We start from the raw sequence: 54697 nt of genomic DNA on the forward strand, positions 1-54697 counted from the left end.
GGCCACGGGGCGGGCGGGTGGGCAGGTGGAGCGCCGAGCTGCGCGGTGCCCCAGTGAAGCGATGTCGACACCAGAGGTTCGCCGGTCCCGGAAGTATCCCCCGCGGCAGAGAATGACTCAGCGGCCATTTTCGCTTCTCCATTCCAGCGGGACGTCCTCGCCCCGCACGTGATCGTGTCTCCCGTTCTATGCACGCTTCCTCCACCCCGCCACCGGAAAGAGCCGCCCGGCGGAGCCGGATCGACCCCCGCGGGAACCTTCCGCCGGCCCAGGGTCTCTGCAAAGAGTGGGAACCCACGCGTCGCACCACGAGAAGCGAAGGGGCGAGGATGCACTCCGGCAGGAGCAGCGGAACCGGCAGGGACGCGGCGTTCAGCGCCTTCATGGCCGCCCGGTACGGCTCCCTCGTCCGCACCGCACGCCTGCTCACCGGCTCCACGCCCCGGGCGGAGGACCTGACCCAGGAGGCGCTTTTGCGCACCTACCGTGCCTGGCACCGCATCGGCGCGGCCCAGGCAGCGGAGGCCTACACCCGTACGACGATGGTCCGGCTGCTCATCAAGGACAGACGGCGGCGCTGGAGCGGGGAGATCCCGGCGCCGTGGCTGCCGGATGTGCCCGAGCCCGGCCACGAGGAGCAGGTCGCCACCCGCGTCGCCGTGCGCGAGGTGCTGCGGACCCTGCCCCCGCCGCAGCGTGCCGTGCTGGTCCTGCGCTACTACGACCAGCTCTCCGAGCGGGAGACCGCCGAGGCACTCGGCTGTTCACCGGGCACCGTGAAGAGCCGGGCGGCGCGCGCTCTGGCCGCGCTGCGCACCCGGGGATTCCTTGTCACCGTGTCCGAGGAGAGGGGCCGCAGCGATGACTGAGGACGAACAGGTTCGGCAGTTGCTCGTCGCGGCCGCCGAACCGGAGGGGCCGCCGCCCGCGCCCCCGGGATCCGCGTTCACCGCACGGGCCAGGCGCGCCCTGAACCGGCGCCGAACCGCCCTCGGCGCGGGGGCGGCCGCCTTGATCACGGCGGTCGCGGTGGCCGTGCCCGTGGCCCTGGACGGTCTCCGCGACAAGGGGACACCACCGGCGGCGTCCGCCGACTGCGTACGCCAGACGGGGCAGACCATCCGCGCCCAGCGGGCCGAGGGGTACCTGCCGTTGCGGGTCGCCGTGCTCAGCGACCGGCGCGTCCCCGTGGACGACGGACTGACCCAGGGCTTCGGCTTCCGCGTCAAGGCCCGCGAGAGCCTGTCGCAGAACCCCCCGCCCTCCGGCACCCTCACCGTCTCCAACCCGCTGCACCCCGAGGTGATCCCCGACGCCGAGGATCTCGTCCTGATGCTGCGCCCCGCCAAGCGCCAGGGCACCGAAGGGGAGCGCATCTTCGAGGTGGCGTCACAGAACGCCTACGCCGTCACCGGCGAGGGCCGCGTGGACCTCGCGTGCGGCGGCAGCGCGACGGTGGAACAGCTGCGTGCCGCGGTGACCGCCGCCTACGAGTAGCGGCCACCGCGGCACAACAGGTGTACGTCCGATCAGGCCGGCGTCAGGTGCCGTAGGCCCAGAAGGCCTGGCCCTGGGCGGAGTCGGAGTTGAGGATGTCGATCAGCGGCTTGTTCTTCTGCTCACCGCCGGGCGAGCTGTGATAGCTCAGCAGCGGCATGCCGTCGGCGTTCCAGTCGAAGGCAGTCACCATCATGGTGTGGTCGGGGACGCCCTCTCCCCCATAGCCCTTGACGTCGTACTGCACGACGTCCGCGATGCGCACGTCCCACACGTTCTTCAGCAGGTCCACGCGCTTGGACTCATTGACCGCGTAACGCTGCCAGTTGGTCGCGCCGCCCCAGGTGTAGCTGTGCTGCGGGCGGCAGTACCACTCGCCGTCGCACCAGTCCTTCCACCACCAGGCCGAGTCGCTCTGGTAGAAGCCCGACTGCTCTGCCCAGCCACCGGTGCGCAACGCCCAGGAGACGAAGGTGGTGCAGTCGTCCTCGTCAGGGGTGTACGGCAGCTTGTCGCGGTCCTCCAGGGCATAGCGCAGCGCCCAGTCGACCATCTTCTGGTAGTCGAGCCCGTCCGGGATCTCCTTGGTCTCGTTGCCCTTCGAGTCGCCCACCCTCTTGGCGTTGGCGGCCTTGCGCTGCTCCGCCGTCTTGGCCAGCCCCGTCTTGAGCGCCTCGGTGGTCTTCACCGCGGTGCGCATCTGGGCCTGCGACAGCTTCTTGGGCGTGTTCATCCCGGTCGGGTCCTTGGTGACCAGGGCGGACAGCTGCCAGGTGCCGTCGACGTGCGTGAACGTCAGCTCGTGGCGCGCACGGTAACTGTACGGCTCCACGTCCGCCTCGGCGTAGGTGTAGCGGGTCCGCTCCTCGACGCTCAGCCGCGCGGAGTCCGTGCCCTTGGCGCCCTTGCGTACGTTGCCGAGCGGCGTGACCTGCGTCGACACGGCCGAGAAGCGCACGCCGGTCTGTTCGGCGAGCTGCTTCTGCTGCTCGCGTGCGGTCATCCGGTCGTCGCGTGCTTTCGCGAACGCGCCGGCCACATCGAGCTCGCCCGCCGCCTTCGCGGCCTTGGCCGCCTCCGGCGCCGAGCCCTGGACGCGCAGGGAGTTCTCCCCGGTGAGATAGGTCTGCGCCGTTTCGACGAGTGCGTCGCGGGCGCGGTCGGTGTCGGACGGTGCGGCTTGTGCCGGCGCGGTGGCGAGAACGCCCCCCGCGAGACCGGCGATCGCGGCGGCGGTCAACGCCCGCCGCCATGCTGTGGTTTGTGTCGCCATCAGTTCCCCCTGTGGCATGGCCCCCTTGAGCGCACAACCCGCACCCAAGGGGAGCGAAACAACAGTCGTTGTGCGATGCGCCACGAACGTAGCAAGGGACAGATAAACTTTGACATGCGCATTGCTAAACGGGGATTGCTGGACGTAACTGGTGCTCATTTCCGGGCATACGCGAACAGGCCCTGCCCCGCGGGGAGTTGTCTGCGGCTGCGGGTAGGGTGATCACATGAGCAATCGGGGGAACACACTCAAGGTCACAGCCGTACTGGTGCTGTCGGCACTCGCACTGACCGGCTTCAGCACGGGGCGAGGCCACGGCGGCGGCAGTCGCCACAGCGGCGGAGGCGGCGGAGGCGGCTGCAGCAGTTCGAGCCAGGACCACGACAGTTCGTCGTCGAGCAGCTCCGGGTCATCCGGATCCTCGGGCTCGACGTCGGGTTCCGGTTACGACGACGATGACGACAGTTACGGCAGCAGCGGCTCCGGGAGCAGCACAGGCGGCGGCTCCTACAACCGGCCGCCGACCCACGACTCCACGTCCTCCGGCGCGTCGAGCTCCTCCGGCGGAAGCCAACTGGACGACGCGAAGGCCAAGTTGGTGTCCTGCGCGACCGCGAAGGAGCCGTACGCGACGGTCAAGGTCACGAACGGCAACGCGAAGACGGGCCGCTTCTGGGTGTCGGTCACCTTCGTGGACGCGGACGGCATCACGGTCATCGAGGAGAGCGAGGAGGTCAAGGTGGCCGGAAAGGGCAAGAAGACCACCCGCATCGAGATCGGCGGCGAGGGCCTGGCCGCCTCGGTCGCCCGCTGCGACGTCGACCCGCGGGCCCTCCCCGTCGCCGGCTGATCCGGCGTACTGCGACATGGGCTCGGGCAAGCACAGCCTGGACCGGTCGACGAACCCGGAGCTCTGGGCGTACCTGGAGTCGCTGCGCCCGGGCGAGATCCTCACGGGCAGGGTCGCGGCCATCGAACGGTTCGGGGTGTTCGTCGCACTGGACGAGGGCCCCGCGCATCCCCTCTTCCCCGGGGTCGGCTTCATCACCTTCCCCGAGCTGTCCTGGCACCGCATCGAGGCGGCGGAGGAGGTCGTCGAGGTCGGGCAGAGCGTGGCCGGTGAGTTCCTCCAGTTCGACGAGTGGAACCTGGAGGCCAGACTGTCCCTGCGGGCGCTGCGGCCGGACCCCTTCCAAGAGTTCGCCGACCGCACCCCGGTGGGCGCGCGGCTGGCCGGGCGGGTCACCAAGCTGATCCCGTTCGGCGCCTTCGTCCGGGTCGCCGAGGGGATCGAGGGGCTCGTCCACGTCACCGAACTCGCGTGGCCGCCCGTGGAGAACCCGGAGGACGTCGTCCAGGTCGGCGACGAGATCGTTGTCGTGGTCACCGAGATCGACCGGGAACGACGCCGGCTGACCCTGTCCCTGCGCCAGGCCGCCCCTCCCGGGTGAGACGGGCCGGCCCGTCGTCCGCGACCCGGAGCTGCGAGGGTGTCGTCATGAATGCCGCCTCGGGAAGTGAGCCCGTTCGCCACCTGGACACCGGGCACTGGCTGGCCCATTTCGCCGGCCGGATACTGGTGGTCTGCCCGTCGTGCGGGGGCCGCGCGGTCGTGGTTCCCCGGCCCGGTCTCCCGGCGCACCGGTACTCCAGCGAGCTCCTGTTCCAGCCGAGGCGTCTGGCCTGCGGCGGGTGCGGGGCCGTCGCCGACTGGGAAGCGGAGGTGCGGGGTGCCGGCCTGATCGGTGCGGTACTCCGCGGCAGCGAGGACCCGTTCTTCGGGCGGCCGCTCTGGCTGCAGACCCGCTGCGTGGGCCGGATCTTGTGGGCGTACGACGAAGAGCACGTCGAAGCGCTGACCGCCTACGTCGGCGCCCGCCTGCGCGAGCGCGGGCACCCAGGGGTGCGGGAGTCCCCCTGTTCGGGACGGCGCCCGGAAGGCCCTTGGACCCTCTCGTGCGGCGTTCCCAGCTTTGGCCGTCCAAATCACGCTCAGCGACGCCAGTTGTGGCGTTCCCCCTCTCCGGGCGGGGCCAGGACACAGACACCGTGGTAACTTCCGTATACAAGGTGTATGCGATCTCTGGGGGTAGTGGTGGCGTCGGGTCGGGAGAAGGCGTACGCGTACCTCAAGGAGACCGTGCTGACGGACCCGGCGATGCAGGGCGAGTTCCTCTCCGAGCAGGACATCGCCGATCGCATCGGCGTCTCGCGCACCCCGATCCGCGAGGCGCTGCTCCTTCTGGCCGCCGAGGATCTCGTCGAGTTGGTGCCCAAGCGCGGGGCGCGGGTGGCGCCGCTGTCCGGGCGCGAGATCACCGAGCTGATGCAGTTGCGTGGGATCGTCGAGCGGTACGCGGCGCAGCACGTCATCGGCTCGGGGCAGGCGCCGGTGCGGGAGTTGGGCGCGTTTTTGGAGCGTCAGCGTGCGCTGAGCGGGCCGGACCAGGCCAAGGAGTTCATCGACGTGGATCACCTCTTCCACTCGTCTCTCGTGGCGGCCGTGGGCAACACCCTGCTCGACCGGCACTACGAAGGGCTGCGCAGCCGCCAGGTCCGGGCCGGCGTGGTGGCTCTCTACAACCAGCAGGGCCGCCAGGAAGCAGTGCTCGACGAGCATCGTGCGATCGTCGACGCGCTGGCGGCCGGTGACGCGCGGGCCGCCTGCGCCGCCATCGACAGCCACCTGGAGTCGACACTGAAGGTGCTGCTCGCCGGGTAGACAGGCCCGATCATGGGGGTTGGGGTCAGCGGGTTTCCCCCAGCCTGCGGTTGGCCAGCACGGGGATGTTCTTGCGGACCGCCGCGACCTCGTCGGCGTCCACCTCGACCACCGTGAGTTCGGGCTGCGCCCCCAGACGACGGCGTACGGTCCCGTCGGGTCCGACGAGCATGCTGTGCCCCACTCCGGTGGGCGCCTTGCCTCCGGCCGCCGCTGCCCCCGACGCCGCCGGGTCGGCCTGGTCGACGGCCGCGACCCACAGCGTGGCGTCCAGGGCACGGGCCCGCACCAGCAGCTCCCACTGATCGACCTTGCCGGGGCCCGCACCCCAGGATGCGGCCAGCAGGGTCGCGGTGGCCCCCGCGTCGGCGTGGGCCCGGAAGAGCTCCGGGAACCGCACGTCGTAGCACGTGGCCAGGCCCAGGCGTACGCCGTCCACGTCGATGGTCACCACCCGCGAGCCGGCGGCCACGGTGTCGGACTCGGCGAAGCCGAACGCGTCGTAGAGATGGATCTTGTCATACGTCGCCTCGACACCGCGTCCGGTGGCCAGCAGGGTGTTGGTCACCCGGCCGCCGGGGGCCGGCGTGAACAGGCCCGCGACCACGGTGATGCCCGCTGCCTCGGCGATGGCGCGGACCTCTTCGGCCCAGGGGCCGTCCAGGGGTTCGGCGAGCGGCGCCAGGCGCGTGCCGAAGCAGGCCATCGACGCCTCGGGAAAGACGACGACATCCGCGCCGCTGTCCGCCGCGCGTGCGGTCCATTCCTTGATGAGGGCGAGGTTCTTGCCGGGCTCGGGGCCGGTGGTCAGCTGGCTCAGTGCGATGCGCACGGTGGGCTGCCTTTCGGATTCGAGGGTGGGGACGTCGGACGGCGACTTGCTTTCGGTGTCACGGGACACGAGCCGTGTCACGGGACACGAGCCGCGGGGGCGGCCTTCGGTGTGACCGTACCCGCGAGCAGCTCATCCTCCTTCTCGGCGTGGGCGGAGTCCCTGCCCAGCCAGAGGCCGATGAGCGTCACGGCGGCCGCGACGGCGAGGTAGAGCGCCAGCGGGACCCAACTGCCGTACGAGCTGAGCAAGGCGGTGAACAGCAGCGGGGCCACAGCGCCGCCGATGAGGCCCGCGAGGGTGTAGGCGAGCGAGGAGCCCGTGTAGCGCAGGCGGGGTGAGAACTGCTCGGCGACGAAGGCCGCTTGCGGGCCGTACATGAAGGAGTGGATGGCCAGGGCCACCACGACACCGCACATCAGCAGGAGCCAGCTGCCGCCGTCGACCACGAGGAAGAAGACGAACGGCCACACCCCCGCGGCGAGCGCGGAACAGCCGTACAGCAGACGCCGGTTGACCCGGTCGGACAGCGCCCCGGCCAGCGGGATGAGGAAGGTCTGCAGGAACGAGCCGACCAGGACGGCCGTCAGGGCGGAGCCGCGCGTCATGCCCAGTTCGTCGGTGGCGTAGGTCAGGACGAACACGGTGAACATCGCGTACAGCACATCGGGCGCGACCCGGCTGAGGATCGCGGCGCACAGGGCGCGGGGCTGGGTGGTGAAGACCTCGCGGATCGGGGCCTGCGGCCGGGATTCCTCGGCCTCCATCGCCTTGAAGACGGGGGTCTCCTCCAGCTTCGCCCGGATCCACAGGCCGAAGGCGACCAGCGCGCCCGAGAGCAGGAAGGCCACGCGCCAGCCCCAGGACAGGAACTGCTCCTCGGTGAGCAGCACGCCCAGGGCGGCCAGCACCCCGTTGGCCAGGAGGTTTCCGGCGGGCGGCCCGATCTGGGCGGCCGAGGCGTAGAAGCCGCGGCGCCGCGGATCGCCGAACTCACTGGACAGCAGGACGGCCCCGCCCCATTCGCCGCCGACCCCGACGCCTTGGGCGAAGCGCAGCAGGACCAGGGCGATGGGGGCGATGACGCCCGCGGTGCCGTAGGTGGGCAGGACGCCGATCAGGAACGTGGCCGCGCCGATGAGGACCAGTGTGGCGATGAGGACCTTCTTGCGGCCGATGACGTCGCCGAGGCGGCCGAAGACGAAGCCGCCGAGGGGGCGCGAGACGTACCCGACCGCGTACGTGGAAAACGCCAGGAGCGTGCCGGTGAGGGGGTCCTCCGAGGGGAAGAAGAGGTCGCCGAATACGAGGGCCGCGGCGGCGGAGTAGACGGCGAAGTCGTACCACTCAAGCGCGGTCCCGGTGAGGCTGGCGAAGAAGGCCCGTCGGATGCCGGAGCGGTCCGGTGCGGCCGCCGGTGGGCCCTGTGGGGTGTGCTGCATGCTTCCCGGTCCTTGCGTCGAGGGCGTGGAGGGCGTCGAGGGGACATCGACCTTCCGGCATACTTCTTGTATACAGGTCGTATGCGCAACCCCCGCGCCGGAAGTTGACCGTGTCGAGACCCCTGTCCGGACCCGCCTCACCCCTGCCCGGACCCGCGTCGAGACCCACCCCCTTTGGAGTGCCCCATGGCCGTGCTGACCTTCGAACTGCCCGACGGCTCCGCCCGTGACGTCGACGTCGTGCAGGTACTCAACGCCGGATACGCCGGGCGCAGGCAAGCCGATGTCGCCGCGCACGTCGCCGAACTCGCCCGGCTCGGCGTGCCCGCACCGTCGGTGACCCCGGCGCTCTACCCCGTCTCGCCCTACCTCGCCCAGCAGACCGACCGGGTCGCCGCCCCGCACGCGCACACCTCGGGCGAGGCCGAATGGGCGCTGGTCGTCGCGGACGGCGGCGAGCTGCTGCTGACCGCCGCCTGCGACCACACCGACCGCGACCTGGAGGTCCACGGTGTGGCCTGGAGCAAGAACGCGGCACCCGATGTGCTGGCCCGCCAGGCCTGGCTCCTGACCGACGTCGAGTCGCGCATCGACGAACTGACCTTGCGCGCCTGGGTCACTTACGCCGACGGCCGCGAGACGGAGATCCAGCACGGCACGCTCGCCGAACTCCTCACGCCCGGCTACTGGGCCGGCGTCCTGCGCGAGCGCGGCAGCCTGACGCCGGGCACCGTCCTGATCTCGGGCACCATCCCCATGGCCGAGGGCGTGGACCAGTTCGCCGAGGGGTGGCGCGTCGAGCTGGGCGACCCCGCCACCGGCAACACGATCCGGCTCTCCTACCAGGTGGTTCCACTGCCGGAGCCCATCGGCTGAGCGGGTACGCCCACGAAGGGGTCTACGGCCGCGCCCTCCCCTAGCGCACCAGGCGCGAGCCCAGGCGGGCGTCCTTCTCCGGGGCGCCGAGCGCGGCCGGGCCGAAGGAGCTGGTCCCGGCCGTCGTCAGGCCGGTGGCCGCGCCCTTGAACACCCAGGCGGCACCGGAGTCCCGGTACGTGCCGTCCTCCCCGGGGGCGGTGACGGTCAGGTCGGCCTTCTTGTCGCCGTTGACGTCGGCGAGCGAGACCTCGGCGCCGAACTTGTCGCCCTTCTCGGAGGCGCCGGGGACGCCGGGCGTGGTCTGGGTGAAGGACTGGGCGCCCTTGCCGCTGAGGCCGCTCCTGGCGCCCTTGAGCAGGACGACGTTGCCGCTGTCCCGGACGTTCTTGCCGCTCGCGGTGACGTCCTCGCCGGGGACGCCGACGGCGATGTCGGCGTAGCCGTCGCCGTTGACGTCGCCCGCACTGATCGAGGCGCCGAACTGGTCGCCGTCCTCACCCACGCCCGGGACGCCCGGGCTGTCCTGGGTGATCTTCACGGTGCGGGTGGCGGCGGGCCCGTTCTTGCTGCCGTAGTCGACGCGGACGGTGCCCTTGTCACCTTCGTTGTCGTCGTCGAAGGGGCCGTTGTCGCGGGTGACGAAGTCGCCGTAGCCGTCGCCGTCCACGTCCGCGACGGCGCCGCCCACGGAGGCCTTGAGATCCTTGGACGTGTGGCCGAGGCCGGACGCGCCGCCCTTCCAGAAGCGGCTGCCGAACGCCCGGTCCTCAAAGCTGTGGCTGGTGACGAGGTCGTCGACGCCGTCGCCGTCCATGTCGCCCGCGACGAACCCGTCCAGCTCGGGAAACGATTCGAACCCGATATCGTCCTTCCTGGCCGCCTCGCCGCCGCGCGTGAACGGCCCGTACGAGACGGTCATGCCGGGAGGGCCGCTCTCGGGCGTGGCCTTGTAATCGTGCGTCACCAGGTCGCGGTGCCCGTCGCCGTCGAAGTCGCCGACGGCCAGGGAGCCGACCGCGCCCGGCAGTCGGGCGGCCGCGTCCGTGAGCCCGGCGGCGGAGCTCCACAGCACCACGGTGCCGCCTGTACCGGCGCCGACGACCAGGTCGGTGTAGCCGTCCCCGTCGAGGTCGGCGGCGGTCAGCTCGCGGCCGAAGGCCCCGTACTTGCTGACGTCCCCGGGCACCCCCGCGCTGGACCGGTCGACGACCTTCCGGCGTGCCTGGTCGGCGCCGCGCTTCGACCCGTACACCACGGCCACGTACCCGGCTTCCTGCTTCCCGCCGACCGTCGCGTGCGCCGCTCCGAGCGCCAGGTCGGCGTACCCGTCCTTGTTGAAGTCGACGACCGGGGCCTTGTCCGCCTTCGCCCGGGGCGCTGCGGACGCGGTGGCGGTGCCTACCGCCAGCGGCGCGGCGATGGCGGCGGCCGCGATGGCGACGACGAGGGAGCGACGCACTGTTCCTCCTGAGACTGGTGGCCCTTCGGATCAGGTTGATCAGGGCCCGCAGAGAGGAGACAGCCGAGGTGACGCGAGGGTTGCACACCTGTGAACCACCAGAAACGGAATCCTTGCCTCAACCTGGTGGGGCCGGTCTGCCGCCTTCGCCGCCGGTCTCATGAGCGGCCTCCTGACCGCCGTCGCCCCGGAGGGCAGGCCAGGTTCGGGGCGGCTCCGTTCGGGGTGCGGCACACCGAAACGCGGCGCGCGCCGGGACAGTTGACCGGAGAGCCAGCGGGCGTCGGGCGGCTCTGCGGTCATCCAGCCGCTTACGCCCCCGCAACGACTCGGGCAGCAGCGGCCGGACGAACTCTTACTCAGCATCGGACAGTTCATGACGACGTATCACAACACCATGATCCACCAGCGGTGATCATTTGAAGACACTGCCTAGGGCACCGGCGCGGGCCCCTCGCGGGATTCCAGGGCGGCCGGGGTGACGTTCCTGAGGAACAGCACCGGCGTCGTCGCCACGGCGACCGCGAACACCGCGAACGCCAGGCGCATGCCGCCCAGTTCGGCCAGGAGGCCCACCAGGGCCGCACCGAGCGGCATGGCGCCGAAGTTGAAGAGCCGGGCTGCCGCGCCGTAGCGGCCGAGCATTCCGTCGGGGACCATGCGCTGGGTGATGGTGCGGGAGTTGACCGACCAAAGCGTGCCGCCCATGCCGCCGAGGAAGGCTCCGGCCGCCACCGCCCAGATGCTGGTGGTCAGGGCGGGCAGCGCCACCATCGCGATCGTGCCGATCAGGTCAGCGAACATCGCCCGCCGCGCGCCGAGCAGCCGGTTCACCCAGGACACGGCCACCGTGCCGGCCAGCCCTCCGACACCGAGGGCGCTGAACAGGATGCCGTACTCCTGCGGGCCGAGCTCCATGGCCTGCTTGGCGTAGAGCGGCATGAGCGCGAGCCATGCGCCCCAGACGGCGGAGAGCACGGCGACGACCACCGCGAGGGTGCGCAGCAGCCGGTCGTGCCAGAGGAAGCGCAGACCTTCGGCGATCCGGCTGTTGACCGAGACAGGAACCGCGTCTGGGGCGGGCCCGTCCGCCCGGAAGCGGCCCACCAGCAGAAGCAGGGCCAAGGCGGCGACGGTGTACGAGGCGCTGATCAGGCCCAGCGCGAGTCCCGTACCGGCGGCCAGCAGCAGCCCGCCGACGAAAGGCCCGGCGAACTCCTGGCCCACCGTCTCGGCCCCCACCATCCAGGTGTTCGCCCGCTCCCGCCCCGCCTCGGGCACCGCGGCCGGGACCAGCGCGGCGCCGGAGGTCGACGCCAGTACGTCGGCGACGCCGAGGGCCGCTCCGGCGGTGAAGAGCTGGCCGAGGGTGATCCCCGCGGTCACGGCGGAGACCGTGAGCCAGCCCATGGCGGCCAGCCGCATGGCGCTGGCGCCCCAGAGCAGCCACCGGCGGTCGAAACGGTCGACGAGCACGCCCATGTGCAGGGCGACGAGCAGCCAGGGCAGCGTGAGGGTCAGCGAGACGGCGGTTAACTGCGCGGGAGAGCCGGTGAGCGCGGCGGCGAGGAGCGGGAGCGCCATCTTCATCACGCCGTCGGCGAGGTTGGTCGCGGCGGTGAACCCGACCAGGACAGCGGTGTTACGAGGGCCGGGGTCCCGCGGGGGTCTGCGGCGGCCCGGGCCGCGCGGGGGCTTGCGATGACCGGGGTCTCGTGGGATGCGGCAGTGGCCTTTCCGCCTTGACGTGCCGAGATTCTTGCCGACGTCCGTCCGCTCGGGCACCGCCGTGGCCATGACCATCCCCTAACCATCTAACGCTTTAGCCGGTGAGAACACTCTGGCGCACGCGGCCCGCCGTCCACAACCGGTAAAACGCTTAGGCGGTAGAATGGCGAGGACCCGCGGGAGGTGACACACGCGATGCTGGAACCACCGGCCTCAGCCGTCTTGGTGGAGGCGTTCGCCAACACGGTCGACGTGGAAGAAGCGAGCGACGAGATCGCCACCCCGGCCGGCCTGTCCGGATGGCTGCGTGGCCGCGGCCTGCTCGACACGGCCGGAGAGATCCACACCGACGACCACGCGCGCTACATGGCCCTGCGCGCGGGCATCCGCGAGGAGTTGGGAGCCCACGTGGGCGACACCCCCGACCCGCGGTTGCTCGCCGCGGCCGACCGCGTGCTGGCCGAGCATCCGGTGCTCGTCACCGCGCGCGGCCACCTCACGCCCGCGCCGGGGCTGCCTCGGGAGCGCGGCCCGCTGGCCACTCTGGCGATCGCCTGGAGCGAGTTGGTCGTCACCGGGAACGCTCCCCGGCTCAAGCGCTGCGCGGAGCACACCTGCGGCTGGGTGTTCTGGGACGTGTCCAAGAACCGCAGCCGCCGCTGGTGCTCGATGAAGGTGTGCGGTAACCGCAACAAGTCCCGCTCCTACGCGTCCCGTCAGCGACAGACGCGCTGAGCCCGCCGGCACCTCAGGACGGGTCGAGGACACCCTCGCCGCGCGCCGCGGTCATGCGGTGGGTCATGAAGGGCCGGCTGGTGATGAACTCCCTGAACTTCAGCGCGGCTTCGGACAGGTAGCTGTCCCGGCCCCACACCAGGGTGAGCACCCGCTCGCAGCCGGGCGCGTCCAGGCGGACCCAGGCGACCCGTACCACTGCCGCCGTACCGGCCCGGCGGGACATGGCCGGGATGAGGCCGATGCCGAGACCCGCACTGATCATGTCCTGGCTGGCGCCTGGTTCGTCACCCTCACAGGACAGCACCGGGGTAAGCCCCTCGGCGGCGAACAGCCGGTCGAGCAGGGCGCGCTGCCAGTGACCCGGACGTGTGCTGACGAAGGGCTCGTCGGCGATCTCGGGGATCGTCACGCTTTCCCTGCCTTCGAGCCAGTGCCCGGGCGGCACCGCAAGGAGGACCTCCTCGCGTGCGAGCTCGACCGACTCGAGGTTCGCTCCGGTCAGCGGCTGTGAGGCGACGCAGAAGTCGACCTCCCTGGTGCGCAGCCGACGGTCCATCTCCTGCGCGGTCGACTGGAAGAGCCGTACGTCGGCACGGGGATGAGCGGCCCGGAAGCTGCCCACGAGGTGAGTGACCGTCAGCAGCGTCTCGGAAGCGACGTTCACTCGCCCGAGGCCGGTGTCACGAGCCTCGCTCACGGCTCTGCGACCGTCGTCCAGTTCGCTCAGGGCGCGCTCCACATGCCGCAGGAACATCGCTCCGTACGGATTGAGCCGGATGCGGCGCCCCTGCCTCTCGAAGAGGGGCGAGCCGAGCTCGGCCTCCAGGCGCGCGATGGTGCGGCTCAACGAGGGCTGGGCGACGTGCAGTTCCTGGGCGGCACGGCTGATGTGCTCGAAACGGGCGACGACCTGGAAGTAGCGCAACTGCAGAAGATCCATGGTCCACCTTCGCTCCGGCCGTCCGAGCCAACTCTCCTTTATGCCCTCAGGGTTATCTTCACATGGCAGAACAAGTCTTGGATCGCATAAGCGATCCTCTCTACGGTCTTCCTCAGAGCCACCGATCGGCACTTCTCCGGCAACTTTCGTCGCCCGGTCACCCCGTTCCCAGGAAGGTCCCGCCATGAGCGCTGCGGATCTGGCCCGACTCCAGTTCGCGGCCACAACAGGCATTCACTGGCTGTTCGTGATCCTCACCATGGGGCTCGTCCCCCTGGTCGCGATCATGCACACCCGGGCCGCGTACACCCGCGACCCCGCCAAAAAAGCCCTACGGGAGCGCATGACCCGCTTCTGGGGCCAGCTCTACGTCATCAACTACGCGGTCGGCATCGTCACCGGCCTGGTCATGGAGTTTCAGTTCGGGCTCAGCTGGAGCGGCCTGAGCAAGTTCGCGGGCAACGTCTTCGGCGCCCCGCTGGCCCTCGAAACGCTGATCGCCTTCTTCGCCGAGTCCACCTTCCTCGGCATGTGGATCTTCGGCTGGGGCCGCCTGCGCAGGGGCGTACACGTCACGCTCATCTGGCTGGTCGCCCTGACCGCGTACGCCTCCGGGTACTGGATCATGATCGCCAATGGCTTCATGCAGAACCCGGTCGGCTATGAAGTGCGGAACGGCGCGGCCTACTTGACCGACTTCGGCGCGCTGCTGACCAACTCCAGCGCCCTGGTCGCGCTCTTCCACATCGCGCTGGCCGCGTTGACGACGGGCGGCGTCTTCATCGCCGGTGTCAGCGCCTACCACTTCCTCCGGCGCACCAAGGAGAGCGAGCTGTTCCGCGGTTCCCTGCGTCTGAGCCTGTGGGTGGCCACGGTCGCCTCGTTCTTCGTCGTGGTCGTCGGCGAGATGCAGCGGCCCGTGATCGAGCGGACCCAGCCCATGAAGGACGCCGTCCTGGAGAACAGCGGCGTCGCCGAGGTGCAGGCACAACTTGTCAAGGAGCACGGGCCCGGTGACTACGTGCCCTGGCAGGACACGATGCGGATCTCGATGGACGCGATGACGATCATCGGCAACACCGTGTCCACCATTACGCTCATCGCCCTCATCCTGCTGTGGAGGAACCGGCTGGAGCGCTGGCGGCCCGCCCTGTGGGTGCTGGTCGCGATGGTCCCGTTCCCCTTCATCGCCTCCGTGGGCGGCTGGGTCGTCCGCGAGGTCGGACGTCAACCCTGGCTCGTCTACGGAGAGTTGACGGTCGAGGAGGCTCTCTCCCACGTGAGCACGACCGCACTGGCCGTGTCCTGCACCGTCTTCATCGCCGTTTTCCTCGCCCTGGCGGTGACGAACTGGACCCTCATCACCCGCTTTGCCCTCCGTGGCCCCGAGGCCACGCAGCTCGGCTCCACCGAGCCGCTCCCCGAGCACCTGCCCGAGGGCCCAGAGGGCTCCACCGACGAGAAGCAGCCGGTCCCGGCCTTCTGAAGCTGCCGACCGCAACGGAAAGTTGAGCGAAATGACTCTGGAGACCGCCTGGCTGGCCCTCCTCGGCCTGCTGCTCGCCGGGTACTTCGTACTCGGCGGCTATGACTACGGCGTACAGATGCTGCACCCCTTCCTCGGCGACCGGGACGGCCGGGGCGACCAAGGCGGCCGAGACGGCCGAGACGGCCGAGAGCGTCAGGATGATCAGGACAAGCACACCGGCCGCAGCTCCGCACTCGACGCCATCGCCCCGTTCTTCCTGGGCAACGAGGTCTGGCTGGTCGCCTTCGCCGGCGTTCTGTTCGGTGCCTTCCCGCACCTCGAAGGCACCCTCCTGCCCGGCCTGTATCCCCTGATCGTCACGATCCTCGTCGGCCTGGTCCTCGGCAACGCGGCCGTCCAACTGCGTCGTCGCGCACGCGGCGTTCGCGGACGCCGCTGGTGGGGAGCGCTGATCGTGTTCGGCGGGGCGGTGCCCGCGGTGTGCTGGGGGCTCGTCGTGGGCCTGCTCCTACGGGGCGTTCCGCGCCGCGCCGACGGAAGCTTCCACATCGGGTTCAGTGATGTGTTCTCGCCGTTCACGCTGGCCTGCGGCGCCACCACCGCACTGCTCTTCGCAGCGCACGGCGCCGCCTTCGTCTCGGTGCGATCCGCCCCCGATCTCGACTCACGGACACGGAAGTTGGGTGCCGTCCTGCTCCGTGGGGCCGCAGCCGTAGGCTCCCTCGCGCTCCTCCTCACGTTCTTCGGGGCGGGCGCCTCGATGACGAACCGCGCCACATCGGGTGTCATCGCCGCCCTGTTCGCGGCGGCGCTCGCCGGCGCCTGGTGGTCCTTCGCCCGCGGACACGACATCGCGGCCTTCGCCGCCACGTGCTGCGCGACGGCGCTGCCCGTACTGCTCGTGGGCGCGGGCCACTACCCGTACCTCCTGATCACCACGGCGGGCGAGGGACTGACCATCGGGCACGCCGTCACGGACACCGCCACGCTCAAGATCCTGAGCGCGTTCGGGGTCCTCGTGGTCCCGACGATCCTCGCGTACCAGACGTGGAGCTGGTGGGCCTTCCGGGGCCGGACGGGCCGCCGTCACCCCAGCTACTTCTGACCCCGGCAAAGCAGCGGACCGGGGAAGCACCGCACAAGTGAAGCACCGCCCAGGGGAAGCCTTGAGAAGGAAGAGAGGGTCGCGGGATGAAGCCCGTCGAACGACGTCTAATGCGTGAACTGCCTTTGCTGCGCCGCCACATGACGTACTCCTCGGCGCTCGCGTTCCTCGCCGCCGGACTCACCGTCACCCAGGCCGTCCTGCTGGCGGCGATCCTCGCGGACGGCTTCGACGGGCGTCCGTTCCGCCTCACGCCACTGGCCGCGCTGGCCGCTGTCATGGCGTTGCGCGCGCTGCTGACCTGGGTTCGCGGTGTGCTCGCGCAGCGCGCCGCGGCCGACGCCAAGTGCGCCATGCGCGTACGGATCACCGGTCGGCTGCGGCACACCAACCCTCTGGGGCTCACTGCCGGGCGTCATGGCGAGACGGCCACGGTGCTGACCCGAGGCCTCGATGCCCTGGACGCGTACGTCGTCGGCTACCTGCCCACCATGGCGGCCACCGCGGTGGTACCCCTCACGGTGGTCGCGTGGCTGGCGTGGACGGACTGGGCCTCCGCGCTGATCACCGTCGTGACGCTGCCGCTGATCCCCGTGTTCGGGGCGCTGGTCGGCGCCCACACCGCGCGGCGCACCGCCCGGCAATGGCAGTTGCTGTCCAGGCTGGGCGGCCACTTCCTGGACGTGGTGGCCGGGCTGCCGACACTGCGCGCGTTCGGGCGCGATCGGCATCAGGCGCGTGTGGTGCACGAGATGGCCGACGCCCATCGGAGGGCCACCATGCGCACGCTGCGCGTGGCGTTCCTGTCCTCCCTCGTCCTGGAAACGGTCGCGACTCTCTCCGTGGCGTTGGTGGCCGTTCCGGTCGGGCTGCGGTTGCTCGACGGAGAGATGGACCTGCGTACGGCCCTCGTCGTGCTGTTCCTGGCTCCCGAGGCCTATCTGCCGCTGCGCGCGGCTGGGGCGGCGTTTCACGACAGCGCCGAGGGCATGGCTGTCGCCGAGCGGGTCTTCGCCGTCCTCGACGAGGCCGACTGTGATGCCGAGGCCGGGACCGTGCCCGACACGCACACCCACACCGAGGCCGAGGCCTTTGCCGGTGCCGGTGCCGGTGCCGATGGCGGTGCTGGTGCCGATGGCATTGCTGCTGCCGCGGATCCGCGCGGCCGTGCCGCAGCCGACGCCACCGGTGGCCGCGACGTGTCCCCGGCGCGCGCCGCCCGTCAGGCCCCGGTGCCCGACACCCGCGCGGCAAACCTGCGCCTGGAGAACGTCACGGTCCACTACCCGGGCCGCGCCACCCCCGCCCTCAGTCACGTCTCGCTCTCCCTGCGGCCCGGCGAACGCGTCGCCCTGGTCGGGCCGAGCGGCGCGGGCAAGTCCACGCTCCTCGCGCTGCTCCTCGGCTTCACCCGCCCCGCGTCGGGCCGTGTCACCGTCGGCGGCACCGACCTCGCCGCCCTCGACCCCGACCGATGGCTCACCCAGGTGACCTGGGTGCCACAACGCCCCCACTTGTTCGCGGCCTCCGTCGCGGACAACATCCGCCTGGCGCGCCCCGACGTGAGTGACGCGGAGGTGCGCGGAGCGGCACGCGCCGCTTACGCCGGTCGCTTCATCGAGGAACTGCCCCAGGCGTACGACACGATGCTGGGCGAGCACGGCGCGGGACTGTCCGCCGGCCAGCGCCAGCGGATCGCCTTGGCCCGCGCCTTCCTCAAGGACGCCCCCGTACTGCTCCTGGACGAACCGACGGCCCACCTCGACCCCGAGAGCGAGGCCTGCGTCACGCGCGCCACAGTGCGCCTCATGCGCGGCAAGACCTCGGTCGTCGTCGCCCACCGCACGAGCCTGCTGCCGCACGCCGACCGGATCATCACCGTAGAGGCGGGCCTCATCACTCCGGCCAAAGCTGCCCCTGCACCTCAACTCGCTCTCGTCGAGGGCCTGGTGACCCCATGACCCGCCACGCCGACGCCACCACGCCCGCTCCTGCCCCTGTACGCACGCCGCGCTCCACGCTCCGTCTTCTGGGCCACCTCCTGCCGTACTGGCGCCGCCTGTTGCCCGCTGCCCTCGCCTCGGCCTGCAGCGAGTTGGCGGCCGCCGCGCTGATGGCCACCGCCGCCTGGCTGATCACCCGCGCGGCCGAACAGCCGCCGCTCGCCTCGGTGAGTCTGGCGATCGTCGCCGTGCGGGCCCTGGCCCTGGGACGCGGAGCGCTGCGCTACGCCGACCGGTTGCTGGGCCACGACGGAGTGCTGCGGGCCGTCGCAGGCTTCCGTACGCGGGTGTACGAGGCCCTCGTGCCCCTCGCTCCCGCGGGCACCCCCGCTTTCCGCAGCGGCGACCTGCTCACCCGTCTGGTCGACGACGTCGACGCCGCGCAGAACCTCTTGCTGCGGGTGCTGATCCCCGGGGCAGCCGCCTGTACGGTCGCCATCGGCGCCACGGCCATGGCCACGGCGGTGCTGCCGCAGGCGGGTGTGCTGCTCGGGTTGCTGCTGGCCGCGGCGGGGGTTCTCGTGCCCGCCCTGGTACTCACGCTGTCCCGCCGGGCGAGCCGCGCGGACAAGCGGGCGCGCGCCGAACTCGCCGCTCTGACACTGGATTTGACCCAGGGAGCGGCGGATCTCGCCGCGTACGGGGCCAGGGCTCGCGCCCACGAGCGGAACCTCCGCGCCTGCGCCCGGATCGCCGCGCTGGAGCGCCGGGCGGCCTGGACCACTTCGGTCGCCTCCACCACGATCCTGCTCCTCCAGGCCGCGGCGACGATCGGCGTGACCTGGCTCGCGCTGCACGCGCACGCGTCGGGGGAACTGCCCGCCGTGCACCTCACCGTCCTCGCAGTCCTCGCGCTGGTCTCCTTCGAGGCGCTGACGCCGTTGCCCGCTGCCGCGCGGCACCTCACCGAAGCGCGGTTCAGTGCACGCAGGTTGGCCGATCTCATGGACACACCACCACCGGTCACCGACCCACCCGCGCCGGCCCCGCTCACCCTCCGCGCACCGGTCGGCGTGGACATCACCGACCTGCGCGTACGTCACACTCCCGACGGCCCTTTGGTCCTGGACGGAGTGAGTCTGCACCTGCCGCCCGGCCGCCTCACCGTCCTCCAGGGCGCCAGCGGCTCCGGCAAGTCGACGCTGATCGCCGCGCTCATGCGGTTCGTTGCCTACGAGTCCGGGAGCATCCGTGTCGGCGGACGCGAACTACGTGACTGCGCGGGCGCCGACGTCCGCCGTGCGATCACCGGCATGACGCAGGACGCCCACGTCTTCCACACCACCATCCGCGCCAATCTCCTCCTGGCCCGCCCGGCGGCCACCGACACCGAGCTGCGCGAAGCCGTCCGCAAAGCCCGACTCCTGACCTGGATCGAATCCCTGCCGGACGGCTGGGACACCCTCCTCGGCGAGAACGGCTCCGCCATGTCCGGCGGCCAGCGTCAGCGCCTGCTCCTGGCCCGGGCCCTGCTCGCCGACCCACCGGTCCTCGTCCTCGACGAGCCCACCGAAGGCCTGGACCCGGAAACCGCCGACGCCGTCCTCACCGACATCCTCCAAGCCACCCAAGCCCGCACCACACTCCTGATCACCCACCACCTCTCGAACCTCCCCGCAACCGCCCAATCCCTCACCCTCACGGAGGGCCGCATCCAATCCCCCACGGCACACCCCCATGCCTGACCTGATTGGATCCCCGCATGACGAAGTGGCCGCAGCTCAGCCACGCCTACGGCTCCGCGGGGGACATCCCCGGCCTGCTGGAGCGGCTCGCATCCCATCTCGGGTGAACGCCGTCTCCACCAGGTGGGTAGGCGATCGGCGCCGTCATGGACAGCCTCAAACCCTGCACTACAGTTGCCCGACCATGGCCGACCTCCTCGGAATCAACCATCTGTCCCTGTCCACGACCGACCTCGATCAACTCGTCTCCTACTACACGGACTTGCTCGGCGCCACGCTCGCCTTCGAGCGTGCGGCGACCTCGTCTGATCCGCGGATCGCGGTCCTCGACGTCGGCGGAGACGATCACTTGATGATCGTCGAGACGCCCTCAGCCGCTGCCGCCACTGATCTCGACCCTCTGGGTCAGGCGGGGTGGGGGCTGCGCGTGGGAACCCATGCGCAGTTGTGTGAGGTTCGCGAGCGCATCTTGGGTGCCGGGTGGGCGGTCGCGCCCATCGAGACGCTGCCCACCCAGTGGACGATGACGGCTCGGGACCCCGACGGGCGGCCCGTGGACGTACGCGCCCATCGGCCCCGCACGGACCGGTCGATGCTGGTGCGCTGATGAGGTGCCGTCGGTGCCGGGCGCGCCACGGAGACCCGGCCACCTGGTGGTGGGCGGGCCTCCGTTGTTGGCTGGGTCGGTCAGCAGACCGCGGTGCGGTCGTATCGGCCGCCGAGGGTGTGGAAGTACGCGCTGTGCTTGTTCGGAATGGACTGGCAGGAGGTGTCACGCCAGTTGTGCACGATGATCTTGATGCGCATCGTCTTTCCGCAGTTGTTGTACGGCCAGGACTGCATGCCGCCGTCGGCGTTGTTCACGTAGCTCCGCTCGATGCACGCGGGCGCGGTTCCACCCGCCGCGGCCTGCGCGGGAGCCGCCATGGCCGGGGTCGCGCCCAGGGCGCCTGCCACCACCACGGCAGCCGTTCCGATGATGGCCTTGTGCTTCGTCGTCAGCATTGCCGCATCCCCCAGTTTCTGTTCCGTGCCGTGTGCACGGAACTGGTCGACTCCGAAGCTACGGACCGCGCGGATCACAGGCGTCATGTGCAGGTTTGACATCTGCCGTAAACCGTCGCGGTACCCCGTACCGCGGCGGTTGGAGATCCGGTGCCGGCGCACAGGTGCCGGAGCTGGCCACTCCGCTTCGCGTCACATTGACAGGTCTCTGTCGACATGTTGCTATAAGGCGCCGCTCAGCCGGACTTGCGTACCTGACTCGGGGGCTCGCCGCCCGGGCGCCGGCCGGAGCGACGCACCGGCCGCATCGACGGCCACCTGACCGGGGGTGGCGCCCCCGAAACCGGAGCGAGGAAGAACCATGCCGCAGCGCGCCGCGACCATCGTCGGCGGCGGGATCGGCGGCCTCGCCGCCGCCATCGCCCTGCACCGCCGCGGTTGGCGCGTCGAAGTGCTGGAGCGTGCCCCGCAGTTCACCGAGATCGGCGCCGGGATCTCCCTGTGGCCGAACGCCCTGCGCGCGCTCGACGTGCTCGGCCTGGCCGACACCGTCCGGGCGCTCGGCGCCGTCGAGGCATCCGGCGGCGTACGCGACCGCCGGGGCCGCTGGCTTTCCCGTACGGACAACGGGGAGCTGGCCCGGCGCTTCGGCCACCCCCTGGTGGTCCTGCACCGCGCGGACTTGCTGCGGGCGCTGGCCGGGGTGTTGCCCGCCGACAGTCTGCGGCCGGCCAGCGAGGTGTCATCGGTCCGCGACGACGGCGACGGCCTGGTCGTCGCCCACCCCGGCGGTGAGTCCCGGCCCGACCTCGTGATCGGTGCCGACGGGCTGCGCAGCGCGGTCCGCGGCGCGCTCTGGCCCGATGCGGCCGGCCCGCGCTACGCCGGGTACTCCGCCTGGCGCATGGTCACCGAGCCCCTGACCGAGCCGCCCGCCGAGGGCGCGGCGACCTGGGGCCGCGGGGAGAGGTTCGGCTACACGGCGTTGCCGGACGGGCGCATGTACTGCTTCGCCACCGCTTCGCTGCCCGCGGGAACGACCGCCGACACGTCGGAGTACGAGGAGCTGCTGCGCCGGTTCGGGGCGTGGCCGGATCCCGTCCCCGCCCTCCTGGCCGCCGTCCCCGCCCCCGCGGTGCTGCGCCACGACCTGTACGACCTGCCGCCGCTGCCCTCCTTCGTCCGCGGCCGGGTCGCGCTGCTCGGCGACGCGGCGCACGCCATGACCCCGAACCTGGGGCAAGGCGCGTGCCAGGCCCTGGAGGACGCGGTCACGCTGGCCCACTGCCTCGACGGCACCTCGCAGGTGGCCGACGCCCTTCGCTCGTACGACCGGCTGCGTCGCCCGCGCACCCAGGCCATCGCGCGCCGCTCCGCCCGGCTCGGCACCCTGGGCCAGCTGTCCTGGCCACCGGCCGTGCTGCTGCGGGACACGGCAGCCCGGCTGATACCGACGCGGGTGACGCTGCGTTCCATGACGCCCGTACTCGGCTGGAGCGCACCCGGTGACCAGGAGACCGCCACGACGGGGAACGAGAGCCGCTGATGCCGGACTGGACCTATCAGCCACTGCGGGGCGCGGCAGCCGCCGTCCTCGGAGTGCGGCGTTCGCAGCGAACCGCCCTGCGCATCCTGGCCTCGATCGGCTCCCGGCCCGCCGGTGCGCGGCTGATCGCCCGGGGGTTCGGCCACCGCCATCCGCCGCGCCGGCTCGCGGGCGAGATCGCCGGTGTGCCCGTGGCCGTCCGTCTGGGCATATCCGTCCCGCCCTCACTCGCCCGCGACACGGTCCGCGCGATGTCCCCGCTGGGGGCCGGTGTCGTCGAGGTGGCTCCCGTCTCGGCGGCTGACGTGGCGACCGTGCGCGAGGCCGCGGCGAACCGCTCGATCCCGGTGGTCGTCGGGGCCTGCGACCCAGAGGCCGAGGCCGCCCTCAAACCGCACGTCGACGGGTTCACCGGCGTCGAGGACCCGCACGTCCTCCGCGTGTGCGACCCGTCGGTCTCAGCTGCGGCGACGGCCCTCGAAGACGCGGGCACCGTCGTACTCGCCCGCCCGGCGGTGCTCGTGGCCGCCGGACCCGGCTGGTTCGCGCGGGTCGCCGAAGCCGCCACGCCCACCACATCCGCTCCGGCGCTGCGCGACGTTGGCCGTGATCCGCGCCGCTGGCCCGCCTGGTGGTGGGCGCTGCTCGTCGGGCTCGGCATGACGGGCGCCGGGCTCGGCGCCGCCGCGATCACGCTCGGCCCGGTACTGCTCCGGTACGACCGCGACTACCTCGGCATGACGCTGCACGAACTGCACGCCGCCAACCACCACCTCGTGCACTTCCTCCAGCACGACCGGATCACCATGGCCGGGACGATGGTGTCCATCGGCGCCCTCTACACCGGTCTCGCCGTGGGCGGTATCCGGCGCGGATGGCCCTGGGCCCGCGAGGTGTATCTGCTCTCGGGCGCCATCGGCTTCCCCACCCTCTTCTACTTCCTGGCCACCGGTTTCGTGGAACCCCTGCACACGGCCACCGCCCTCGTGCTGTTCCCGATGTTCGTCGCCGGGGTCCGCCGCACTCCGCACGCGCCCCGGTGGCGCCAGGTGCCCGAGGGGCCGGAGCCGGAGCGCAGGCGGGCGCTGGTCGGCCAGCTGCTGATGATTCTCACGGGTGCGGGACTGTTCGTCGGCGGGGCGGTGATCTCGGTGGTCGGCCTGACGGATGTCTTCGTGCCGACCGACCTGACCTTCCTGGGCACCGACAGGCACACCCTGGAAGCCGTGAATCCCCGGCTCGTGCCGTTCCTGGCCCACGACCGCGCGGGCTTCGGCGGGGCGCTGATGTCCGCGGCGGTGGCGATCGTACTGCTCAGCGCATGGGGCTGGCGGCGCGGCGAGTCCTGGGTGTTCTGGAGCCTGGCCGTGGCGGCGGCCGCGGGTTTCCTGCCCGCTGTCGTGGTGCACGGCACGATCCACTACACGGATCTCATCCACCTCGCGCCGGTCTACTTCGGCATCCTCCTGACCGCTACGGCGCTGTTCCTGGCGCGTCCGTACCTGTGCGCCAAGACATCGGAAGCCGGCCCAGGGAGCTGACGGCCCGCCCCCTCACTCCACCGGGCCGCCGCCGAATCCGATCTCGTTGCCGTCCGGGTCGCGGAAGGTGGCCTTGCGGACCCCGTTCGCGTACGTCTCGCGTGTGTCCGGTTTCAGGCCACGCCCGGCGATCTTGGCGACGCGGGCGTCGAAGTCGTCGACGAACACGGTGTGCAGGGCGTGCCCGGCGTGTTCGGGCCGCACCTCGATGAACATGTAACGGTGTTCGGCGAGTTCCCACACCGCCTCGGTGTCATTGGGCAGGAAAGCAGGCGGCCCGCCGAGCAGTCGCTCGTACCAGGCCACCGCCGTCGTGTAATCGCGGACGGGAATGCCCGCGAACAGATCTACGGTCATGAGGCCATGCTATGCACGCGGGCGTCCGCGCGGAGGCCCCTCGCGTGCGCGGCGGGTCCGCTCCGCACAGGGCCGCTCCGCACGATTGCCGGCGGGCCGGGCAGCGGCACGAAGTATCCAAATCGTGCTTGTTCCGAAGATCGTTTCGTTGGAGGCTACCGGCATGCAAAATCAGCCGACTTACGTATTTGTGCACGGTGCCTTCGCCAACTCGTTCTCGTTCGCGCCGCTGCAGGCCGAGCTCGGTCTCCTCGGCCATCGTTCGGTCGCGGTCGACCTGCCGGGGCACGGCTTCGAGGCGACGTACGCCGCGGCCTACCAGGCGCCGCAGGATCTCGACGCGCTCGCACAGGAGCCCGGGAGCATCAAGGGGGTCACGCTCGCCGACAACGCCGCGCGTGTCATCGAGGTCCTTGAGCGGGCGAAGCAGCACGGCCCGACCATCCTTGTCGGCCACAGCAGGGGCGGCATCACGCTGACCGCGGTCGCCAACGCCCGGCCCGACCTGGTCGACCGGATCGCCTACGTCTCCGCCTGGTGCCCCGTCGATCTGGATGTCAACGACTACTACGCCCAGCCGGAGATGGCCGGTGTCGACCCGGGAGCCTTCGCTCCGGCACTCGTCGGGAACCCGGCGGAGCTCGGACTGCTCCGGGTCAACTTCCGGACGGCCGACCTTGCTACGTACGCGGCGCTCAAGCAGGCCTTCGCCGCCGATCTCACCGATGAGGAGTTCCGTACGTTCCTGAACACCTTCCAGCCCGACGAGAACCTCGATGCCGGCACCTCCGCCGACCGGACGCAGGCTGCCACGTGGGGCCGCGTCCCCAAGACCTATGTGCGCCTGACCGACGATGCCAGCATCCCGCTCGCCATGCAGGACCGGATGATCCGCGAGGGCGACGCGCTCACCCCCGACAACCCCTTCGACGTGCGGACCCTTGAGGGAAGCCACCTGCGCTGGCTGGTCCACCCGAAGCCGGCCGCTCAGCTCCTCGCGGACCTCGCCGCGCGCTGACGGTCCATCCGCCGCTGCCGCCTCTGCCCGGCACTCAGGCCATCAGCCGCGTCTGCGTGGCCTGAGCTGCCCGGTGGGGGACGAGGTCGTGGCGGATGTACCACTCGGTGGCGAGCAACGCTTCCCGGTCGGACGGCGCGAGGCCCGCGATCAGCCCCGGGACGGCCCCGCGCTCCACCTCGGTGCGGTGCGCCAGCACCGCGGCCACCTTCTGCTCCAGCCATGGCCGGACGTCGACCGCCGCGGTGACCCACTCGTCCGGAACGGTGCGCGTGGCCTTGCCTGTCGCGGCCAGGCGTCCGCCCCACTCCCGTACGGCAGAGTGCGGATGCGTGGCCGCGTACAGGGCCGTCGGCTGCCAGGGAGCACCGGCGTCGGGGTAGAGGCGCTCAAGCCCCGCCGCCTGGCACGCGAGCATGGTCACCCGGTGGGTCTGCACGTGGTCCGGGTGGCCGGGAAGGCCGCCGTAGGCATCATGGGTGAGTACGACTTGCGGGCGGAACTCCCTTATGTGGGCGACCAGTTCCCGCACCGTCTCGTCGATCGGTGCGTCGCAGAACCGCGCCGCGCCGGGGGCCGAATGCGGTACGCGCGCGTCGGCGTAGCCGAGCAGTCGGGGCTGCCCTGCGCCGAGGATCTGAAGTGCCTGCGCCAGCTCGGTGGCTCGTACCGTGTCCGCGGCCCAGGTCGCCGTGACAACTGCGGTGCGGGCGCCCTCGGTTGCGTGGCGGGCGAGGACTCCGCCCGCCGACAGGGACTCGTCGTCCGGGTGGGCGAAGACCGCGAGCAGACTCGGAGGGGGCCTCGGTCCGGGTGTGGTCACGGGTGCTGGCCGGGGCCCAGTCGGCCGTTGTCGGCGAGGCGGCTGGGGGACAGGTCCGTCGGGTCCTCGCCCGCCTCCAGCAGTGTGTCGGCCGGGCCGATGATGAGCGGGTCCGCCTCCCCCACCGCCTCCTTGTCCATCGACGCGTAGTCGACGCGCAACAGCAGATGCCGGATGGCCTCGAGGCGCCCCCGGCGCTTGTCGTTGAACTTGATCACCGACCACGGTGCGTGCACGGTGTCCGTGGAGCGGAACATCTCCACCTTGGCGCGGGTGTAGGCGTCCCAGAGATCGAGCGAGGCGAGGTCCGTGGGCGAGAGCTTCCACTGCCGTACGGGATCGACCTGGCGGATCGCGAAGCGCGTACGTTGCTCCGCCCGGGAGACGGAGAACCAGAACTTGACCAGCACGATGCCGTCATCGGTGATCATCTTCTCGAACATCGGCACCTGCTCGAGGAACTCCTCGTGCTGGCGCGGGGTGCAGAAACCCATGACGGGCTCGACACCGGCCCGGTTGTACCAGGAGCGGTCGAAGAAGACGATCTCCCCGGCGGACGGCAGCTGTGCGACGTAGCGCTGGAAGTACCACTGACCCGCTTCGCGTTCGGTGGGCTTGTCCAGCGCCACGACGCGGGCTCCGCGGGGATTGAGGCGCTCGGTGAAGCGTTTGATCGTGCCGCCCTTGCCCGCCGCGTCACGCCCCTCGCACACGACCACGATGCGCTGGCCCTGCTCGCGCACCGACCTCTGCAGCTTGAGGAGCTCGATCTGCAGGATGCGCTTCTGCCGCTCGTACTCCTTGCGCCTCATCTTCACCGAGTAGGGATAGTTCTCCTGCCAGGTCCGCAGCGGCTCCCCCTCCGCGTCGAGCAGCACCGGGCGCTCCGGCCGGGCCTCGTCCACCGAGAGCCCGTCCAGCAGACGCTCCGCGTCCTTGTCGTCCGCGTCCGACGCCACGTCGTCTCCTCTCATCGGCCTGTGCCACCTTTCTACCCGCATCGATCGCTATTCCGCTGAAATCGCCATGTACCCAGAACCGCCCTGTCCCCACATCGCACCATCGCGGCAGGTCTTCCGGGCACTGAGCCGCCGGTGTGGCGCCCGCGCTCACGTTCCCCCGCCGAGGTACGCCTCCAGCTCGGCGGCGCCGGTCAGCATGGCTCGTCCGCGGCCGGTCAGCCGCTCGCGCCAGTCGTTCAGTGCGGCTTCCAGGGGTTCCAGGCCACCGGCGGCCCGCACCTGGGTGATCAAGGGGGCGATCTGGTCCAGCAGGTAGCCGCCCCGCCTGAGTTGGTGCACCAGCCGGACATCGCGTACGTCCGCCTCGTCGTACACGCGGTAGCCGGTCCGTGCATCCCGGCGCGGGTGCACGAGACCGGCCAGCTCCCATTTGCGCAGCGTCGCCGGCCGGATGCCGAGCTTTCGCGCGAGCGGCCCGACGAACATGCCCTCGGGCCCGGCCCCGGACGCCGGTACGGGTTCCAGGTCGCGCAGTGCTCTCTCCACCGCCTGAAGGGTGCGGCGGTCCTCGAGGAGCTGCACATGACTCTCGTCGATGAGACGGAACGCCTCGTCGGCCGCGCCCCGGTTCACGGCCCGCATGATCGACGTCGCCGTCGGGTGGCCATGGCCCGGCAGCAGGGCCAGGAACGCACGCAGGGCCCGCGCGTGCAGCGTGGTGTAGGTGCGGTAGCCGTGCGGTGTGCGTTCGGCGGCCGGGAGGATGCCGGCCTCCTCGTAGTTCCTGACCGCCTGCGTGGACAGACCGTGCCCGCGCGCCAGGTCGATCGGCCTCAGCCGCTCCCCGCTTTTAAGGTTTCGCCCCATGCCCCCGCCCATGCCGGAGAAAAGTTTCAAGCGAGTGTTCAACGATAGCGTTCAAGGCATGGCTACTGACATCAAGGACACCACCCATGCCGTCGAGGCAGCCGGCGTCATGAGGCTGCTGCGCACCCGGCCACAGGTGCTCGCCCTGGGCGAGCCCACCCACGGCGAGGAGACGCTGCTCGAACTGCGCAACGAGCTCTTCCGGCAGCTCGTCGAGCAGGAGGGCTACCGGACCATCGCGATCGAGAGCGACTGCGTCGCGGGCCTGCTCGTGGACGACTACGTCACCTCCGGCACCGGCACCCTCGACGAGGTCATGGAGCACGGCTTCAGCCACGCCGAGCTGGGGCTCGGCACCTCCGCGGCCAACCGTGAACTCGTACGCTGGGCACGGGCGTTCAACGTCGGCCGGTCCCCCGCCGAGCACGTCCGCTTCGCAGGATTCGACGGCCCGCTGGAGATCACCCACGCCACGAGCCCCCGCCAGGCCCTCACCTCACTCCACGCCTACCTCTCGGCCCACCTCATCGACACAGGCCTGCTGCCCTGCACCGCGCAGACCCTCGATCACCTGCTCGGCGACGACGACCGGTGGGTCAACCCCGCCGCGATGATGGACCCGGCCCAGTCCGTGGGGCAGTCGGCCGAGGCGAAGGCGCTGCGGCTGCTCGCCGACGATCTCGTGGCCCTGCTCGACGCGCAGACCCCTCACCTGAGCACGGTGACCTCACGCGACGACCGGGACCGCGCCCGCCTGTACGGGCGCACCGCCACCGGCCTGCTGCGCTACCACCACTGGATGGCCGACGCCTCACCGAACCGCATGGCCCGCCTGGTGGGCCTGCGCGACCTGATGATGGCCGACAATCTCCTCGCCCTCGCCGAACGGGGTCCGACACTCGTCCACGCCCACAACAGCCACCTCCAGCGGCACGCGAGCACGATGCGCATGTGGGACCAGCCGCAGCTCGAGTGGTGGAGCGCGGGCGCACTCGTCAACTCCCGCCTCGGCGAGGGCGAGGGGTATGCCTTCGTGGCCACGGCCCTCGGCACACTCCCCCATCAGGGAGTGGACGCCCCGCCGCCGGACACCGTCGAAGGCCTGCTCTACGCACTGCCCGAGGACCGTTACGTCGTCGACGCCCCGCGTCTGGCAGCGGCCCTCGGCGACACACCGCCCGCGCCGCGCGTATCCCCGTGGTTCGGTTATGCCCCGCTCGACCCGGCCCAGCTGGCCGGGACCGACGGGCTCGTCTTCCTCGGCGACGTCCGGCGGAGTTGACTGACTGCGGCCTCCGCGTGCTTGTCGGCCGCGGTCGGCCAGGTCGCGCGGAAGTCTCCGGGGAGTGGGTGGAGCGGCTGCCAGCCGTCCGGAACTCCATGGGGGTGGTCGATGTGCGCCCAGATCAGCGCTCCCCCCATGACCCCGGGCACCTGCCGGTTGGGCTCCGGCCTCGACATCAGCGGGCCCGTGCCGTGCGCTCACAGGCGTCGGCCACCGCCTCCAGATACTCCGTCACCGACGAGAACTCTGTCGGGTCGCCGAGTTCCGCACCCTCGTAACAGGCCCAACGCCCCACACCCGAAGGCGAGATGTACCGGCCGCTGTCGGGAGCGTCGTTGTCCGCCCCCAGCCAAGGAACCCACTGCGCCACCGGACGCAACGCTCCGCCCGTAAGGCCACCCGCAAGGGCTTCCCACATCCCGCGCGCCCGCACGGCGTCGTCCGGCCCCAGCAGGACGTGGTCGAGGAAGTCATAGGCCGCCAGGTCGCCGTCTTCGTCCTCCTCGACGTCGACCCACTCCACCCCGCCGCACATGCGCCACAACGCCTTCAGCTCCTCGGGAAAACCGTGCCCGTGCGCGGCGTGCAACTGGGCCTCGGCAGCGGCGAGAACCTCTTCGTCGACCGGGGGGAGGATCGTCCGGGCGGACACCGGAGCGTGAGCGCGCAGCCATGTCTCGATCCGCTTCCAGGCCACGACCACCCGGGCGCTCAAGAGCACCCCTCATATGACAGGCCATCCAGCACGCGCATCACTCCAGTACTGCGTCTCAGCCCCGCCAGATCCAGTGGCCGCTCTCCTCGCACCGCGTCCGTCATCTCTTGGTAGACGGCGGTACGCAGCAGCATGGGAGGACGTGCCGGGCGGGAGAACGGCAGGCCCGCCACCTCGCCGCTGACGGCTCCCGCCCGGACGTCGATCCAGTCGGTGGCCCCGAGCACCGAGAGCCGTTCGCCGGCCGGGCTCGTCGGGCTCGTGACGGTCAGCGTGAGGTGGGCGCCCGACGTGAAGCGTACGTACGCGGTGGTCCGCACGTCGGCGTCCGGTCCGGCAGCGCCCGTGGGCAGTGTCCTCACCTCGCGTGGTGTGCCCAGGATCTGGCAGGCGAGGTCGAGATAGTGCACGCCCGCGAGGCGGGAGACCACCAGGTTCGCCTCGGCGCCGGCGAACCGGTTCGGGTCCCCGTGCCAGATGTCCCTCGGCAGCGTGAAGCGGTGTTGTGCCATGACGCCCGCGAGCACCTTGTCCCGCTCGGTCAGGAACAGCAACTCACACAGCTCGTGGGCGCTTTGGGCCGCGGGTGAGTCCAGGAGGAGGTGTTTGCCTGCCGCCACCAAGGCCCTGATCCACAGCCGACGGTGCTCAGGGGGGCGACACAGGGCGACGAGGCGGATCGACTCGTCCGCCAGGACCTGGTCCATGTCACGCGTTTCCAGGCCGGCCGACCTGGCCACCGCGGCGGCCTCCCGGTCGTCCTCGACCACCGCCACGGGACAGGCGCCGACCGTGCCGCCCAGGGCCTGCAGATGCTGCCGCCCCGCCTCGCCGAAGCCGACGAGCGCCACCTTGATGTCGGCCATCTCATACGGATCTGCTTGCTCTGGCTGATGAGCTTGCTCTGCCCGATGTGCTTGTTCTACGCCATGTGCTTGCTCTGCTTGCCCCGGTTCGTCTCCTTGGTGCATGAGTCAACCACCCCTCGTCCCGACCCAGATCACCCCCCGGCAGCCCAGCTTCCACTATCAGGGCCCCGCGACTCCCGGCGGCGCGCGGGGTCAATGCCCCATGCCGCCACCGCCGTCCACGGGGATGACGGCGCCGGTGATGTAACTGGCCGCGGGCGAGGCGAGGAAGGCGATGGTGGCGGCGATCTCCTCGGGGCGTGCCAGGCGGCCCAGAGGTATCTGCCGTACGAGGTTCTCCCGCTGCTCGTCGGAAAGGCTCTCGATCATGTTCGTCTCGGTGAGGCCGGGGGCGACGACGTTGAAGGTGATGTTGCGGGAGCCGAGTTCGCGCGCCATGGAGCGCGCGAAACCGACCAGGCCCGCCTTGGAGGCGGCGTAGTTGGCCTGGCCGCTCTCTCCCCGCAGGCCCACCGCCGAGGAAACCAGTACGACGCGGCCGAACCTGGCGCGCAGCATCGGCTTGGTGGCCTGCTTGACCACGCGGTAGGTGCCCGTGAGGTTGGTGTCGAGCACGGAGGTGAAGTCCTCCTCGCTCATGCGCATGAGCAGCTTGTCCCTGGTGATCCCGGCACAGCACACCAGGACCTCCACCGCACCGTGCTCGTTCTCCGCCTCCTTGAAGGCGGCCTGCACCTGGTCGGTGTCGGTGACATCGCACCGGATGCCGAACAGCCCCTCCGGGGGTTCACCCGTGCGGTAGGTGACGGCGACGCGGTCGCCCGCCGCTTGCATGGCGCGGGCGGCGGCCAGGCCGATGCCGCGGTTGCCACCGGTGATCAGGACGGAGCGGGTCACAAGAAACCTTTCTCGAAGGATCGGGGAGCAGGGATGTCGGCTGAGGGGTCGCGGCAGCTCAGACAGCTGTCGCGGTGACGCCCGAGCGCGTCAGTTGACGGCTGATCATGGCTGCGGTGTCCATCACGGCCTCGATGAAGCGATTGCGGGCGGTGGGGCTGCGCAACTGGCCGTGTGGGGCCAGCAGGCTGACCGCACCGGCCACCGTCGAACCGCGCCACAGGGGCGCGGCGACGGCGTCCCTGCCGAGCAGGAGCGACGGCCCCAGGGCGTATCCGTCCTGGCGGATGCGCGCGAGCTGCGGCCGCGCCGCGGTGACGTCCCCGAGGCACGCCTGGATCGCCCAGCCGGGCGGGTCCGCCTCCAACGGGGCTCGCCACAGGGCTTGGAGAGTCGCGTGCGGGGTCGCGTGCAGTTGTTGCGCGTGGGCACCCAGGGCCTGCTCGGCGTGGATGCGCATGGGGGTGCCGATGAGCAGCGGTGCGTACGCCAGAGCGATGTGTCCGGTGCGTGACTGTAGTGTGATCAGTTCGGCGCGAACAGTAGCCGACCCCGTCCCGGTCGGTGGACCGGACGAGTCCGAGAAGGAGCCGGAGAAGAGATGCGGTGCCTCTACAAGGGAGTAGTGGCCGCGCGGCCCTTGCCGCTGCACGGCCCCTTCGCCGACCAGCGCCTGGACGTAGCGGTGGACGGTGGGGGCAGGCAGACCCGCGCGCGCGGCGACGGAGGTCAACGGATGGGCCCCGGGGCCCAGTTGATGCAGAGCACGCAGGACCGCGAGCGTACGCCCCACGGAGCCACCCCTGGACTCCGAGGGTATGGCGGCGGGCGTCTGCAACGCGAACTCCCCCTTGCAGTGGTGGATCGCCGCGTCTGCCACCACGCGGTCGGATCTGAGGAGCCATTGTCGCGACCGCCCCTCGTGCACCACCAGGACCAGTTTTTTCCTGTCATTGAATTTCAGGAAGGTTCCTTTCCGGTATATGGGGCGGGCCCGGCCGGTCGTCGGCACGGGAGGGGGTGAGCGGTGGACAACAAGGCGGCTCTGCGGCAACTGCTGCAGTGGAAGCGGAAACAGGTTGATCCCTCAACCCTCGGCTGGCCCCCGCGCACCGGCCGCGGCCGCCGCTCCACCGGCCTCTCGCAGGCCCAGGTCGGGCAGCTCCTGTATGTGTCGGAGCGGACCTACGCCCAGCTGGAGCGCGGCGAAATGGCCTCCCCCACGCCCGAGTTCCTCGACCGGGTGTCCAAGGTGCTCCAGCTGCACGAGCGGGAGCGCATCGCGCTCTACGTCTACGCCGTGGGTCACGAGCCGCCCCGTCCGCAGGATCCGCTGGCCGGCACGAACGTGCCGCCCGGCTGGAAAGTGGCGGTGGAGGGGATCAAAGGACAGCCCTGCTACGTCAACGACGTCGCCTGGAACGTCCTCGCCTGCAACGACGACTTCCTTCGCATGTTCCCCCGCCGCGCGGGAGACACCTCACCGCCGGCACTCCCGGAACAGAACCTCATGCGCTACATGCTGCTGCGGGAGGACACCAGGGAGCACCACATGGTCAATTGGCGCACCCAGTGGGCGATACCGCTGACCGCCCAGTTGCGCACGGCGGTGGCCACCCACCCGGAGAACACCGATCTGCAGGACCTGGACCAGGAGGTCGACGCGGATCCGGTGGTGGGCCCCATCTACCGGACACGGCATGTCGCCTACGTGCACCCCAACGGCGACACCCGCAAGATGCGCTACAACGCGTACGGGGGCTCGGGCGAGGAAGCGTACTTGGACCGGTGCTGTGAGCAGCACGCTCCCTCGCGGGTGGGCGATGTGACCATGTGTACGGCGATGCCGCTCGGCTCGCCCGGCGCACGGTTCACGATGCTGGTCTTCAAGCCCGACCCGGTCGTCTGTTCCGCTGGGTGAAACGGCGGCCCCGGTTCATTCCGGCCGTCGGAACCGGGGCCGATGTGGCGGGCTTGCGCGGTGCGCCTGCCGCGTCCGCCGCGCTTTGATGGTCATGCCTCGTGCGCCGAACCCAGAGCGGGTGTGTGTGTGTTCGGGGAGCCGGAACGGTCGCCCCCGGCCGTGCCACGCATGGTCGGGTGCCGCCCGGCGGCGGGGGCGGCCGCACACCGTCAGGCGACCGGCAGTTGTCGGGATGCGGTGTGCCGGTCGAAGGCCCATTGGGCGGCGCTGTGCGCGAGTTCGATGACCGAGGGGTCAGGCCCCGTGCCCCGAAGGTGCCCGTACTCGAGCGCTATGACGATCATCAAGCGCTCCGGCAGGCCGAGTTGGGGGTAGAGGCCACGGGCGAAGATGTCGTCCATGGCCTCGAGGGCGGTGAGACCGCTCTCGAAGCGCAGGCGGATCTCGCTCTGCATGGTGCGCAGGTAGTCGATGTGCTCGCTCAGGTCATCGGGCCCCTTGAGCCCACCGTGCCCGGGAACGATGACCCGCGGCGAGAGGCCCAGGATGGTCTCGTTGGCCTCGATGATGCTCTGCAGCGGGCCTGACCAGTGCGGAGGGTGGTCCTCGGGGAAGAAGACGTCGCCCGCGCAGACCACGTCGCCCACCCGGGCGATCAGGTCGCCCGCGTGGTGCGCGGGGCCGACCTCGATGAGCTCGACCTCCGTCTCCCCCACCGTGAAGACGTGCTTGCCGCTGAAGGTGGTGGTGGGCGGGGTCACCCGGGCCGAGAGGAAGTCGAAGACACCGAAGTGACGGCGCAGGTACCAGCCGAGCGCTCCTTCGGCGGGTGTCTCGTTCAGCAGGTGGTGCATCTCCTGCGGAGTGGGCTCATGCGCCAGGTGCTCGTGGCCGGAGCGGGTGGTGATGATGTCCGCGCCGGGGAACAGGTGGTTTCCCCAGCTGTGGTCGCCGTTGGCGTGCGTGTTGACCACGGTGCTCACCCGTCGCGTGCCGAGGATCGGGCGGGCCGCCCGGATCATCGCGTCGGTCAGCGGCTGGTCGTAAGGGGTGTCGATGATCGCGGCTTCGTCGCCGGAAACGATCCAGAGGCAGTTGGCGAATCCCCAACTGCCGCCACCGGCGGGCATCCACGCGTACAGCCCGGCGGCGTTCGGGATCGGGGTGAGCTGGCTGGGGAGGTCCATCGGCGCATTCTCGCCGAAGATGCCCCCCGGCGTTGTGTGGCGTAGGGCACACAACACCACGACGGCCGAAAGGAGCTGACGGAGCCTTGGCTAATCTGCTCGGGTGACCATCGAACTGACCCTGCTGCCGCGTGTCGCGCATCGCGGGCAGGAGGTCACCGCACCCCGGCTCCGCGGCCTGCTCGCGCTGCTCGCGGGTGACCTGCGCGCGGGATGCGGCATCGAACGGCTCATTGCGGGGCTGTGGCCCGACGCGTTGCCGGAGCGGCCCGGAAAGGCACTGCAGGTCCTTGTGTCCAGGGCGCGGGCACAGCTGGGCGCCGACGTCATCGCGAGCACGCCCACGGGATACCGGCTCACCCTCGCCGAGGACCAGGTCGACAGCTCGGCCCTGCTGCTGCACGCCGCCGCGAGCGCGCAGCGGGCCAGCGCCGGGGATCACGCGGGTGGGCTGGCGGCGGCCGAAGCCGGGCTCGCCCTGTGGGACGGCGCCCCCGGCGGATCGGCCGCCATCGACGGCCCCGTTGCCGCGTTGCGCGCCGAACGTGCCCCCGTCCACGCCGCTCTCGTACGCGCGCGAGCACTCGCGCTGGCCCGCCTCGGACGGCACGCGGAGGCGGCCGGTCCGCTGGCCGTGGCCGCCGCGGAGCATCCGCGCGACGAGGAGGTGCTCGCCGAGTCGCTGCGCGCCGAGGCCGCGACAGCGGGCCCGGCCGCCGCCCTCACCCGCTACGAGGCGTACCGCCGTGACCTGCGCGAGGCACTCGGCACCGATCCCGGCCCCGGGCTCAGGGCCGTGCAGCGGGAGTTGCTGCGCGCCGGGGCCCCGGTGGTGCGCCACGGTGTGCCGCACGAGCCGAACCCGCTCCTCGGCCGTGCCGGGGACATCGCCGCGGTGGAACGGCTGTTGGGCGCCTCCCGTGCCGTCACCGTCGTCGGGCCCGGCGGCCTCGGCAAGACCCGGCTCGCCCACGCCGTCAGCCGCCGGGCCGCACAGCGGGTGGTGTACTTCGTGCCGCTCGCCGCCGTCACCGCGGACGCGGACGTGGCGACCGAGGTGGCCTCCTCGCTGGGCGCGGGCGAGAGCCGGCACGGCGTGGTGAGCGGCCACACCGCGGGCGACCCGGTGGCCGGCATCCTGGGCGTGCTCGGCTCCGGTCCCGCCCTGCTGGTGCTCGACAACTGCGAACAGGTCATCCGGGGCGCCGCCGCCCTCGTGCAGACGCTGATCGCCTCCTCGAAGGAGCTTCGGGTACTCGCCACTAGCCGGGCCCCGCTGGACCTCACGTCCGAGACGCTGTACGCGCTGCCGGAACTCGATCTCTCCACCTCGGTCGAACTGTTCACCCAGCGCGCCCGGGCCGCCAGGCCAGGCGTGGAGCTGCCGCCGGACGCGGTGGCCGGGCTCTGCCGCCACCTCGACGGGCTGCCGCTGGCCGTGGAGCTGGCGGCGGCGCGGGTGCGGGTGCTATCGGTGCCGGAGATCGCCCGCAGGCTCGGCGACCGGTTCGCGCTGCTGCGCGGCGGCGCGCGGGACACCCCGGAGCGCCACCGCACGCTGCACGCGGTCGTGGAGTGGAGCTGGAACCTGCTCACACCGGACGCGAGGGCGGCCCTGCGCACGCTGTCGGTATTCCCCGGCGGCTTTTGCGGGGCGGCGGCGGAGCACGTGCTCGGCGAGGACGCGCTGTTGCTCCTGGATCAGCTGGCCGCGCAGTCGCTGCTCACCGTCGTCGACACCCCGGCCGGTGTGCGCTTCCGGATGCTGGAGGCCGTACGCGAGTTCAGCGCGGCCCGGCGTACGCAGGCCGGCGAGGACGACGAGGCCGTCGGCCGCTTCCTTGCCTGGGCACGGGACTTCGGGGTCGAGGCCCACGACATGCTCTTCGGTCCCGAACCTTCCCCTGGCTCCCGGCCTCACCGGTCCCGGGGCGGCCCCATCGATGCCCGGGAGCGGATCAGGGCCGAGCAGGACAACCTCGTGCCGGCCCTGCGGCACGCCCTGGCCCGCGCCGACGGCCCCACGACCGCCGGCCTGACCGCCGTACTCGCCGCCCTGTGGTCCACCGACTCCAACTACCCTCGCCTGGCCACCCTCGCCGCCGACACCGGCCCACCGCTCTCGCACCACCGCCCCGGGCCCCAGTACGTCGAAGTCGCGCGCACAGCGGCGGTGTTGTGTGCGGGCGGTCTGTTCATGAACCACGGACCGCACGGCATACGCCAGCTCGTCACCCTGCGCCGCCTTCCCCCGGCCCCGCCGGACACCCTGCCGCGCGCCACCGCGGCGGTCCTGAGGGCCCTTCCCGAGATGCGCCCGCCGGACTACGCCGTGCTGCGCACACTCTGCGCCGACGAGCAGCCCCTGGTCGTCGCCATCGCCGAGTGTGTGGCCACCTACGTCTGGGAGTACGAGCACGACATCGACCGCGCGCTCGCCTCCGCCCACCGGATGATCAGTGCGCTGGCCCGGGTCGACCAGCCGCCCCTGCAGCTCATGGGCCATTCCCGGCTGAGTGAACTGTGCTTGCGGACGGGCCACGGCGAGACCGCCCACAAGCATCTGACGGCGGCTCTGCGGGCGCTGCCGCGGCTCGGTGACGAGCGCGACTACATCGGCATCCGCTCGGCCCTGGCCCTGGCCTGCCTGCAGCGCGGCGACCCCGACGAGGCCGAGCACTGGCTCCGGCAGACCGAGGATGACACCACATCGCGCGACGACGACTTCTACAGCCCCGCCCTCGGCGCCCGCGCCGAGATCGCCCTCGCCCGCGGCCGCACCGAGGACGGGTTGGGCCTGTGGCGCGCCGCCGTGGAGCGGATGCGGGAAGCGCGTTCTCTCTACGGCGGCGACCCGTGGCTCGACCCGTGGGCGCTGCAGATCCAGTCCGCCGCAGTGACGGCACACGCGCACGCCGGGCGACTCGATCTGGTCGCGGAAACCCTCGACCGGCTGTGGCAGCGGCTGCGGACGCTGCTCGACGGCCCGCCCCGCTCGCCCTTGGAACTGCCCGTGTTCGGGACCGTGCTGCACGCGCTCGGGATGGCCTCGCTCGCCTCCGGTGACACCCTCGACATGGCCGCCGCCGTACGGATGATCACGCTGGCGGAACGGCTGCGGGTGCTGCGCGAGTTCCAGCCGACGATGTCGGCCGCCCGCGCCCGCCGGGCGGCCGAAACCGCCGACCGGGCGGCGTACGACGACGCGGTGTCGCAATACGCCGCCCTGAGGCGGGACCAGCTGTGGGAGGCGGTCCGTGCGCTTACTTCGGGTCGCGGTGGAACAACGCCGTCGACCAGCGGTAGCCGAGTGCGGCAAGGCCCAGGCACCAGGCGATCGTGATCCATCCGCTGTCGCCGATCTCACTGCCGAGGAGCAGGCCGCGCAGGGTCTCGATGGCCGGGGTGAACGGCTGGTGTTCGGCGAACGGCTGGAACCAGCCCGGCATCGAGGCGACCGGCACGAAGGCGCTGGAGATGAGCGGCAGGATCATCAGCGGCAGCGCGTTGTTGCTGGCCGCCTCGGCGTTCGGGCTCGCCATCCCCACCCCGACCGCGATCCAGGTGAACGCCAGCGCGACGAGAGCGAGCAGTCCGAGCGCCGCGATCCACTCCAGGACCGTGGCGTCGACGGCCCTGAAACCGATGGCCACGGCGACGGCACCCACGAGCAGCACGCTGAGGACGGCCTGCAACACGCTGCCGACGACGTGTCCCACGAGCACCGAGCCGCGGTGGATGGCCAGCGTGCGGAAGCGGGCGATGATGCCCTCGGTCATGTCCATCGAGACGGACACCGCCGTTCCGGCGGGCGTGGCTCCGATGGTCATCAGCAGGATGCCCGGGACGAGATAGGCGACGTAGTCCGCGCGGTCGGCGCCGCTGCCGCCGATGCCCGCGCTCATCGTCTCGCCGAAGACGTAGACGAAGAGCAGCAGCAGGACGATCGGGGTCAGCAGGATGTTCAGGGTGAGTGAGGGGTAGCGCCTGGCGTGCAGGAGGTTGCGGCGCAGCATTGTGGTCGAGTCGCGTACGACCAGGGGGAGAGTGCTCATCGGACGGACTCCATGGCCTGGTCGGGGGCGTCGGCACGGTCGGCGGTCAGGGCGAAGAACACGTCGTCCAGGTCCGGGGTGTGCACGGTCAGTTGGTCCGCCTCCACGCCGGCCGATTCCAGCCGGTCGAGGAGGGCGCGCAGCTCGCGCTGGCTGCCGTCGGCGGGCAGTCGCAGCGTGAGGGCCGGGTCGTCGCGGGTCACGCCGCGCAGGGCGTGGGCGGCGAACCGGTAGGCGGTCGGGTCGGTGAACCGCAGCCGCACATGGCCGCCCGGGATGAGCCGCTTGAGCTCGTCGGAGGTGCCCTCGGCGGCGATCCTCCCGCCGCTCAACACCGCTATGCGGTCGGCCAGTTCATCGGCCTCCTCCAGATACTGGGTCGTGAGGAAGACCGTCACGCCGCCCGCGACCAGCTCACGGATGATGGCCCACATGTTGTGACGGGAGCGCGGGTCGAGCCCGGTGGTGGGCTCGTCGAGGAAGATGATCCTGGGCCCGCCCACCAGGGTCATGGCGATGTCCAGGCGCCGCCTCATGCCGCCGGAGTAGGTGGAGGCGGGCTTCTTCGCCGCCTTGGTGAGATCGAGGCGCTCCAGGAGTTCGGCGGCGATCCGGCGTCCCTCGGCTTTGGAGAGGTGGTGCAGGTCGGCCATGAGGAGCATGTTCTCCTCGCCGGTGATCAGGCCGTCCACCGCGGAGAACTGCCCGGTGACACCGATCGTGGCACGCACCGCCTGCGGGTCGGAGGCCAGATCGTGGCCGCCGACCCACAGATCACCGGCGTCGGCGGCGATGAGCGTGGAGAGGATCTTCACGGCGGTGGTCTTGCCCGCGCCGTTCGGCCCGAGCAGGGAGAAGACGGTGCCGGCCGCCACCGCCAGATCGATGCCGTCCAGGATGGTCTTGTCCCCGTAGGCCTTGCGCATCCCCGTGGCCGCGATGGCGGGTGGGGACGATGTCGTCGTTGTCGTCATGCCGCAGAGGTTGCGGCACGGCGCCCTCAGCCCGGTTTCAGAAGGGTTTCAAGATCAGGCCGGGGGTATCTCCTCGATCCGCTCGCGGTTGAGCAGGTACGTGGGCAGGTAGGGCTGCGGCATGTCAACGGGGAAGCCGTAGTCGTACGCGAGGCTCGCCATCGCGAGGACCCCCAGCGCCACCCGGGCGCGCGGCGCCGTCGAGTCGCCCCAGTAGGTGCGGTGGTGATCGACGGCTTCGGCCAGGGCCTTCGTGAAAGCGTCGTGGTCGCGGGCGATCAGTCGGTGGAAGAGAGCCACGGGCTGGTAGTCGATGAGGTCCGCGAAGTCCTTGGGCGTGTGCGTCAAGGACTCCGGGTACGAGTTCTCCATCGTGGTGAGCAGCTTGGCCACGACGTCGTCCATGGGGCGCTCGGACCAGTAGGTCTGCAGGGTGTCGATCCAGTGCAGGACATACGCGTCGACGGAGTCGTCCTGCCGCAGCACCTCAAGGGGCACCTGGCACAGCCGGTCGGCCCGGTCGTTCTGACGGCAGGCGACCGCCACGTAGAAGGCATCGAGCCAGGCGCGGGCCTGGGCGGGCGGCGCGGCCGGGGTCGCGGGCAGCTGCGGCACCATGTCCTCGCCCAGCCAGCACTTCTGGGCCGACGCACCGGCGAACAGCGCCGTGCCGAGCTGTACGGAGACGGCCCAGGCGTCCCAAGTGCCGACGTACGACGCCTTGGGGTCGGCGGCGCAGTGGGCGTGGGCAAGCGTGAGAGCCGAGGCGAAGGCGTCGCCCAGCCCGGCCGGGTCCTCGGCGAGACCGGTGATGGCGTCGGCCGTGGCATGGGTGAGGGCAGCCACGTCGGGTGCCTTGGCCGCGGTGGCGGTGTCGAGCCGGCCGGCAGCGTCGAGGCGCACCAGGCCCTTCAGACGCCCGAGCAGCTCCGGCGGCGGCTGCAGGGAGAAGGAGAGGGTGTCGTGGTCGATGACCGTGATGGACGTCAGGCGGCCCTCATGCCACCAGTAGACCCGGGGAGACAGGGAGCCCGGTCCGTCCTCGTACGCGCCGAGGCCGTACGCGGCAAGGGCGTTGATGGCGTCGGCCACCGAACCGTCGGCGATCGGGTGGTAGGCCAGCAGATGCCGGGTGGGCACGACGAAGAGGGCTCCGGCGTCCGGGAGCGACTCACCGGTGACCTGCCGGACCGTTTCCGACAGATACAGCGCCTTGCTCGCGACGAACGGGGAATCGCCGTACAGGGAGTGCAGCACCGCTCCTCCCTCGACGGGCACTTCGTCGTGCTCGACGGGTACGCGCATCAAGTTCGCGTACGCCGCCTGCCCCAACTCCTCGATCCCCGCGCGCTCCACGTCGGGATCGGTGAGCATGCGCACGCTGGCGGGCATGTCGAGTGCGTAGGCGAAAACGAGTCCCTCGGCCACCACCCGCGCGTAACTCATGGCACCGGCGATCTCCTGCGTGAGCGCGTTCGTGGGTATCAGCCGCGCGTGCACACCGCGAAGGAGTTCGGCGGCGCTCTCGTCGCCCTTGCCTGCCTCCGCCAGGCCGGCGAAGTGGCCCGCGACCATTTCGGGCCAGTGCTCTTGCGGCGCCTTTCGGCACCTCTGCGCCAGGTTGCGCAGGGAGTGGGTGTGGCCCTCCTGCGCATACGGGGCGGCGAGTGCCCGCAGGCGGTCGGCCTGGTCGGTGGTCAGCATCGGCAGCTCGTGGTCGGGAGCGTCCGACCTGCCAAAGGTGTTGTTTTCGTTCACCGTTGCGACTCTACGATCTGTGTGGGGGCGGATCTGGGCCGGGCTGATCTGAGTGGGGGCGGATCTGACGCCGGTTCGGGAGGGCGGGGTTGGTCAGCGGCCCCTGCCACGGGCCCGTGGTCAGGGAGTGTCGCCGGACCAGTCCCACCGACGGCGGCGGTCACCGGGCCGTGGGTCGTACATCGCTCGCCCGCCCGCACCGAAGTGCCCGAGCTCCGTGGGCAGGGCGACACCGGTCTCCTTCTCGCCCTTGGTCCAGCCGGTCATGTCGAGCAACAGGCCGTCCAGGGGGCCACCGACCAGCTCGCCGTAGTCCCGCCCGGGCTGTGGGCCCTGACGGGGGTCGTCGTGGTCCTGGCCGTAGACCCGGCCGCGCAGCAACTCCTCATCCCTGTCCATGCCTCCCACCTTCGCAGCCGCCACTGACAATCCGGCTTCCGCACGTCTGGGCAAGGGTCTGGGCGCGGCCCAGGGCCTCACTCCCCTCCCGGCAGCGGCAGATCCGGGTGGTGACGCAAGGCTTCGAGGACCGCGCGCACCGCCGCGCGAGGCGGCGAGCCGTGGCGGATCGCCGCGGTGATGGTGCGGGTCATGGGAGTGGCGAGTTCCCGGGTGACCACGTCGTAGCGGCCGTCGACCGCCAGGCCGGGCAGCAGCGCGATCGAGAGTCCGGCCTCGACGTGTTGCAGGGTCATCATGTAGTTGCTGAAGCGGCACACCACGCGCGGCTCGAAGCCGGACTGACGGCACAGGCGCAGCGCGAGGTTGGCCATGTACGACTGCGGGACGTCGAACGCCCACGCCTCGTCCGCGTACGCCGCGAGGTCCACGGCGCCGCGGCCGGTCGCCGGATGCCCGGGCGGGACCACCAGCAGGACCGGGTCCATGGCCAGCGGCACGATGTCGAGGTCCGGACCGAGCGGCAGCTCGTCGAAGTCCGTGGTCGTGATGATGATGTCCGCGTCGCCGCCGCGCAGTGCGGGCATGCTGGCGTGCGGCTCCAGTTCGAGGAGCTCGACGTCGAGGTGCGGATGCTCGCGCGCGAGACGGCTCACCGCGGGCACGGCCATGGTGTGGATCGCGCTCTGGAACGCCCCGAGCCGCACGAGCCCGGCCGGTTCCTCGCCGAAGCCGCGCAGCTCCGCCTCCACGCTGCTCATGTGGTCGAGAATCGCCCGCGCCCGGCGGGCGAGGATCAGTCCGGCCGGGGTCAGCCGCACCCGGCGCCCCGTCCGTTCGAGCAGCTGGGTGCGTGTCTCGCTCTCCAGCACGGCGAGCTGCTGGGAGACGCTCGACGGGCTCAGGTTGGCGGCCTGGGCGACCGCCCGCACGGTGCCGAGCGTGTCGAGCTGGCTCAGCAGCCGCAGCCTCCAGGGGTTCATCACGTACCCCATTGTTGTGCGGTTTTACCGAACAGGAAAGCCGGAATCGTGAGATGGACGTGTCGCTCGGGTGCCGCCTACCGTCGGCGTCATGACCGCTTCGACCACAGCCCTGCCGTCCACCGACACCTTCTGGGCCGATGCCGAGAGGCATCTCGTGCGCTACGGCGGCGAGTTCACCCACGAGATCATCGAACGTGCCGCCGGAAGCTTCGTGTTCACCGCCGACGGCCGGAAGATCCTCGACTTCACCTCCGGCCAGATGAGCGCGATCCTCGGCCACTCGCACCCCGAGATCGTCGCGACCGTCCAGCGGCAGGTCGCGTCCCTGGACCACCTCTTCAGCGGCATGCTCAGCCGTCCCGTGGTCGACCTCGCCCGGCGCCTCGCGGAGACGCTGCCCGCGCCGCTGGAGAAGGCGCTGCTCCTGACGACCGGCGCCGAGTCCAACGAAGCCGCGATCCGCATGGCCAAGCTCGTCACCGGCAAGCACGAGATCGTCTCGTTCGCGCGCTCCTGGCACGGCATGACGCAGGCCGCCGCGTCCGCGACCTACAGCGCGGGCCGCAAGGGCTACGGTCCCGGCGCGCCCGGCAACTTCGCCATCCCCGTGCCGAACACCTACCGGCCCGACTTCACCACGGACGACGGCTCCCTGGACTGGCGGCGCCAGCTGGACTTCGCCTTCGACCTGATCGACGCCCAGTCGACCGGCAGCCTGGCCGCCTGCCTCGTGGAACCCATCCTCAGCTCCGGCGGCATCATCGAGCCGCCGCCCGGATACTTCGCGGCCCTCCAGTCCAAGTGCCGGGAACGCGGCATGCTGCTGATCCTCGACGAGGCGCAGACCGGTCTGTGCCGCACCGGAACCTGGTACGCGTTCGAGCGCGACGGTGTCGTGCCCGACATCCTCACGCTGTCCAAGACGCTGGGCGCGGGGCTGCCCCTGGCGGCCGTGGTGACCAGCGCCGAGATCGAGCGGGAGGCGCATGAGCGCGGGTTCCTGTTCTTCACCACGCATGTCGCCGACCCGCTGGTGGCCGCGGTCGGCAACACCGTCCTGGACGTCCTGACCCGCGACGGGCTCGACGAGCGCGCACGTACGCTCGGCGCGTTTCTCCACCAGGGCCTGACGGACATCGCCACGCGGCACGCGGTCGTCGGCGACATCCGCGGCCGGGGCCTGCTCGCGGGGCTCGAACTCGTCGTCGACCGCGAGACCAAGCAGCACTCGGACGAACTGGGCGCACGGGTCACCCGACGCTGCCTTGAACTCGGCCTGCACATGAACATCGTCCAACTCGCCAACATGGGCGGGGTGCTGCGCATGGCCCCGCCCCTGACCGCCACCGAGGAGGAACTGTCACTCGGCCTGACCATGCTGGACCAGGCAATCGGCGAGGCCTGCGCTTCTCTCTGAGCACCCATCGTTGACCTGCTTCCGCGGCCCGCCCCAGGGCCGGTCAGAGTTGGCGGTAGTACACCGCCGTCGGCAGCTTGACGCAGCCGAGGCTCTCGTACAGGCCGCGGGCCGGCGCGTGGAACGCGTCGCCGCCTGTGCCGATCTCGACCATCTTCGCGCCGAGACCGCGTAGTTCGCTGAATGCGTGCCGGCACAGTGCGGTGCCGACCTGGTCGCGACGGTGGTCTGCCGCGACGGCGAGGATCTCGATCCTGCCGTGCCCGTGGACCGGGTCTGCCTGCCAGGCGACGTAGCCGACGATGACGCCGTCGGTCTCTGCGACCGCCACGTACTTGTTCTGCTCCGGGTCGTGCAGGCCAGGAACCTGCCGGCGGTAGTCGTCGCGCCAGTTGCCGTGCTGGATGTCGAAGACGACGTTGCCCACCAAGGGGCGCAACGACTCTTCGTAAAACGCCTGGAAGGTTTCGATGGTCAGCTGAATCACGCGTGCCAGGTCGCTCTGAACGAACTCTCGAATGAGCATGAGCGTTGTGCCTCTCGGAACTGAGGGAGGGAAGGGACACCTGTGGCCCGCGCGCGGCATGCCGCGGCGGCGGGCCGACCCTCAGCGGCGAGTACGCCAGGAAGCGAAGCACTGCATGCGAACGACGCTAACGGCGTGCACGGACTCATGCCAGGGGTTTACGCCGGTCATCAACCGCCGCAGGCCGGTGCGGAGCCAGGTTCTCCAGGGCTGCCATGTCCCAGACCACCGTCACGCCGTCCTGTTCTGCGTCGGCGTCCTCCCAGTACGGCAGCCCCTGTTCGTCCGTGACGAGCACGTAGTCCAGGACATCCGTGGCGGTGCCGACGGACAGGGCCTGCGCGCCCCAGCTGAGCAGAGCTTGCAGCGAGGCGTACTGGGGCCAGTCGTCGAACCGTCCACCGTCACCGTGGGCATGCGCACCGATGCGCCCGTGTTGGTCGCCCGGTGCCGTCTCGATGAAGAGGGAACCCCCGGCGCCATCTCCGGCCAGAGGCAACCACGATGAACGCCAATAGCGCAGTTCATCGTGAACACTCCGCTGCTGCGACCCGATCCACTGCACATAGTCCTGCGCGATCTCAGCTGCGCCGGACAGACGGTAGTTGCCGGGCAGCCGGCACTCCCCTGCGCCGTCATGACGGCGCAGGGATGCCACCAGAATCTCGGGAAACACGAGCCCGCACCGGCGTTCCGCCGCGCGTACCGCGTCAGTGCCCACGGCTGGGGGCAATGCGGCGTATGCGGCCGGTGCGTACTCACGCAACCAGTTCTCTATCCGCAGCCACGAGTCCTCGATCGTCATGGCAGACATCGTCGTCCGCGGGACCATCCGGACACCAGACCGTCGTTACCGCTCGGCGCCACGACAACCGGGGAGATGAAGATCGAGCTCAGGTGATCGGGCTTGAGCGGCTCAGGCGGTCGGCCTTGGTGGCGCGTTGGGCGAAGACCGCCTCGCGGCGTTCTGCCATCTGGCGCATGGCGTCCTTGCGGTCCCGGCGGGAGAGCCGGTCGAGGTACGTGTGGCCGGCAAGGTGGTCGGTCTCGTGCTGCAGGCATCGGGCGAAGTAGCCCGTGCCCTCGATGACGAGAGGGTTGCCGTCCTTGTCCTGGCCCCGGACGACGGCGTGATCGGTGCGGGGAACCTCCATCGTGGCGCCGGGCACGGACAGGCAGCCCTCGGAGGCGTCGAGGAGTCGGCGGCTGCCCGGGTCGGGTAGCTCCAGGGCGGGGTTGAGGATGTGGCCGACATGGCGGATCCCGTCGTCGTCCGGGCAGTCGTAGACGAACAGCCGCAGGTCGACGTCCACTTGGTTGGCGGCGAGACCGGCGCCGTCGGCCACGTACATCGTCAGGAACATGTCGTCGATGAGCGCCGACAGCTCCGCTGTCCCGAATTCGGTCACCTCCTGGCACGGGCGGCTCAAGATCTCCTCGCCCACCACCGTGACCCGGCGGACCGAACCTCGCGCCGCCTCCGGCGGCAGCGCGGGAAACGCGTCGACGGGCCGCCCCTGCACACGGACGCGCCGGTCCACCTGCCGCTCCCGCCTCGGGCCGTTGGACCAGCTCTCACGCACGGACATCTCTGCCTCCCCCTCAATTGCCTCCGCCGACAGCAAGCGGGCGTGACCCCTTGCCAAGTGCTTTGCAAAGTAGCAGACTTTGCAAAGTGACCGAAGATGACCTCCCCGCACACCCCGGCCAGCCCCGGGACACCGGCGACGACCTGCGCGAGCACGACGTCCGTACGGCCCTGATGGGCCTGCTCGCCGAAGTCGGCACGGTGACGGCGACCGAGGCCGCCGCACGGCTGGGCTACAGCTCGGGGCTCTGCTCGTTCCACCTCCGGCAGCTCGCACGCCACGGGCACATCGAGGAAGCCCCTCACCACGGAGGGCGCGCACGCCCCTGGCGCCTGCGACAGGACGCCCCCGCCACCGAAAGGCCCGCGGAGGAGGAGTTCGGCGACCTGGCCCGCGGCCTGGAGGACGAGAGCTGGCAGCGCTGGCTCTCCCAGCGCGACCAGGCCCCGGCCGAATGGCGCCGTGACGAGGCATTCAGCGCCATCGCCTACCTGACACCGGAGGAGATGAGCCGGGTCGCCGACACCGTCCGCCGGGCACTCGCCCCCTACCAGGACCGCGAACAACGCCCGCTCGCCCGTCCGGACGGAGCCCGCCCGGTGGCGCTCATCACCCGGCTCTTCCCCCTGCTGCCGCAGTCCGGTTCCGGCACAGATGACGGAGGCACTCCCCCGGCAGGTACCTAGTTGGTACCTTGGACGTATGCCGTCTCTGAACGTGACTTTCACCGATGAGGAGCTCAAGGGTGTCCGCGCGGCCGCGGCGGCCGAGGGCAAGAGCCTCAAGCAGTACCTCCACGACCTCGGAGTGCGTGAGATGGAGCGCCAGAAGTTCGTCGCGGGCGCCTCCGCCTGGGCCGACCGGCTGCGGGCCGAGTTCGACGCGGCCAACCCGGAGGAGATCCCGCCCTCCGCACGTCACGAGGGGTCCGCGGCCGCCTGATGGTTCTGTACGTAGACGTGTCCTGGCTGTTAGACGTCCAGGAGTTCGCGGTCGCCCCCGAGGACATGACGGTCTCGGACTACTCCGCGCTGGTCGCCGCGGTCGCGCGCCACAAGACCAAGCTGCCGACCCTGGAGTCCGCCGACCCGGACGCCGCCTGGCGCGCCGCCGCCCTGCTGCACACCATCGTGCGCCTGGAACCCCTGCCCTACCGCAACAGCCTGTACGCGGCGTTCGTCGCCGCCCAGTACATGGACCAGTCGGGTGAGGGCATCGATCCGCCCTACGGCGCGCTGTCCGACCTCATCCGCAAGATCCGCGACAGCCGGCTCAGTGTCTACGCGGTCGCCGACCAGATCAGGTCCTGGAAGGTCTGATCACCGGGCATGGGCTCGGTAGAGCTCTTGGGCGCGGGCCAGGTCGACGGGGCCGCCCTCGGGCAGATGCAGGCGCAGGAAGAAGTCCGCCTGCCAGGCCTGCGCGCGGCCCGCCTGCCGGTTCGTGGTGACCACCCACGGCGGGTAGACGCGAAAGGCCCGCTTCCCGCCCGCGCCGTCCTCCGACACGACGCCCCGCACACGCAGCGCGTCCTTGGGGAAGACGAACTGACCGAAGTGACCGTGCTCCCGCGTGCTGACGACGAAGAGGTCGACGGGGTCCGCAGCGTCGAAGGGCGCGATCGGCCCGGCCTTCGACCTCTTCCACACGGTGACGAACTGGCCCACCTTCGTGGGGGTCGTCTTGGCGGCGCGGAAGCGGACGGGGCGGCCGTCGAGCGTGAACTCGTGGGCGGCGTATTCGGCACTCTCAACTTCGGGCACCGGCAGCGAGCAGGTGAACCCGCAAGGGTCGTACACCAGTGCCTTGGCCGCGGCGAGGTCTTTGTGCGCGGCAGTGCTGTCGACCCACGGTTCGAAAGCGGATGAGTTCTCGCGGGTCGAATCCATGGCCCCACCCTGTCACGACGGCCGCGTCAACCGACCGGCCGGCCGAGCGCCAGGCCGACGCCGTCGGGCGTGAGCGCGCGCCCCCTCACTGCCCCGCGAACACGCTGCTCTTGAGCGACGCCAGCAGGTGGGCGGTGTCGTCGTACACCTCCGCCGCTCCGGCCTCGGAGAGGTCCTCGCGGGGGATGCCGCCGCTGAGCAGGGCCACGGGTGTGACGCTCGCGCGCCGTGCGGCCTTCATGTCCCAGACCGAGTCGCCGACGAACACGCTGTCCTCCGCCTTCGCACCGGCTAGTTCGAGCGCGTGGGCGACGGGCTCCGCGGCGGGTTTGCCCTCCTCGACGTCGTCGGCGCTCGCCGTCGCGGTGATGACGTCGTCCGCGTCCACGGCGGCACGCAACGCGTCGAGCTCGGCGCCGCCCGCGGAGGTGGCCAGGACGATGGTCCACCCCTGCCCGGCCAGGGAGCGCAGCAGCTTTCCCGCGTCCTCGAAGGCTTCGAGGCGGTCGAAGTACGTGCCGTAAAGAGTCTTGTGCGCGGCACTGAGGGCGTCGTCCTGATCCGTGTCGCGGTCCTCCCCGAGGAGGTGCTCGATCAGGTCGGTGCCGCCCAGGCCGATCGCGTGATGCACGGCGCGCATCGGCACGCGGTGCCCGGCCTGCCGGAACGCCTCCCACCAGGCGGTCACATGCAGGTAGTTGGTGTCGACGAGCGTTCCGTCGACGTCGAACAGGGCGGCACGCGTCACGAGGGGTCCCTTCATGGTCGTACGTGGGGGTTTCACCGTAATAGCCCCACTGGCAGCACGCATGGCCGCCGCCTGCGCGCGTACAGGCGGGTAAGGCTGCGAGCCTGGCCCTGGGTCTGCACCTGGGCCTGATCCTGGCCCTGGCCTGCCCGCGGCCCTGACCATCGGGCGACACAGTGGCGCAAAGGTGGCGGTCTGCCATTCCGCTTCACGGGTACCCGGCGCCTCGCTCCACCACTCATGCCAATCGTTCCCGCCCGATTTTCCGCCCTGGCGCCGAGGAGTCCCGATGACGACGACGTTCCATCCCCATGAGCAGCAACGCGTTCCCTCGCAGCGGCGCAGGGGCGCGGACCGGTGAGGGGGCGCTCCCTGCTCTCCGGGGCGCTGGTGGGCGTCGGGTTCGCCGCGTTCATCGACGAGATGGTGTTCCACCAACTGCTGCACTGGCATCACTTCTACGACAAGGCGTCGAGCGAGGCCGGCCTCGTCTCCGACGGGATCTTCCATGCCTTCGGCTGGCTCGCGATGGTGGCAGGCCTGTTCCTGTACGCGGACCTGTGGCGGCGCGGCGCCCGGCACCTCACCGCCTGGTGGGCGGGCCTGTGCCTGGGACTCGGCGGCTTCCAGCTGTACGACGGCACGTTCCAGCACAAGGCGCTCGAGCTGCACCAGATCCGCTACGGCGTGGACATCGCGCCGTACGACTGGACCTGGAACGTGATCGCCGTGCTGTTCCTGCTCGCCGGCGCGCTGCTGCTGGTCCGGGCCCGCCGATGACAGCCGTGGTGCTGCTCGTGGCCGTGGCCTGCCTTGGCTATGTGGCGGCGGCCCGGCACCTGCGTCGGCGCGGCGACCGCTGGCCGCATCCGCGTGACGCGGCGGTGTGCGCGGGCGGCGCGGTACTCGTGGTCTCGCTGATCGCTCCATGGGAGGGATGGCCGCCGTTCACCGGGCACATGGTCACCCATCTGGGCGTCGGGATGGTCGCGCCCCTGCTGTTCGTGCTCGGCCGCCCGGTGACGCTGGCACTGCGCGCGCTGCCGGTCGGGCCACGGCGGCGACTGCTCTCCTGCGTCCGCTCGCGACCGGCATCCCTGCTCGTGTGGCCGCCTCTGGCCGCGCTCATGCACGTCGCCGGACTGTGGGCGGTGTACCGCACGCCGCTCATGGCCGCCGCGCATCACCGGCCGTGGCTGGACGCCCTCGTCAGCGTGCATCTCCTGGCCTCCGGCGTGCTGTTCTCCTTCGCCGTGCTGGCCCTTGACCCGCTGCGTCACCGTGCCGGATTCGCGCTGCGCGGCGCGGCCCTGCTGGCCGCGTCCGCCGCGCACGGCATCCTGTCCAAGTCGCTCTACGTCACGGGCCCGCCCGGCACCTCTTTCGCCGCGGCCGACCTGCATCGGGCGTCGTACGTCATGTACTACGGCGGGGACCTGGTCGGCATCGCGCTGGCGGTGATCCTGTGCCACCAGTGGTACGCGGCCGAGGGCCGGGCGCTCGTGCGGGCCAGGCGTGCCTCGGCGTCACCTGAGACCGACCCCCGCCTGCGGCCGACTGCCACCTGAAGCCGACTGCCGCGTGAGGGGAACCTCGCGGGGTACCCGGCGTGCACCCCGTTCCCGGAATCCGGAGGTCCCATGCTGTCCCAGATCGTCACCGTGCCCAGCGGCGAGGGGGCACTCATCGGTGAACTGACCGTGCCGGACACGGTGTTCGGTGTAACGGTGCTCGCCCACGGCAGCGGCACCAGCCTGCGCAGCCCCCACAGCCGGGCCGTGGCCGGCACGCTGCACGACTCCGCGGTCGGGACGCTGGTCATCGACCTGCTCAGCCCCGACGAGGCGGCCGCCGACAAGGCAACTGGGCGGCCCCACGGCGACGTTGACCTGCTGACGCATCGGCTGATCGCCTCGGTGGACTGGCTGGCCGCCCACGTCTCCGACCTGCCGGTCGGCCTGTTCTGCGCCAGCACCGGGGCGGCGGCCGCGCTCGGGGCCGCCGCCGCGAGGCCCGGCCTGGTGGACACCGTGGTCTGCCGCGACGGCCGTCCCGACCTGGCCGGGGACGAGGTGATCGGCCATCTGCACGCTCCGGTGCTGCTCATGGTCGGGGGGCGCGACACCGAGGTGGTGCGGCTGAATCGGGAGGCCGCCAACCGGATGCGCGTGCTCAGCCGGCTGCGGGTGATCCCCGATGCCACGCATCTCTGCGAGGAGCCGGGGGCGCTGGACGAGGTCGCCTCCCTGGCGGCCCGATGGTTCGCCGGGATGGGGCAGACGCAGATCTGAGCGTCCGGCCGCCGCACGCGCCGTACGACGGCGGGAGCGGTGGCCGCCGAGCGCTTCCCCCCGCGTCTTCCCTGCGTCTGTCTCACGACTCCCCCGCGTGTGCCTCTCGCCGCACACACCCTGCATGTGACTGGCATCACAGTGCGCCATGCCACATCCTCAGGTCATCATATGACCCGATCGCCGCACGGTTTCAGAGCAGGCCCGCGCCCCCGAACGGCACGACGCGGCCCGGCACAGCGAGACGAGGATGGGCATGAACGACCAGGACAGGCCGGCACGGCCGCGCGCAGGCGTGGTGGGGCTCGGCGCCATGGGGCTCGGCATGGCGCGCAGCCTGCGGGACGCGGGCTTCGACGTAGGTGTCCATGACCTGCGCCCCGAGGTGGCCGCGGCCTTCGCCGCGGACGGCGGCACCGCCTTCGCGTCCGCCGGTGAACTGGCGGCCACCGTCGATGTTCTGGTCGGTGTCGTGGTCAACGCCGAGCAGGTCGAGTCCGTCCTGTTCGGCGACGGCGGCGCGGCCGAGCGGATGCACCCCGGTTCCGTCTACGTCATGTGCTCCACGGCCGACCCCACCTGGTCCGCCGAGCTGGAGCGGCGCCTTGCCGAGCGAGGCGTGCTCTACCTGGACGCGCCCATCTCGGGTGGTGCCGCCCGCGCGGCAACAGGGCAGCTCACCATGATGACTTCGGGCGCCCCCACCGCGTACGCGATCGCCGATCCGGTGCTGGAGGCCATGAGCGGCACGGTCTACCGCCTGGGCGACCGGGCGGGGATCGGCTCCAAGGTGAAGGTCGTCAATCAGCTGCTCGCGGGGGTGCACATCGCCGCCGCGGCCGAGGCCATGGCGCTGGGCATCAAGGCGGGCGTACCCGCGGACGCGCTCTATGAAGTGATCACGCACAGCGCGGGCAACTCATGGATGTTCGAGAACCGCATGGCACATGTGCTCGCCGGCGACTACACGCCGCTGTCCGCGGTCGACATCTTCGTCAAGGACCTGGGGCTGGTGCTCGACGCGGCCCGCCCGGAGAAGTTCCCCCTCCCGCTGGCGGCCACCGCCCATCAGATGTTCTTGCAGGCGTCCGCCTCCGGTCTGGGCGGCGAGGACGACAGCGCGGTGATCAAGATCTTCCCGGGGATCGAGCTGCCCGGGCAGGAGGAGAACTGACATGGGGATCCGACTCGGCTGCATCGCCGACGACTTCACCGGCGCCACGGACCTGGCCAACAACCTGGTGCGCGCGGGCATGCGCGTGGTCCAGCTGATCGACGTACCGCCCGCGGGCGTCGAAGGGCCCCTCGTCACCGACACCAACACCAACACCAATCCCCATCCCAACGCCATCGCCGACGCCGACGCCGTCGTCATCGCGCTCAAGTCCCGTACCGTCCCGGCCTCCGAGGCCGTCGCGGCTTCGTTGAAGGCACTGCGGTGGCTGCGCTCCGCGGGCGCCGAGCAGATCTACTTCAAGTACTGCTCGACCTTCGACTCGACGCGGGCCGGCAACATCGGTCCCGTCACCGAGGCCCTGATGGACGCCCTCGGCACCGACTTCACGGTCGCGACCCCGGCATTCCCCGACAACGGGCGCACCGTGTTCAAGGGCCACCTCTTCGTCGGTGACGTACTCCTGGGCGAGAGCGGCATGCGGCATCACCCGCTGACCCCGATGACGGATTCCAACCTGGTGTCCGTGCTCGGTGCGCAGACCGCCCGCCCGGTCGGCCTCATCGACCACACCGTGGTCGCCGCCGGCGCCGAAGCGATCCGGGAGCGCGTCGCCACGCTGCGCGAGGAGGGAGTGGGCGCCGCGATCGTCGACGCCGTCTCGAACGACGATCTGCTGCGGCTCGGTGCGGCGGTCAAGGACCTGCCGCTGGTGACCGCGGGGTCGGGGCTCGCGATCGGTCTGCCGGTGAACTGGGGGTTCGAGCCGTCCCCCGCCGCCGCCCAACTGCCGCCGCCCGCCGGTCATCAGGCCGTCGTCTCCGGATCGGTGTCCACCGCCACCAACGGTCAGGTCCAGGCATTCCTGGACAGCGGGCGGCCCGCGTTCAGCGTGGATCCCCTGCGGATCGCGGCCGGTGAGGACGTGGCCGGGCAGGCGCTCGCCTTCGCCGCCGAGCGGCTGGCCCAAGGGCCGGTCCTCGTCTACTCCACCGTGATGCCCGACGCGGTCAAGGACGTCCAGGGCCGCATCGGCGTCGCCGAGGCCGGTGAACTCGTCGAGCAGACTCTGGCCCGCGTCGCCCAGGGCCTCGTCGAGCTGGGCGTCCGTCAGCTCGTCGTCGCCGGTGGCGAGACCTCGGGCGCGGTCGTGCAGGCACTGGGCCTGACGGGCCTGCGCATCGGACCGCAGATCGACCCGGGTGTGCCGTGGTGCGCCGCGGCGCTGCCTGACGGCGAACCGCTGCACATCACGCTGAAGTCAGGCAACTTCGGCGGCCCCGACTTCTTCACCGCGTCCTTCGCCCGCCTCGACCGGGAGACGGCATGACCGAGCCGCTGAACGCCGCCACCGGCGATCCGGACGGTGTGGACGCGGCGCGCGCCGAGATCGTCCGGGTGGGCACCAGCCTGTTCACCCGGGGGTACGTCCACGCCAGCGCGGGCAACATCAGCGCGCGGATCGGCGACTCCCGAGATGACCTCCGAGATGACCCCCAAGGTGACTCCCGAGGCGCCTCCCAAGGCGGCTTCCACCTGATCACGCCCACCGACGCCGCCCTGGGCTTCCTGGAGCCCGAGCGCCTCGCGCTGGTCGACGCCGCAGGTGATCAGATCGCGGGCGACCGCGCCAGCAAGACCCTCACCCTGCACCGCCGGATCTGTGCCGCCGACCCCACGGCACGGTTCGTCATCCACACCCACTCCACGCATCTCGTCGCGCTCACCCTGGCCGGCGTGTGGAGTCAGGACGACGTGCTTCCGCCCCTCACGCCGTACTACGTCATGAAGGTCGGGCACGTCCCGCTCATCCCCTACCACCGGCCCGGCGATCCCCGCGTGGCCGACCTGGTGACCGGCCATATCGCTGATCGAGCGGCGGGACGCACGCCGATCAGGGCCGTGCTGCTCGACCGTCTGGGCCCGGTGGTCTGGGGCCCGGACGCCGCATCCGCTCTCGCCGTCCTCGAAGAACTCGAGGAAACGGCGCGCCTCTGGCTCCTGACCGACCGTCGCCCCGAGCCGCTCCCCTCCCCCGCTCTCGACGAACTGAGGTCCGTGTTCGGCGCCTCTTGGTGACCGCGCACCGCGTACCCCACCGCC

The 54697-nt window shown here is 71.0% G+C and carries 55 protein-coding genes (1 of these 55 running past the window's edge); 28 read left to right on the forward strand and 27 right to left on the reverse strand.

All coding sequences use genetic code 11. The features are described from left to right. A protein-coding gene (locus ACWFRU_RS36585; RefSeq protein ID WP_453692409.1) for a hypothetical protein crosses the window boundary here: on the reverse strand, nt 1–71 show its 5' portion. It extends 1057 nt beyond the left edge of the window; only the first 71 of its 1128 coding nucleotides appear in the window; it begins with the start codon at nt 69–71; the stop codon falls past the left edge of the window. Between the two features lie 258 nt (nt 72–329). Here ACWFRU_RS36585 and ACWFRU_RS36590 point away from each other — a divergent pair, with 258 nt between their 5' ends. Together ACWFRU_RS36590 and ACWFRU_RS36595 are read left to right on the forward strand one after the other, a co-directional pair. Further along, nucleotides 330–869 carry a SigE family RNA polymerase sigma factor gene (locus tag ACWFRU_RS36590; RefSeq protein ID WP_453692410.1) on the forward strand — a complete coding sequence of 180 codons (540 nt, stop codon included), beginning with the start codon at nt 330–332 and terminating at the stop codon, nt 867–869. Next, the gene (locus tag ACWFRU_RS36595; RefSeq protein WP_453692411.1) at nt 862–1497 is read left to right on the forward strand and encodes a hypothetical protein; all 636 of its coding nucleotides are present in this window, start codon (nt 862–864) and stop codon (nt 1495–1497) included. Before ACWFRU_RS36590 ends, ACWFRU_RS36595 begins: the two co-directional genes overlap by 8 nt. Before the next feature lie 43 nt (nt 1498–1540). Here the strand turns inward: ACWFRU_RS36595 and ACWFRU_RS36600 are convergent, their stop codons facing one another. Beyond that, nucleotides 1541–2770, reverse strand: coding sequence for an amidase domain-containing protein (locus ACWFRU_RS36600; protein ID WP_453692412.1), 1230 nt, complete (start codon nt 2768–2770; stop codon nt 1541–1543). Nucleotides 2771–2996: 226 nt separating this feature from the next. Here ACWFRU_RS36600 and ACWFRU_RS36605 point away from each other — a divergent pair, with 226 nt between their 5' ends. From ACWFRU_RS36605 to ACWFRU_RS36615, 3 genes are all read left to right on the forward strand, one after another. Next, nucleotides 2997–3620: a hypothetical protein gene (locus ACWFRU_RS36605; protein ID WP_453692413.1), complete on the forward strand. Its 624-nt coding sequence runs from the start codon at nt 2997–2999 to the stop codon at nt 3618–3620. 16 nt (nt 3621–3636) lie between these two features. Next, nucleotides 3637–4221, forward strand: coding sequence for a S1 RNA-binding domain-containing protein (locus tag ACWFRU_RS36610; protein WP_453692414.1), 585 nt, complete (start codon nt 3637–3639; stop codon nt 4219–4221). Between the two features lie 623 nt (nt 4222–4844). Further along, nucleotides 4845–5492: a GntR family transcriptional regulator gene (locus ACWFRU_RS36615; protein ID WP_453692415.1), complete on the forward strand. Its 648-nt coding sequence runs from the start codon at nt 4845–4847 to the stop codon at nt 5490–5492. Nucleotides 5493–5517: 25 nt separating this feature from the next. Here the strand turns inward: ACWFRU_RS36615 and ACWFRU_RS36620 are convergent, their stop codons facing one another. Together ACWFRU_RS36620 and ACWFRU_RS36625 are read right to left on the reverse strand one after the other, a co-directional pair. Then, nucleotides 5518–6324 carry a carbon-nitrogen hydrolase family protein gene (locus ACWFRU_RS36620; RefSeq protein ID WP_453692416.1) on the reverse strand — a complete coding sequence of 269 codons (807 nt, stop codon included), beginning with the start codon at nt 6322–6324 and terminating at the stop codon, nt 5518–5520. 77 nt (nt 6325–6401) lie between these two features. After that, entirely contained in the window at nt 6402–7766 is a 1365-nt protein-coding gene (locus tag ACWFRU_RS36625; RefSeq protein ID WP_453692417.1) for an MFS transporter, read from the reverse strand. 186 nt (nt 7767–7952) lie between these two features. Between ACWFRU_RS36625 and ACWFRU_RS36630 the strand changes: the two genes are divergently transcribed. Next, the gene (locus tag ACWFRU_RS36630; RefSeq protein ID WP_453692418.1) at nt 7953–8642 is read left to right on the forward strand and encodes a DUF2848 domain-containing protein; all 690 of its coding nucleotides are present in this window, start codon (nt 7953–7955) and stop codon (nt 8640–8642) included. A 40-nt stretch (nt 8643–8682) separates the two neighbouring features. On the opposite strand, the gene ACWFRU_RS36635 is transcribed toward ACWFRU_RS36630, so the two are convergent. Next, nucleotides 8683–10104, reverse strand: coding sequence for an FG-GAP and VCBS repeat-containing protein (locus ACWFRU_RS36635; protein ID WP_453692419.1), 1422 nt, complete (start codon nt 10102–10104; stop codon nt 8683–8685). Between the two features lie 432 nt (nt 10105–10536). Continuing rightward, entirely contained in the window at nt 10537–11907 is a 1371-nt protein-coding gene (locus ACWFRU_RS36640; RefSeq protein WP_453692420.1) for an MFS transporter, read from the reverse strand. 120 nt (nt 11908–12027) lie between these two features. On the opposite strand from ACWFRU_RS36640, the gene ACWFRU_RS36645 reads away from it, so the two are divergent. After that, entirely contained in the window at nt 12028–12567 is a 540-nt protein-coding gene (locus ACWFRU_RS36645) for a CGNR zinc finger domain-containing protein (RefSeq protein ID WP_453692421.1), read from the forward strand. A gap of 13 nt (nt 12568–12580) precedes the next feature. On the opposite strand, the gene ACWFRU_RS36650 is transcribed toward ACWFRU_RS36645, so the two are convergent. After that, the gene (locus ACWFRU_RS36650) at nt 12581–13510 is read right to left on the reverse strand and encodes a LysR family transcriptional regulator (RefSeq protein WP_453692422.1); all 930 of its coding nucleotides are present in this window, start codon (nt 13508–13510) and stop codon (nt 12581–12583) included. 184 nt (nt 13511–13694) lie between these two features. On the opposite strand from ACWFRU_RS36650, the gene ACWFRU_RS36655 reads away from it, so the two are divergent. The 5 genes from ACWFRU_RS36655 (at nt 13695) to ACWFRU_RS36675 (ending at nt 20399) form a co-directional block, all read left to right on the forward strand. Continuing rightward, on the forward strand, nt 13695–14996 hold the full coding sequence (locus ACWFRU_RS36655) for a cytochrome ubiquinol oxidase subunit I (RefSeq protein ID WP_453692423.1): 1302 nt from the start codon (nt 13695–13697) through the stop codon (nt 14994–14996). A 31-nt stretch (nt 14997–15027) separates the two neighbouring features. Beyond that, the gene (locus tag ACWFRU_RS36660; protein WP_453692424.1) at nt 15028–16104 is read left to right on the forward strand and encodes a cytochrome d ubiquinol oxidase subunit II; all 1077 of its coding nucleotides are present in this window, start codon (nt 15028–15030) and stop codon (nt 16102–16104) included. 110 nt (nt 16105–16214) lie between these two features. Further along, a complete protein-coding gene (locus ACWFRU_RS36665; protein ID WP_453692425.1) occupies nt 16215–18065 on the forward strand; it encodes an ABC transporter ATP-binding protein/permease in 1851 nt (616 codons plus the stop codon). After that, the gene (gene cydC / locus ACWFRU_RS36670) at nt 18062–19792 is read left to right on the forward strand and encodes a thiol reductant ABC exporter subunit CydC (RefSeq protein ID WP_453692426.1); all 1731 of its coding nucleotides are present in this window, start codon (nt 18062–18064) and stop codon (nt 19790–19792) included. Before ACWFRU_RS36665 ends, cydC begins: the two co-directional genes overlap by 4 nt. Before the next feature lie 184 nt (nt 19793–19976). Next, nucleotides 19977–20399, forward strand: a complete 423-nt coding sequence (locus ACWFRU_RS36675) for a VOC family protein (protein ID WP_453692427.1) — start codon at nt 19977–19979, stop codon at nt 20397–20399. A gap of 80 nt (nt 20400–20479) precedes the next feature. Here the strand turns inward: ACWFRU_RS36675 and ACWFRU_RS36680 are convergent, their stop codons facing one another. Beyond that, nucleotides 20480–20797: a hypothetical protein gene (locus ACWFRU_RS36680; protein WP_453692428.1), complete on the reverse strand. Its 318-nt coding sequence runs from the start codon at nt 20795–20797 to the stop codon at nt 20480–20482. Nucleotides 20798–21158: 361 nt separating this feature from the next. Between ACWFRU_RS36680 and ACWFRU_RS36685 the strand changes: the two genes are divergently transcribed. Next, entirely contained in the window at nt 21159–22343 is a 1185-nt protein-coding gene (locus tag ACWFRU_RS36685; RefSeq protein ID WP_453692429.1) for an FAD-dependent monooxygenase, read from the forward strand. Next, nucleotides 22343–23884, forward strand: coding sequence for a hypothetical protein (locus ACWFRU_RS36690; RefSeq protein WP_453692430.1), 1542 nt, complete (start codon nt 22343–22345; stop codon nt 23882–23884). Before ACWFRU_RS36685 ends, ACWFRU_RS36690 begins: the two co-directional genes overlap by 1 nt. 12 nt (nt 23885–23896) lie before the next feature. Here the strand turns inward: ACWFRU_RS36690 and ACWFRU_RS36695 are convergent, their stop codons facing one another. Further along, on the reverse strand, nt 23897–24241 hold the full coding sequence (locus ACWFRU_RS36695; RefSeq protein WP_453692431.1) for a VOC family protein: 345 nt from the start codon (nt 24239–24241) through the stop codon (nt 23897–23899). Between the two features lie 163 nt (nt 24242–24404). On the opposite strand from ACWFRU_RS36695, the gene ACWFRU_RS36700 reads away from it, so the two are divergent. After that, nucleotides 24405–25259, forward strand: coding sequence for an alpha/beta fold hydrolase (locus ACWFRU_RS36700; RefSeq protein ID WP_453692432.1), 855 nt, complete (start codon nt 24405–24407; stop codon nt 25257–25259). Between the two features lie 34 nt (nt 25260–25293). Here the strand turns inward: ACWFRU_RS36700 and ACWFRU_RS36705 are convergent, their stop codons facing one another. The 3 genes from ACWFRU_RS36705 to ACWFRU_RS36715 all read right to left on the reverse strand — a co-directional run bounded on the left by ACWFRU_RS36705 (nt 25294) and on the right by ACWFRU_RS36715 (nt 27911). Next, the gene (locus ACWFRU_RS36705; RefSeq protein WP_453692433.1) at nt 25294–26082 is read right to left on the reverse strand and encodes a PIG-L family deacetylase; all 789 of its coding nucleotides are present in this window, start codon (nt 26080–26082) and stop codon (nt 25294–25296) included. Further along, a complete protein-coding gene (gene ppk2, locus ACWFRU_RS36710) occupies nt 26079–27056 on the reverse strand; it encodes a polyphosphate kinase 2 (protein ID WP_453692434.1) in 978 nt (325 codons plus the stop codon). The genes ACWFRU_RS36705 and ppk2 overlap by 4 nt, the downstream gene beginning before the upstream one ends. A 135-nt stretch (nt 27057–27191) precedes the next feature. Next, the gene (locus ACWFRU_RS36715) at nt 27192–27911 is read right to left on the reverse strand and encodes a TioE family transcriptional regulator (protein ID WP_453692435.1); all 720 of its coding nucleotides are present in this window, start codon (nt 27909–27911) and stop codon (nt 27192–27194) included. A 58-nt stretch (nt 27912–27969) separates the two neighbouring features. Between ACWFRU_RS36715 and ACWFRU_RS36720 the strand changes: the two genes are divergently transcribed. After that, nucleotides 27970–29193: an erythromycin esterase family protein gene (locus tag ACWFRU_RS36720; RefSeq protein WP_453692436.1), complete on the forward strand. Its 1224-nt coding sequence runs from the start codon at nt 27970–27972 to the stop codon at nt 29191–29193. 178 nt (nt 29194–29371) lie between these two features. Here ACWFRU_RS36720 and ACWFRU_RS36725 read toward each other — a convergent pair whose 3' ends face one another. From ACWFRU_RS36725 to ACWFRU_RS36740, 4 genes are all read right to left on the reverse strand, one after another. Then, entirely contained in the window at nt 29372–29911 is a 540-nt protein-coding gene (locus ACWFRU_RS36725) for a hypothetical protein (protein ID WP_453692437.1), read from the reverse strand. After that, nucleotides 29908–30777 carry a Gfo/Idh/MocA family protein gene (locus ACWFRU_RS36730; protein ID WP_453692438.1) on the reverse strand — a complete coding sequence of 290 codons (870 nt, stop codon included), beginning with the start codon at nt 30775–30777 and terminating at the stop codon, nt 29908–29910. The genes ACWFRU_RS36725 and ACWFRU_RS36730 overlap by 4 nt, the downstream gene beginning before the upstream one ends. 195 nt (nt 30778–30972) lie before the next feature. Beyond that, nucleotides 30973–31677 carry a 3-oxoacyl-ACP reductase FabG gene (fabG, locus tag ACWFRU_RS36735; protein ID WP_453692439.1) on the reverse strand — a complete coding sequence of 235 codons (705 nt, stop codon included), beginning with the start codon at nt 31675–31677 and terminating at the stop codon, nt 30973–30975. Nucleotides 31678–31735: 58 nt separating this feature from the next. Further along, entirely contained in the window at nt 31736–32560 is an 825-nt protein-coding gene (locus ACWFRU_RS36740; RefSeq protein WP_453692440.1) for a helix-turn-helix domain-containing protein, read from the reverse strand. A gap of 144 nt (nt 32561–32704) precedes the next feature. Between ACWFRU_RS36740 and ACWFRU_RS36745 the strand changes: the two genes are divergently transcribed. Further along, a complete protein-coding gene (locus tag ACWFRU_RS36745) occupies nt 32705–33598 on the forward strand; it encodes an MmyB family transcriptional regulator (RefSeq protein WP_453692441.1) in 894 nt (297 codons plus the stop codon). A 212-nt stretch (nt 33599–33810) separates the two neighbouring features. Here the strand turns inward: ACWFRU_RS36745 and ACWFRU_RS36750 are convergent, their stop codons facing one another. Beyond that, nucleotides 33811–34788, reverse strand: a complete 978-nt coding sequence (locus ACWFRU_RS36750) for an MBL fold metallo-hydrolase (RefSeq protein ID WP_453692442.1) — start codon at nt 34786–34788, stop codon at nt 33811–33813. A 103-nt stretch (nt 34789–34891) separates the two neighbouring features. Between ACWFRU_RS36750 and ACWFRU_RS36755 the strand changes: the two genes are divergently transcribed. After that, nucleotides 34892–38131, forward strand: coding sequence for an ATP-binding protein (locus ACWFRU_RS36755; protein ID WP_453692443.1), 3240 nt, complete (start codon nt 34892–34894; stop codon nt 38129–38131). Here the strand turns inward: ACWFRU_RS36755 and ACWFRU_RS36760 are convergent. From ACWFRU_RS36760 to ACWFRU_RS36780, 5 genes are all read right to left on the reverse strand, one after another. Next, nucleotides 38052–38843 (reverse strand): ABC transporter permease, encoded by a 792-nt coding sequence (locus tag ACWFRU_RS36760; protein WP_453692444.1) that lies wholly within the window; start codon nt 38841–38843, stop codon nt 38052–38054. The genes ACWFRU_RS36755 and ACWFRU_RS36760 overlap by 80 nt on opposite strands. Continuing rightward, nucleotides 38840–39817, reverse strand: a complete 978-nt coding sequence (locus ACWFRU_RS36765; protein WP_453692445.1) for an ATP-binding cassette domain-containing protein — start codon at nt 39815–39817, stop codon at nt 38840–38842. Before ACWFRU_RS36765 ends, ACWFRU_RS36760 begins: the two co-directional genes overlap by 4 nt. Before the next feature lie 54 nt (nt 39818–39871). Continuing rightward, entirely contained in the window at nt 39872–41575 is a 1704-nt protein-coding gene (locus ACWFRU_RS36770; RefSeq protein WP_453692446.1) for an immunity 49 family protein, read from the reverse strand. 120 nt (nt 41576–41695) lie between these two features. Then, nucleotides 41696–41974, reverse strand: a complete 279-nt coding sequence (locus ACWFRU_RS36775; protein WP_453692447.1) for a hypothetical protein — start codon at nt 41972–41974, stop codon at nt 41696–41698. A 77-nt stretch (nt 41975–42051) separates the two neighbouring features. Then, a complete protein-coding gene (locus ACWFRU_RS36780; protein WP_453692474.1) occupies nt 42052–42957 on the reverse strand; it encodes a LysR family transcriptional regulator in 906 nt (301 codons plus the stop codon). 91 nt (nt 42958–43048) lie between these two features. On the opposite strand from ACWFRU_RS36780, the gene ACWFRU_RS36785 reads away from it, so the two are divergent. Next, entirely contained in the window at nt 43049–44377 is a 1329-nt protein-coding gene (locus tag ACWFRU_RS36785) for an aspartate aminotransferase family protein (protein ID WP_453692448.1), read from the forward strand. Nucleotides 44378–44420: 43 nt separating this feature from the next. Here ACWFRU_RS36785 and ACWFRU_RS36790 read toward each other — a convergent pair whose 3' ends face one another. From ACWFRU_RS36790 to def, 3 genes are all read right to left on the reverse strand, one after another. Continuing rightward, complete coding sequence (locus tag ACWFRU_RS36790) at nt 44421–44903, reverse strand: GNAT family N-acetyltransferase (protein ID WP_453692449.1); 483 nt, start codon at nt 44901–44903, stop codon at nt 44421–44423. 145 nt (nt 44904–45048) lie between these two features. Continuing rightward, nucleotides 45049–45708: an SMI1/KNR4 family protein gene (locus ACWFRU_RS36795; RefSeq protein ID WP_453692450.1), complete on the reverse strand. Its 660-nt coding sequence runs from the start codon at nt 45706–45708 to the stop codon at nt 45049–45051. Between the two features lie 88 nt (nt 45709–45796). Beyond that, nucleotides 45797–46492 (reverse strand): peptide deformylase, encoded by a 696-nt coding sequence (gene def, locus ACWFRU_RS36800; RefSeq protein WP_453692451.1) that lies wholly within the window; start codon nt 46490–46492, stop codon nt 45797–45799. An 86-nt stretch (nt 46493–46578) separates the two neighbouring features. Between def and ACWFRU_RS36805 the strand changes: the two genes are divergently transcribed. The 3 genes from ACWFRU_RS36805 to ACWFRU_RS36815 are packed head-to-tail and all read left to right on the forward strand — an operon-like array spanning nt 46579 to nt 47811. Beyond that, nucleotides 46579–47178, forward strand: a complete 600-nt coding sequence (locus ACWFRU_RS36805; protein WP_453692452.1) for an ArsR family transcriptional regulator — start codon at nt 46579–46581, stop codon at nt 47176–47178. Between the two features lie 16 nt (nt 47179–47194). Next, nucleotides 47195–47434: a hypothetical protein gene (locus ACWFRU_RS36810; protein ID WP_363212908.1), complete on the forward strand. Its 240-nt coding sequence runs from the start codon at nt 47195–47197 to the stop codon at nt 47432–47434. After that, a complete protein-coding gene (locus ACWFRU_RS36815; protein WP_365828467.1) occupies nt 47434–47811 on the forward strand; it encodes a toxin Doc in 378 nt (125 codons plus the stop codon). Before ACWFRU_RS36810 ends, ACWFRU_RS36815 begins: the two co-directional genes overlap by 1 nt. Here ACWFRU_RS36815 and ACWFRU_RS36820 read toward each other — a convergent pair whose 3' ends face one another. Together ACWFRU_RS36820 and ACWFRU_RS36825 are read right to left on the reverse strand one after the other, a co-directional pair. Next, nucleotides 47812–48381 (reverse strand): MepB family protein, encoded by a 570-nt coding sequence (locus tag ACWFRU_RS36820; RefSeq protein WP_453692453.1) that lies wholly within the window; start codon nt 48379–48381, stop codon nt 47812–47814. 85 nt (nt 48382–48466) lie between these two features. Next, on the reverse strand, nt 48467–49129 hold the full coding sequence (locus ACWFRU_RS36825; RefSeq protein WP_453692475.1) for an HAD family hydrolase: 663 nt from the start codon (nt 49127–49129) through the stop codon (nt 48467–48469). Between the two features lie 357 nt (nt 49130–49486). Here ACWFRU_RS36825 and ACWFRU_RS36830 point away from each other — a divergent pair, with 357 nt between their 5' ends. The 6 genes from ACWFRU_RS36830 to ACWFRU_RS36855 all read left to right on the forward strand — a co-directional run bounded on the left by ACWFRU_RS36830 (nt 49487) and on the right by ACWFRU_RS36855 (nt 54673). Next, nucleotides 49487–49909: a DUF2243 domain-containing protein gene (locus tag ACWFRU_RS36830; protein ID WP_453692454.1), complete on the forward strand. Its 423-nt coding sequence runs from the start codon at nt 49487–49489 to the stop codon at nt 49907–49909. Then, nucleotides 49906–50697, forward strand: coding sequence for a cytochrome c oxidase assembly protein (locus tag ACWFRU_RS36835; protein WP_453692455.1), 792 nt, complete (start codon nt 49906–49908; stop codon nt 50695–50697). The genes ACWFRU_RS36830 and ACWFRU_RS36835 overlap by 4 nt, the downstream gene beginning before the upstream one ends. A gap of 72 nt (nt 50698–50769) precedes the next feature. Then, nucleotides 50770–51420: a dienelactone hydrolase family protein gene (locus tag ACWFRU_RS36840; protein WP_453692456.1), complete on the forward strand. Its 651-nt coding sequence runs from the start codon at nt 50770–50772 to the stop codon at nt 51418–51420. A 256-nt stretch (nt 51421–51676) separates the two neighbouring features. Beyond that, entirely contained in the window at nt 51677–52594 is a 918-nt protein-coding gene (gene ltnD / locus ACWFRU_RS36845) for an L-threonate dehydrogenase (protein ID WP_453692457.1), read from the forward strand. A 1-nt stretch (nt 52595) separates the two neighbouring features. After that, nucleotides 52596–53924, forward strand: coding sequence for a 3-oxo-tetronate kinase (gene otnK / locus ACWFRU_RS36850; protein ID WP_453692458.1), 1329 nt, complete (start codon nt 52596–52598; stop codon nt 53922–53924). Further along, a complete protein-coding gene (locus tag ACWFRU_RS36855; protein WP_453692459.1) occupies nt 53921–54673 on the forward strand; it encodes a class II aldolase/adducin family protein in 753 nt (250 codons plus the stop codon). Before otnK ends, ACWFRU_RS36855 begins: the two co-directional genes overlap by 4 nt. The last annotated feature ends 24 nt before the right edge of the window (nt 54674–54697 follow it).

This window comes from Streptomyces sp. NPDC055099 (assembly GCF_053607685.1).

Excerpts from the sequence above, each read along its gene's own strand:
- ACWFRU_RS36720 (WP_453692436.1), top strand. The coding sequence starts at position 27,970 with ATGGCTACTGACATCAAGGACACCACCCATGCCGTCGAGGCAGCCGGC.
- ACWFRU_RS36660 (WP_453692424.1), top strand. The coding sequence starts at position 15,028 with ATGACTCTGGAGACCGCCTGGCTGGCCCTCCTCGGCCTGCTGCTCGCC.
- ACWFRU_RS36650 (WP_453692422.1), bottom strand. The coding sequence starts at position 13,510 with ATGGATCTTCTGCAGTTGCGCTACTTCCAGGTCGTCGCCCGTTTCGAG.
- ACWFRU_RS36775 (WP_453692447.1), bottom strand. The coding sequence starts at position 41,974 with ATGGACAGGGATGAGGAGTTGCTGCGCGGCCGGGTCTACGGCCAGGAC.
- ACWFRU_RS36730 (WP_453692438.1), bottom strand. The coding sequence starts at position 30,777 with ATGGCCGACATCAAGGTGGCGCTCGTCGGCTTCGGCGAGGCGGGGCGG.
- ACWFRU_RS36785 (WP_453692448.1), top strand. The coding sequence starts at position 43,049 with ATGACCGCTTCGACCACAGCCCTGCCGTCCACCGACACCTTCTGGGCC.
- ACWFRU_RS36835 (WP_453692455.1), top strand. The coding sequence starts at position 49,906 with ATGACAGCCGTGGTGCTGCTCGTGGCCGTGGCCTGCCTTGGCTATGTG.
- ACWFRU_RS36675 (WP_453692427.1), top strand. The coding sequence starts at position 19,977 with ATGGCCGACCTCCTCGGAATCAACCATCTGTCCCTGTCCACGACCGAC.
- otnK (WP_453692458.1), top strand. The coding sequence starts at position 52,596 with ATGGGGATCCGACTCGGCTGCATCGCCGACGACTTCACCGGCGCCACG.
- ACWFRU_RS36715 (WP_453692435.1), bottom strand. The coding sequence starts at position 27,911 with ATGGGGCGAAACCTTAAAAGCGGGGAGCGGCTGAGGCCGATCGACCTG.
- ACWFRU_RS36615 (WP_453692415.1), top strand. The coding sequence starts at position 4,845 with ATGCGATCTCTGGGGGTAGTGGTGGCGTCGGGTCGGGAGAAGGCGTAC.
- ACWFRU_RS36795 (WP_453692450.1), bottom strand. The coding sequence starts at position 45,708 with ATGACGATCGAGGACTCGTGGCTGCGGATAGAGAACTGGTTGCGTGAG.
- ACWFRU_RS36695 (WP_453692431.1), bottom strand. The coding sequence starts at position 24,241 with ATGACCGTAGATCTGTTCGCGGGCATTCCCGTCCGCGATTACACGACG.
- ppk2 (WP_453692434.1), bottom strand. The coding sequence starts at position 27,056 with ATGAGAGGAGACGACGTGGCGTCGGACGCGGACGACAAGGACGCGGAG.
- ACWFRU_RS36665 (WP_453692425.1), top strand. The coding sequence starts at position 16,215 with ATGCGTGAACTGCCTTTGCTGCGCCGCCACATGACGTACTCCTCGGCG.
- ACWFRU_RS36760 (WP_453692444.1), bottom strand. The coding sequence starts at position 38,843 with ATGAGCACTCTCCCCCTGGTCGTACGCGACTCGACCACAATGCTGCGC.
- ACWFRU_RS36690 (WP_453692430.1), top strand. The coding sequence starts at position 22,343 with ATGCCGGACTGGACCTATCAGCCACTGCGGGGCGCGGCAGCCGCCGTC.
- ACWFRU_RS36810 (WP_363212908.1), top strand. The coding sequence starts at position 47,195 with ATGCCGTCTCTGAACGTGACTTTCACCGATGAGGAGCTCAAGGGTGTC.
- ACWFRU_RS36645 (WP_453692421.1), top strand. The coding sequence starts at position 12,028 with ATGCTGGAACCACCGGCCTCAGCCGTCTTGGTGGAGGCGTTCGCCAAC.
- ACWFRU_RS36820 (WP_453692453.1), bottom strand. The coding sequence starts at position 48,381 with ATGGATTCGACCCGCGAGAACTCATCCGCTTTCGAACCGTGGGTCGAC.
- ACWFRU_RS36625 (WP_453692417.1), bottom strand. The coding sequence starts at position 7,766 with ATGCAGCACACCCCACAGGGCCCACCGGCGGCCGCACCGGACCGCTCC.
- ACWFRU_RS36655 (WP_453692423.1), top strand. The coding sequence starts at position 13,695 with ATGAGCGCTGCGGATCTGGCCCGACTCCAGTTCGCGGCCACAACAGGC.
- ACWFRU_RS36780 (WP_453692474.1), bottom strand. The coding sequence starts at position 42,957 with ATGAACCCCTGGAGGCTGCGGCTGCTGAGCCAGCTCGACACGCTCGGC.
- ACWFRU_RS36685 (WP_453692429.1), top strand. The coding sequence starts at position 21,159 with ATGCCGCAGCGCGCCGCGACCATCGTCGGCGGCGGGATCGGCGGCCTC.
- ACWFRU_RS36590 (WP_453692410.1), top strand. The coding sequence starts at position 330 with ATGCACTCCGGCAGGAGCAGCGGAACCGGCAGGGACGCGGCGTTCAGC.
- ACWFRU_RS36630 (WP_453692418.1), top strand. The coding sequence starts at position 7,953 with ATGGCCGTGCTGACCTTCGAACTGCCCGACGGCTCCGCCCGTGACGTC.
- ACWFRU_RS36610 (WP_453692414.1), top strand. The coding sequence starts at position 3,637 with ATGGGCTCGGGCAAGCACAGCCTGGACCGGTCGACGAACCCGGAGCTC.
- ACWFRU_RS36605 (WP_453692413.1), top strand. The coding sequence starts at position 2,997 with ATGAGCAATCGGGGGAACACACTCAAGGTCACAGCCGTACTGGTGCTG.
- ACWFRU_RS36700 (WP_453692432.1), top strand. The coding sequence starts at position 24,405 with ATGCAAAATCAGCCGACTTACGTATTTGTGCACGGTGCCTTCGCCAAC.
- ACWFRU_RS36750 (WP_453692442.1), bottom strand. The coding sequence starts at position 34,788 with ATGGACCTCCCCAGCCAGCTCACCCCGATCCCGAACGCCGCCGGGCTG.
- ACWFRU_RS36815 (WP_365828467.1), top strand. The coding sequence starts at position 47,434 with ATGGTTCTGTACGTAGACGTGTCCTGGCTGTTAGACGTCCAGGAGTTC.
- def (WP_453692451.1), bottom strand. The coding sequence starts at position 46,492 with ATGTCCGTGCGTGAGAGCTGGTCCAACGGCCCGAGGCGGGAGCGGCAG.
- ACWFRU_RS36855 (WP_453692459.1), top strand. The coding sequence starts at position 53,921 with ATGACCGAGCCGCTGAACGCCGCCACCGGCGATCCGGACGGTGTGGAC.
- ACWFRU_RS36840 (WP_453692456.1), top strand. The coding sequence starts at position 50,770 with ATGCTGTCCCAGATCGTCACCGTGCCCAGCGGCGAGGGGGCACTCATC.
- ACWFRU_RS36680 (WP_453692428.1), bottom strand. The coding sequence starts at position 20,797 with ATGCTGACGACGAAGCACAAGGCCATCATCGGAACGGCTGCCGTGGTG.
- ACWFRU_RS36640 (WP_453692420.1), bottom strand. The coding sequence starts at position 11,907 with ATGGTCATGGCCACGGCGGTGCCCGAGCGGACGGACGTCGGCAAGAAT.
- ltnD (WP_453692457.1), top strand. The coding sequence starts at position 51,677 with ATGAACGACCAGGACAGGCCGGCACGGCCGCGCGCAGGCGTGGTGGGG.
- ACWFRU_RS36595 (WP_453692411.1), top strand. The coding sequence starts at position 862 with ATGACTGAGGACGAACAGGTTCGGCAGTTGCTCGTCGCGGCCGCCGAA.
- ACWFRU_RS36790 (WP_453692449.1), bottom strand. The coding sequence starts at position 44,903 with ATGCTCATTCGAGAGTTCGTTCAGAGCGACCTGGCACGCGTGATTCAG.
- cydC (WP_453692426.1), top strand. The coding sequence starts at position 18,062 with ATGACCCGCCACGCCGACGCCACCACGCCCGCTCCTGCCCCTGTACGC.
- ACWFRU_RS36600 (WP_453692412.1), bottom strand. The coding sequence starts at position 2,770 with ATGGCGACACAAACCACAGCATGGCGGCGGGCGTTGACCGCCGCCGCG.
- ACWFRU_RS36765 (WP_453692445.1), bottom strand. The coding sequence starts at position 39,817 with ATGACGACAACGACGACATCGTCCCCACCCGCCATCGCGGCCACGGGG.